The sequence below is a fragment of the Deefgea rivuli DSM 18356 genome (genome assembly GCF_000620145.1).
In the GTDB taxonomy this organism is placed as follows: domain Bacteria; phylum Pseudomonadota; class Gammaproteobacteria; order Burkholderiales; family Chitinibacteraceae; genus Deefgea; species Deefgea rivuli.
Genome location: NZ_KK211083.1, coordinates 1 through 57,671 on the forward strand (window position 1 = coordinate 1; position 57,671 = coordinate 57,671).

Annotated in this window: 52 protein-coding genes and 1 tRNA gene (1 of these 53 running past the window's edge); 22 read left to right on the forward strand and 31 right to left on the reverse strand. The window is 50.4% G+C overall.

The window, feature by feature from the left end:
* Positions 1-518 precede the first annotated feature (518 nt).
* The gene (locus tag Q320_RS0114855) at positions 519-2,276 is read right to left on the reverse strand and encodes a bifunctional metallophosphatase/5'-nucleotidase (RefSeq protein WP_084282737.1); all 1,758 of its coding nucleotides are present in this window, start codon (positions 2,274-2,276) and stop codon (positions 519-521) included.
* 258 nt (positions 2,277-2,534) lie between these two features.
* Between Q320_RS0114855 and Q320_RS0114860 the strand changes: the two genes are divergently transcribed.
* Together Q320_RS0114860 and Q320_RS0114865 are read left to right on the forward strand one after the other, a co-directional pair.
* Positions 2,535-2,798, forward strand: coding sequence for a hypothetical protein (locus tag Q320_RS0114860; RefSeq protein WP_027469656.1), 264 nt, complete (start codon positions 2,535-2,537; stop codon positions 2,796-2,798).
* 249 nt (positions 2,799-3,047) lie between these two features.
* Positions 3,048-4,130 (forward strand): hypothetical protein, encoded by a 1,083-nt coding sequence (locus tag Q320_RS0114865; RefSeq protein WP_027469657.1) that lies wholly within the window; start codon positions 3,048-3,050, stop codon positions 4,128-4,130.
* A gap of 128 nt (positions 4,131-4,258) precedes the next feature.
* Here the strand turns inward: Q320_RS0114865 and Q320_RS0114870 are convergent, their stop codons facing one another.
* The gene (locus Q320_RS0114870; protein WP_051534795.1) at positions 4,259-6,550 is read right to left on the reverse strand and encodes a YgiQ family radical SAM protein; all 2,292 of its coding nucleotides are present in this window, start codon (positions 6,548-6,550) and stop codon (positions 4,259-4,261) included.
* Positions 6,551-6,914: 364 nt separating this feature from the next.
* Here Q320_RS0114870 and Q320_RS0114875 point away from each other — a divergent pair, with 364 nt between their 5' ends.
* Positions 6,915-7,643, forward strand: coding sequence for a carbonic anhydrase family protein (locus tag Q320_RS0114875; RefSeq protein ID WP_084282687.1), 729 nt, complete (start codon positions 6,915-6,917; stop codon positions 7,641-7,643).
* Positions 7,644-7,916: 273 nt separating this feature from the next.
* Here Q320_RS0114875 and Q320_RS0114880 read toward each other — a convergent pair whose 3' ends face one another.
* The 12 genes from Q320_RS0114880 to Q320_RS20090 all read right to left on the reverse strand — a co-directional run bounded on the left by Q320_RS0114880 (position 7,917) and on the right by Q320_RS20090 (position 20,767).
* The gene (locus Q320_RS0114880) at positions 7,917-8,582 is read right to left on the reverse strand and encodes an O-methyltransferase (RefSeq protein WP_027469660.1); all 666 of its coding nucleotides are present in this window, start codon (positions 8,580-8,582) and stop codon (positions 7,917-7,919) included.
* 29 nt (positions 8,583-8,611) lie between these two features.
* Entirely contained in the window at positions 8,612-9,688 is a 1,077-nt protein-coding gene (locus Q320_RS0114885) for a tetratricopeptide repeat protein (RefSeq protein WP_027469661.1), read from the reverse strand.
* On the reverse strand, positions 9,681-11,327 hold the full coding sequence (locus Q320_RS0114890) for a tetratricopeptide repeat-containing diguanylate cyclase (protein ID WP_027469662.1): 1,647 nt from the start codon (positions 11,325-11,327) through the stop codon (positions 9,681-9,683). Before Q320_RS0114890 ends, Q320_RS0114885 begins: the two co-directional genes overlap by 8 nt.
* Before the next feature lie 66 nt (positions 11,328-11,393).
* Positions 11,394-13,121, reverse strand: a complete 1,728-nt coding sequence (ptsP, locus tag Q320_RS0114895) for a phosphoenolpyruvate--protein phosphotransferase (RefSeq protein ID WP_027469663.1) — start codon at positions 13,119-13,121, stop codon at positions 11,394-11,396.
* Positions 13,122-13,215: 94 nt separating this feature from the next.
* On the reverse strand, positions 13,216-13,488 hold the full coding sequence (locus Q320_RS0114900; RefSeq protein ID WP_027469664.1) for an HPr family phosphocarrier protein: 273 nt from the start codon (positions 13,486-13,488) through the stop codon (positions 13,216-13,218).
* A gap of 84 nt (positions 13,489-13,572) precedes the next feature.
* On the reverse strand, positions 13,573-13,977 hold the full coding sequence (locus Q320_RS0114905; RefSeq protein WP_027469665.1) for a PTS sugar transporter subunit IIA: 405 nt from the start codon (positions 13,975-13,977) through the stop codon (positions 13,573-13,575).
* A gap of 123 nt (positions 13,978-14,100) precedes the next feature.
* Complete coding sequence (locus Q320_RS0114910) at positions 14,101-15,156, reverse strand: FAD:protein FMN transferase (protein ID WP_245591031.1); 1,056 nt, start codon at positions 15,154-15,156, stop codon at positions 14,101-14,103.
* Complete coding sequence (gene gshB, locus Q320_RS0114915) at positions 15,153-16,100, reverse strand: glutathione synthase (protein WP_027469667.1); 948 nt, start codon at positions 16,098-16,100, stop codon at positions 15,153-15,155. The genes Q320_RS0114910 and gshB overlap by 4 nt, the downstream gene beginning before the upstream one ends.
* A gap of 124 nt (positions 16,101-16,224) precedes the next feature.
* Complete coding sequence (locus tag Q320_RS0114920) at positions 16,225-16,557, reverse strand: DMT family transporter (protein ID WP_027469668.1); 333 nt, start codon at positions 16,555-16,557, stop codon at positions 16,225-16,227.
* Positions 16,558-16,650: 93 nt separating this feature from the next.
* Positions 16,651-17,919, reverse strand: coding sequence for a glutamate--cysteine ligase (gene gshA, locus Q320_RS0114925; protein ID WP_027469669.1), 1,269 nt, complete (start codon positions 17,917-17,919; stop codon positions 16,651-16,653).
* A gap of 320 nt (positions 17,920-18,239) precedes the next feature.
* The gene (locus Q320_RS20085; protein ID WP_051534796.1) at positions 18,240-19,895 is read right to left on the reverse strand and encodes a methyl-accepting chemotaxis protein; all 1,656 of its coding nucleotides are present in this window, start codon (positions 19,893-19,895) and stop codon (positions 18,240-18,242) included.
* Between the two features lie 251 nt (positions 19,896-20,146).
* On the reverse strand, positions 20,147-20,767 hold the full coding sequence (locus tag Q320_RS20090) for a transglutaminase-like domain-containing protein (protein WP_051534797.1): 621 nt from the start codon (positions 20,765-20,767) through the stop codon (positions 20,147-20,149).
* A 302-nt stretch (positions 20,768-21,069) separates the two neighbouring features.
* Between Q320_RS20090 and Q320_RS0114945 the strand changes: the two genes are divergently transcribed.
* Together Q320_RS0114945 and Q320_RS0114950 are read left to right on the forward strand one after the other, a co-directional pair.
* Entirely contained in the window at positions 21,070-21,981 is a 912-nt protein-coding gene (locus Q320_RS0114945) for a LysR family transcriptional regulator (RefSeq protein ID WP_027469671.1), read from the forward strand.
* Positions 21,982-22,105: 124 nt separating this feature from the next.
* Entirely contained in the window at positions 22,106-22,852 is a 747-nt protein-coding gene (locus tag Q320_RS0114950) for a substrate-binding periplasmic protein (protein ID WP_027469672.1), read from the forward strand.
* A 50-nt stretch (positions 22,853-22,902) separates the two neighbouring features.
* Here Q320_RS0114950 and corA read toward each other — a convergent pair whose 3' ends face one another.
* The 3 genes from corA to Q320_RS0114965 all read right to left on the reverse strand — a co-directional run bounded on the left by corA (position 22,903) and on the right by Q320_RS0114965 (position 27,248).
* The gene (gene corA / locus Q320_RS0114955) at positions 22,903-23,865 is read right to left on the reverse strand and encodes a magnesium/cobalt transporter CorA (protein WP_027469673.1); all 963 of its coding nucleotides are present in this window, start codon (positions 23,863-23,865) and stop codon (positions 22,903-22,905) included.
* A gap of 221 nt (positions 23,866-24,086) precedes the next feature.
* The gene (locus tag Q320_RS0114960) at positions 24,087-24,779 is read right to left on the reverse strand and encodes a FecR family protein (protein ID WP_051534798.1); all 693 of its coding nucleotides are present in this window, start codon (positions 24,777-24,779) and stop codon (positions 24,087-24,089) included.
* Between the two features lie 291 nt (positions 24,780-25,070).
* On the reverse strand, positions 25,071-27,248 hold the full coding sequence (locus Q320_RS0114965) for a CHASE2 domain-containing protein (RefSeq protein ID WP_027469675.1): 2,178 nt from the start codon (positions 27,246-27,248) through the stop codon (positions 25,071-25,073).
* A gap of 214 nt (positions 27,249-27,462) precedes the next feature.
* Here Q320_RS0114965 and Q320_RS0114970 point away from each other — a divergent pair, with 214 nt between their 5' ends.
* The 4 genes from Q320_RS0114970 to Q320_RS0114990 all read left to right on the forward strand — a co-directional run bounded on the left by Q320_RS0114970 (position 27,463) and on the right by Q320_RS0114990 (position 31,146).
* Entirely contained in the window at positions 27,463-27,813 is a 351-nt protein-coding gene (locus Q320_RS0114970) for a DUF1428 domain-containing protein (protein WP_027469676.1), read from the forward strand.
* A gap of 644 nt (positions 27,814-28,457) precedes the next feature.
* Positions 28,458-29,510 carry a carbohydrate-binding protein gene (locus Q320_RS0114975; RefSeq protein ID WP_027469677.1) on the forward strand — a complete coding sequence of 351 codons (1,053 nt, stop codon included), beginning with the start codon at positions 28,458-28,460 and terminating at the stop codon, positions 29,508-29,510.
* Between the two features lie 218 nt (positions 29,511-29,728).
* Positions 29,729-30,622 carry a cation diffusion facilitator family transporter gene (locus Q320_RS0114980; protein WP_027469678.1) on the forward strand — a complete coding sequence of 298 codons (894 nt, stop codon included), beginning with the start codon at positions 29,729-29,731 and terminating at the stop codon, positions 30,620-30,622.
* Between the two features lie 164 nt (positions 30,623-30,786).
* Positions 30,787-31,146 carry an MmcQ/YjbR family DNA-binding protein gene (locus Q320_RS0114990; RefSeq protein ID WP_027469679.1) on the forward strand — a complete coding sequence of 120 codons (360 nt, stop codon included), beginning with the start codon at positions 30,787-30,789 and terminating at the stop codon, positions 31,144-31,146.
* Between the two features lie 104 nt (positions 31,147-31,250).
* On the opposite strand, the gene Q320_RS20095 is transcribed toward Q320_RS0114990, so the two are convergent.
* Together Q320_RS20095 and Q320_RS0115005 are read right to left on the reverse strand one after the other, a co-directional pair.
* Positions 31,251-31,961 carry an HAD family hydrolase gene (locus Q320_RS20095; RefSeq protein WP_035853966.1) on the reverse strand — a complete coding sequence of 237 codons (711 nt, stop codon included), beginning with the start codon at positions 31,959-31,961 and terminating at the stop codon, positions 31,251-31,253.
* Between the two features lie 227 nt (positions 31,962-32,188).
* Complete coding sequence (locus Q320_RS0115005) at positions 32,189-33,331, reverse strand: GNAT family N-acetyltransferase (RefSeq protein ID WP_051534799.1); 1,143 nt, start codon at positions 33,329-33,331, stop codon at positions 32,189-32,191.
* Positions 33,332-33,737: 406 nt separating this feature from the next.
* Between Q320_RS0115005 and Q320_RS0115015 the strand changes: the two genes are divergently transcribed.
* The 6 genes from Q320_RS0115015 (at position 33,738) to proB (ending at position 38,877) form a co-directional block, all read left to right on the forward strand.
* Positions 33,738-34,286 (forward strand): YaeQ family protein, encoded by a 549-nt coding sequence (locus Q320_RS0115015; protein ID WP_027469682.1) that lies wholly within the window; start codon positions 33,738-33,740, stop codon positions 34,284-34,286.
* Positions 34,287-34,346: 60 nt separating this feature from the next.
* Positions 34,347-34,568, forward strand: coding sequence for a hypothetical protein (locus Q320_RS0115020; RefSeq protein WP_027469683.1), 222 nt, complete (start codon positions 34,347-34,349; stop codon positions 34,566-34,568).
* Positions 34,569-34,673: 105 nt separating this feature from the next.
* Complete coding sequence (locus tag Q320_RS0115025; RefSeq protein WP_027469684.1) at positions 34,674-36,077, forward strand: EAL and HDOD domain-containing protein; 1,404 nt, start codon at positions 34,674-34,676, stop codon at positions 36,075-36,077.
* Between the two features lie 44 nt (positions 36,078-36,121).
* Positions 36,122-36,808, forward strand: a complete 687-nt coding sequence (locus Q320_RS0115030; RefSeq protein WP_027469685.1) for a MarC family protein — start codon at positions 36,122-36,124, stop codon at positions 36,806-36,808.
* Between the two features lie 669 nt (positions 36,809-37,477).
* Positions 37,478-37,705, forward strand: a complete 228-nt coding sequence (locus Q320_RS0115040; protein WP_027469687.1) for a hypothetical protein — start codon at positions 37,478-37,480, stop codon at positions 37,703-37,705.
* A 50-nt stretch (positions 37,706-37,755) separates the two neighbouring features.
* Positions 37,756-38,877, forward strand: a complete 1,122-nt coding sequence (proB, locus tag Q320_RS0115045; RefSeq protein WP_027469688.1) for a glutamate 5-kinase — start codon at positions 37,756-37,758, stop codon at positions 38,875-38,877.
* A 490-nt stretch (positions 38,878-39,367) separates the two neighbouring features.
* On the opposite strand, the gene Q320_RS21020 is transcribed toward proB, so the two are convergent.
* The 3 genes from Q320_RS21020 to Q320_RS20100 form a co-directional block, all read right to left on the reverse strand.
* Positions 39,368-40,396 (reverse strand): YbaY family lipoprotein, encoded by a 1,029-nt coding sequence (locus Q320_RS21020; RefSeq protein WP_051534800.1) that lies wholly within the window; start codon positions 40,394-40,396, stop codon positions 39,368-39,370.
* Positions 40,397-40,496: 100 nt separating this feature from the next.
* Positions 40,497-41,471, reverse strand: coding sequence for a hypothetical protein (locus tag Q320_RS0115055; protein WP_027469690.1), 975 nt, complete (start codon positions 41,469-41,471; stop codon positions 40,497-40,499).
* A gap of 106 nt (positions 41,472-41,577) precedes the next feature.
* A complete protein-coding gene (locus Q320_RS20100) occupies positions 41,578-42,156 on the reverse strand; it encodes a sugar O-acetyltransferase (RefSeq protein WP_051534801.1) in 579 nt (192 codons plus the stop codon).
* 115 nt (positions 42,157-42,271) lie between these two features.
* Here Q320_RS20100 and Q320_RS20105 point away from each other — a divergent pair, with 115 nt between their 5' ends.
* Together Q320_RS20105 and Q320_RS21025 are read left to right on the forward strand one after the other, a co-directional pair.
* Positions 42,272-43,900, forward strand: coding sequence for a methyl-accepting chemotaxis protein (locus Q320_RS20105; protein WP_051534802.1), 1,629 nt, complete (start codon positions 42,272-42,274; stop codon positions 43,898-43,900).
* A gap of 97 nt (positions 43,901-43,997) precedes the next feature.
* Positions 43,998-45,758, forward strand: a complete 1,761-nt coding sequence (locus Q320_RS21025; protein ID WP_051534803.1) for an isomerizing glutamine--fructose-6-phosphate transaminase — start codon at positions 43,998-44,000, stop codon at positions 45,756-45,758.
* Positions 45,759-45,804: 46 nt separating this feature from the next.
* Here Q320_RS21025 and Q320_RS0115080 read toward each other — a convergent pair whose 3' ends face one another.
* Entirely contained in the window at positions 45,805-46,707 is a 903-nt protein-coding gene (locus tag Q320_RS0115080) for a DMT family transporter (protein ID WP_027469691.1), read from the reverse strand.
* Positions 46,708-47,220: 513 nt separating this feature from the next.
* On the opposite strand from Q320_RS0115080, the gene Q320_RS0115090 reads away from it, so the two are divergent.
* Positions 47,221-48,375 (forward strand): benzoate/H(+) symporter BenE family transporter, encoded by a 1,155-nt coding sequence (locus Q320_RS0115090; protein ID WP_027469693.1) that lies wholly within the window; start codon positions 47,221-47,223, stop codon positions 48,373-48,375.
* A gap of 234 nt (positions 48,376-48,609) precedes the next feature.
* On the opposite strand, the gene nudC is transcribed toward Q320_RS0115090, so the two are convergent.
* A complete protein-coding gene (gene nudC, locus Q320_RS20115; protein WP_035853970.1) occupies positions 48,610-49,422 on the reverse strand; it encodes an NAD(+) diphosphatase in 813 nt (270 codons plus the stop codon).
* Positions 49,423-49,739: 317 nt separating this feature from the next.
* Between nudC and Q320_RS0115100 the strand changes: the two genes are divergently transcribed.
* Positions 49,740-50,099, forward strand: a complete 360-nt coding sequence (locus Q320_RS0115100) for a BON domain-containing protein (protein ID WP_027469694.1) — start codon at positions 49,740-49,742, stop codon at positions 50,097-50,099.
* A gap of 69 nt (positions 50,100-50,168) precedes the next feature.
* Here Q320_RS0115100 and Q320_RS0115105 read toward each other — a convergent pair whose 3' ends face one another.
* A complete protein-coding gene (locus tag Q320_RS0115105; protein WP_027469695.1) occupies positions 50,169-50,669 on the reverse strand; it encodes an arsenate reductase ArsC in 501 nt (166 codons plus the stop codon).
* A 198-nt stretch (positions 50,670-50,867) separates the two neighbouring features.
* Here Q320_RS0115105 and Q320_RS0115115 point away from each other — a divergent pair.
* A tRNA-Tyr gene (locus tag Q320_RS0115115) sits at positions 50,868-50,953 on the forward strand.
* A gap of 182 nt (positions 50,954-51,135) precedes the next feature.
* On the opposite strand, the gene Q320_RS0115120 is transcribed toward Q320_RS0115115, so the two are convergent.
* From Q320_RS0115120 to Q320_RS0115150, 6 genes are all read right to left on the reverse strand, one after another.
* Complete coding sequence (locus Q320_RS0115120) at positions 51,136-52,656, reverse strand: SulP family inorganic anion transporter (RefSeq protein WP_027469696.1); 1,521 nt, start codon at positions 52,654-52,656, stop codon at positions 51,136-51,138.
* Positions 52,657-52,857: 201 nt separating this feature from the next.
* The gene (arsJ, locus tag Q320_RS0115130) at positions 52,858-54,072 is read right to left on the reverse strand and encodes an organoarsenical effux MFS transporter ArsJ (RefSeq protein WP_035853972.1); all 1,215 of its coding nucleotides are present in this window, start codon (positions 54,070-54,072) and stop codon (positions 52,858-52,860) included.
* 147 nt (positions 54,073-54,219) lie between these two features.
* Positions 54,220-54,744, reverse strand: coding sequence for an AAA family ATPase (locus Q320_RS20120; protein WP_051534804.1), 525 nt, complete (start codon positions 54,742-54,744; stop codon positions 54,220-54,222).
* 70 nt (positions 54,745-54,814) lie between these two features.
* Positions 54,815-55,189: a DUF7674 family protein gene (locus Q320_RS0115140; protein WP_027469698.1), complete on the reverse strand. Its 375-nt coding sequence runs from the start codon at positions 55,187-55,189 to the stop codon at positions 54,815-54,817.
* A gap of 127 nt (positions 55,190-55,316) precedes the next feature.
* Entirely contained in the window at positions 55,317-56,336 is a 1,020-nt protein-coding gene (locus tag Q320_RS0115145; protein WP_027469699.1) for an ArsJ-associated glyceraldehyde-3-phosphate dehydrogenase, read from the reverse strand.
* Positions 56,337-56,360: 24 nt separating this feature from the next.
* A complete protein-coding gene (locus Q320_RS0115150) occupies positions 56,361-56,849 on the reverse strand; it encodes an arsenate reductase ArsC (protein ID WP_027469700.1) in 489 nt (162 codons plus the stop codon).
* A gap of 86 nt (positions 56,850-56,935) precedes the next feature.
* Between Q320_RS0115150 and Q320_RS0115155 the strand changes: the two genes are divergently transcribed.
* Together Q320_RS0115155 and arsB are read left to right on the forward strand one after the other, a co-directional pair.
* Positions 56,936-57,295 carry an ArsR/SmtB family transcription factor gene (locus Q320_RS0115155; RefSeq protein ID WP_027469701.1) on the forward strand — a complete coding sequence of 120 codons (360 nt, stop codon included), beginning with the start codon at positions 56,936-56,938 and terminating at the stop codon, positions 57,293-57,295.
* Between the two features lie 5 nt (positions 57,296-57,300).
* Positions 57,301-57,671, forward strand: the 5' portion of a protein-coding gene (gene arsB / locus Q320_RS0115160) for an ACR3 family arsenite efflux transporter (protein WP_027469702.1). It continues 691 nt past the right edge of the window; the window shows 371 of its 1,062 coding nt (coding positions 1-371); its start codon is at positions 57,301-57,303; its stop codon lies off the right edge, out of view.

Here is a 57,671-nt window from a genome sequence, read left to right on the forward strand (position 1 = left end):
AGTTGGGCACCACTTTTGCTTTGCCCTTACTGCCTGTTTCGTCGAGTAATAAATAGCAATCGAGTTTGGATTTAGCCACATCAATACCGAGGTAAAACATGATGAGAATCTCCTTTAAAATGCCCAATTCGCCCATTTGCCTTGTACATGCAGGGTCAAAGCCCTTGGCTACCGTTCAGTGTCTTGACTGGCGAAAGGAGTAAGGTGAAGGGTTCAATCTACCTTGCAAGGTCTGTGCCTTAAAGTGCCGCTCAAGCTCACTTCACCTCATGTGATACTAGCTAAGCATCACATTGAACAAGATACAAAGTGCCGCGCGGCATTAGCGCGACCATGCTGATTAGAAAATCGATGCTTTCATCTTAAGTGAAGCGATTTTTTCATCAACACCAAATCTGAACATCGCCTCAGCAATGCTTAGATGTTGTGTAGTCATTTTCAGTGCCTGCAGCAATTCATCTTCAATCAATAAAAAAAGCCGCCCAAAATCTAGGCGGCTTTTTGCTGGATCAATTGGATTACTTAATTTTCACCACGCGATTGAGCGTTGGCACAGCAAGGTTGGGATTGGCTTTGATATAGGCTTCAAATGCATCAACGTCTTGCGCGCCGCCGAGGATATTGGTGCCTTGAGTCAGCACGGTAAAGCCATCACCGCCGGATGCCAGATAATTATTCACCGTTACGCGGTAATTCAGCACGCTGGAAATCGCCACGCCATTGAGCTTGATGTTCGCTGCATCGACTTTTTGCCCCGCCGCTAGCGTTGAATCCCAGCTATAGCTAAAGCCGTTCGACACCAACAAAATCCGATTAAAGGGCTGATTATTGCTGTAGCCCATAAATTGCTGCTCTAGCATTTCTTTGATTTGCGCGCCGTTCAGCGTCATCGACACCAAGGTATTGCCAAACGGTTGCACGGTGAAAAGCTGGCCGTAACTCACTTGCGCAGCAACTGGGATTAAATCAGCGCGTACACCGCCCGGATTCATAAACGCGATTTGCGCTGCGCCCAGATTGGCAGGCGTGGTGGCGGCCAATTGCGAATCGGCAATCACATCGCCCAGCGTGCTTTCGCCACTGGCATTGGTGGCTTTCAACAAAGAACCGGCTATCGTGCCGACAATGCGATTTTCCAGTGGCGTAACCAGCGCATCGTATTTGGTGATGATTGCGGTTTGCACGACGTCTTTAGCAACATCATTGCTCACGACGATGTTTTTCGCCGATGATTTAATCACATCGCGAGTTTTCGGGTCTAATGTCAGATCAATCTCAGAAATTACACGGCCATATTGATTGGCGCTAGTGATCAATTTGCCATTGATTTGGCAGTTATACGCTTGGTGCGTATGGCCAGAAACGATGGCATCCACTGCTGGATCTAGGCGTTTCACGATGTCGACAATCGCACCCGATACGCCTTTGCATTCGTTCAAACCACCGAGTTGCGTGCCGCCTTCGTGTACCAGCACCACGATGGATTCGATGCCTTGCGCTTTGAGCTTGGGTACCAGCGCATTCACGGTATCGGCTTCGTCTTTAAATGTTAAGCCCGCCACGCCTGATGGCGTCACAATGCCCGGTGTGTTTTTGAGTGTCATACCGATAAACGCGACTTTAACGCCGCCAAATGTTTTGACTTGATACTCCGGAAATAGCGTTTTGCCGGTTTTGCTATCCACCACATTCGCGGCCAAGAATTTAAACTTCGCGCCGCCAAAAGTCGTTCCTGCTTTGCAACCATCTGCTGGATGGCAACCGCCGTTTTGCATGCGCAATAGCTCGGTACTGCCTTCATCAAATTCATGATTACCAACGGCGTTCAGCTCTAAACCCATTTCATTCATTGCTTCTATCGTTGGCTCGTCGTGAAACAGCGCCGACAACAGCGGGCTAGCGCCAATCAAATCGCCAGCGGAAACGATAATATTGTTTGGATTTTTGGCTTTCAACGTTTTTAGCCACGTTGCCAAATATTCGCTACCGCCTGCGGCGACTTTGATGGTTTTCGTCGGATCCGCTGGATCTGGAATCGTCACGGTGCCGCCGGGTTTCAGATTGCCGTGGAAATCGTTGATCGCCAGCATTTTGACTTCAATCGGCGCGGCATTGACTACAGGAGTTGCTGTCGCTGTTGGCGTCGTAGTTGGGACTGGTGTTGTTGCAGGCGTCACAGGCGTCGTTACCGTCGACGAGCCACCACCGCAAGCGGCCAAAAGCAGCGGCATGGCGCAAATCGCCAGTACAGCTTGTACAGAAGCACGAACTTTCATTGCTTTCACCTCGTAAAAAAATGAGGTGAGCATAAGCTTACATTCTTTCAATTGAGATACAGTAAGGTGAAAGTTTTGTTAAACACTTGTTTGAAATTGCCGCAAAATATTGAGATTAACTGCCATTAAGATGAGAAAAGAAGCTGGTTTGAACTAAAACGAGCGACACAGCGACTACATGTTTTGCCTTAGTCAATTGCCTTCAGGCAAGATGGCGCTTTGCGCGGCCAGCCTGCGCCCAATCAAATTTAAGACGCTATGACTCTCCAATACAACGGCATCAATCTCTATACCTTGGCGCAAGCTCAAAGCCATGAGCCTAAATTACATGCACGAATTTTGCAGGTGGCGGGCGACTGGTTGGTGCTGTTTGGCCAAAAAATGGCCTTCACCGATGACGCTGATTTGGTCGGCATCCTGCACGAAGCGAACCTACTTGCGCCGCAAACCTTTGCCAGCAAACGCGAAGCCGCTGATTTTCTGGATCAACACACTGCTGCTTTTGCTAGCGTGTCGTGCTGATTTTTAAAATAGACACGTGGATTTCATTTGAAGTCTTACATCACTACTTTGGCGACTGCTAATTAGAAATTAAACAGCGCAAGCCATTGAGCATTAGAAAATCAAGCATAAACACCAAATTTTGCTGCTGCCTTGATGTTATACAAACCCAAAGATTACAAGAAATAAACACTTACGATACAATCCTGCGCTTAAAACTAGAACTAGCTGAATTAGCTAGAAATAATAATGAAACAGGGGTGTCAAACAATGTTTAAAAAATTAGTCGTGCTGAGCACTATCGCTTTAGCAGCTTGCGGTGGTGGTGGCGGTGACGCTCCTTCGGCGGCAAGCAATCAACAATCTCTCACATTTACCGGTTTATTAACTGCGCCGATTAAGCTCACAACGTCGGACTTAGATGCCGGCGGCCGTAGCTTTGATATTCAAGCCGCTTATACTGGCACCACGGATAAACCTTTGACGATTGTGGCAGTAGACTCATCTGGCCTATTTGACTCGGCCTATATCAAAAGCAATGTGAATGGAGTCGGTACTTTTACGCTCAGAACGGCCAGTAGTAACAAAGTGGGCACCTATGATAGCGATGTAAAAATCCATGCGTGTACCAGCGTCAAATATGCGGGTACGGTGGGTGTTAGCAAAATTGCTACTTGTGAAGGTGAATACTCTGGTTCGCCAATTATTTTGAAACGCAATATTGTCATCAATGCTTTGACGCTGGATAAAACACAGCTGACATTTACGTCGAATGCGGGAGATCAAACACCTGCTCAAGTTGTTACCGTGAATGGTGCTACAGCTGCGATTACGGCATCGTATATGGCAACATCAGGCCCTAGCGCCCCCATCGATGCAGTGAAAATCAGTATCGCCGGCAATCAAGTTTCTCTGCAGCCTACGACAAAACTTGCGCCGGGCCTTTATAAAGGGATGCTTTCGATTTCTTCTAAAGGCTTTTTGAGCCAATACGTGCCAGTCGAGTTTAATGTCGGCCCCGTCATTAACCATGGCCTTACATTTAGCCCTACATCACTCACGCAATTGAGCAGCTTATCAGCGCCCCTAGGCAGCACTACTTCGGCTAAATTGATTGCGCTGAATTGGACTTTAAAGAGCCCAGCCACTCTTGTGTCGAGAATTTCAGTGAATACACTCCAACCGCAATGGTTGCAAGTTCCAGTCGCGTTTGATGGACTATCAGGTAATTTGATCTTTAATCCGCAGGGGATAGCAGCTAAAGGCAGCTATACTGCTACGGTAACAGTGACTTCAAATACACTGGGCGTTACTGATGTTCAAACTATTCCAGTGAATCTTACAATTAATTAATACTCACTTATTCCCGCTTTAACGCGGGAATTTTTGAAATCGCAATTGACCTGAACGCGTTCACGCGAATAAAAAAAGGCCGGCACACTTAAATGTGTTCCGGCCTTTATCAATTCAACTCAATTCGTTTAACGTGGTCGCGGTTTTTTGCTGAGCGTTGCAGCAGGTTTTGCGCCATTCGGCCGAGCGTTCAGTTGCGAAGCTGGTTTGCTAGCTGGCGCTCTGCTCGTCGTACTACGGGGTATTGCTCGCTGGCCAGCGGCTGATGGATTGCGTGAGCCATTACTCCGGTTAGGTATTTTACCGACTGAACCCGGCCCACCGCCACCGCGTGCATTGCCGCGTTGCGCTTGTATCGTTCGTTCTTCTGGCGTTTCCATTGGGATGAGATGTTTTGGGCTATTGCCGATCAGATCGCTACGCCCCATTTCTCTGAGCGTTTCGCGCAGCAGCGCCCAGTTTTTCGGATCGTGATAACGCAAGAACGCTTTATGCGCTTTGCGGCGTTTTTCGTCCTTGATGATGTCGACTTTTTCCGAGCTGCGATGAATGCGTTTGAGTGGATTACGCTTGGTGTGCCACATCGTCGTCGCCATCGCCATCGGTGTTGGCGTAAACGCTTGCACTTGGTCGGGGCGGAAATCGTTTTTCTTTAGCCACAACGCCAAATTCAGCATGTCTTCATCCGATGTACCCGGATGCGCGGCGATAAAGTAGGGAATCAAATACTGCTTTTTGCCCGCTTCCGCGCTGAATTTATCAAACATCGCTTTGAATTTCTCAAACGTACCGATGCCCGGCTTCATCATTTTCGACAACGGGCCTTCTTCGGTATGCTCAGGTGCGATTTTCAAATAACCGCTCACATGATGCGTAACCAATTCTTTGACGTATTCGGGCTGAGTTACCGCCAAGTCGTAACGCAAACCTGAACCAATGGTGATTTTCTTTACGCCAGGGATTTTGCGCGCTTTGCGATAGAGCTGAATCAAACTGCTGTGATCGGTGTTTAAGTTCTCGCAAATGCCAGGATAAACGCAGCTTAGGCGGCGGCAAGATTTTTCGATTTTGGGGTCTTTACAGGCGAGGCGGTACATATTCGCCGTTGGCCCGCCCAAATCGGAAATATGCCCAGTAAAACCAGCGGTTTTATCGCGGATTTCTTCGATTTCGCGCAGTACCGAGCCTTCCGAACGGCTTTGAATAATCCGCCCTTCGTGCTCGGTGATCGAGCAAAACGTACAGCCGCCAAAACAGCCGCGCATGATATTGATCGAAAAACGGATCATATCCCACGCGGGAATCACTTGCTCGCCGTAGCTTGGATGCGGATTACGCGCGAAATATTGATCGAAGGCGTAATCCATTTCAGCGGTTTCGAGCGGAATCGGCGGTGGATTCATCCACACATCGCGCTCGCCGTGCTGCTGCACCAGCGCGCGGGCGTTGCCCGGATTGGATTCCAAATGCAGTGTGCGGCTGGCGTGCGCGTAGCTGACTGGATCATAAGTAACCGTTTCAAACGATGGAATCCGAATCACCGTGCGGCCACGCACTTCCAGTCGCGCAGCAAGGCGTGCTTCACGTGAAACAATTTTTATTGTTTTAGGTGCATCGGCTTCTGGGGTATCTGCTGCTGCGTCTTTCTGCTTCTCTTCTTCAGTCGCATACGGGTTAGGATGTGCTTCGACCTTGCCCGGAATATCAACGACAGAGGAGTCCAGCTCAAACCAGCCTTCTGGTCGCCAGCCGTGTGGCACTAAAAAGGCCGTACCACGTACATCGCGGATTTCGGACATTTTTTCGCCAGCGGCCACGCGCTGCGTCACTTCAACCAAGGCGCGTTCGGCATTACCAAAGAGCAAAATATCGGCTTTGGAATAAATCAGCGCCGATTGGCGAATTTTGTCGCTCCAGTAATCATATTGCGCGATGCGGCGCAAGCTGGCTTCGATACCGCCGGCCATAATTTGCACGCCAGGGTAGGCTTCGCGGCAGCGCTGGCAATACACGTTCAGTGCGCGATCTGGGCGGCCACCCGACAGGCCGCCCGCCGTATAGGCATCGTCCGAACGCGGTTTTTTATCGGCCGTATAGCGGTTAATCATCGAATCCATATTGCCCGACGTCACGCCAAAATACAGGCGTGGCTTGCCTAAGCTTTTGAATGCATCGGCGGACAGCCAATCCGGCTGACAAATAATGCCGACGCGAAAACCTTGTGCTTCGAGCAAACGCCCCAAGAGCGCCATGCCAAAGCTTGGATGATCAATATAGGCATCGCCCGTCACTAGAATAATGTCGCACTCATCCCAGCCCAGCTCAATCATCTCCTTGCGGCTCATCGGCAAGAAAGGCGCGGGTTTGCGTGGCGAAACGCCAGCAGGCAATTGATAAATCGGGGAATGAGTGGTGTTCATACGGATCACAAACGAGGCTAATCGCGCATTGTCGCAGATTTTTGGCTTTATGCAGAGCTAAATGCTTGTTTTTTATCGGATAAACGAGAAAAATTGCCGAATAAAACCTTAGTTTTTATAGGGTTTTAAACATTAAAGCGAAGCTGAAATGTATACAGAGAAAGACTATGCTTTTACTTGTGAAGTTATGACGAAAAAAGTCAGTAATTTGTATTTATTTGGTCAGTAGCTCTGCCGCTGATCGCAAAACTAAAATTGCTATGAAAATTCAGAACTATATTACTAATCGATCGTCATATTTCACGCAAACGCACAGCAGCTCTGCTGATTGCGAATCTTCGCCACAGACAATAAGGATTCAACCATGTACACCCAAGCTCGCGCACTTCCACTCGCCCTCGCGGCCTTACTCGCAGTGTCTTCGGCTTGGGCTGCGGACGATGGCGGCGCAGTAAAAGCACAGCCCTTTGTCGTTGGCAAAACCGTAACTAAAGCAGTGCAGGCGGGTATTACGCCAGATAAAGCGATTGAAATTCTTAAGGCGGGTAATGTGCGCTTTGCGAGCAATAAATCAGTCAGTTACGACTACAAAAAACAAGTCGGCCAAACCGCGCTAGGGCAATATCCACTGGCCACCGTGGTGTCGTGTATTGATTCACGCTCTGCACCGGAGCAGGTTCTGAATCAAGGCATTGGCAATATCTTTACCGCGCGCGTGGCGGGCAATACAGTCAATACCGATATTTTGGGTAGCCTTGAATTTGCGGCCAAAGTGGCCGGATCGCGCGCAATTGTCGTGCTTGGCCACACCAATTGCGGTGCGATTAAAGGCGCATGCGATGGCGTAAAAATGGGGAATTTGACCAGCCTGCTCGAAAACTTTATGCCAGCGGTGAATGCGACCAAAACGGATGGCGAACGCAATTCGAAAAACCATGAGTTTGTTGAAGATGTCGCTGAAATGAATGTTAAGTTAACGGTAGAAAAAATCCGCGAAATGAGTCCCGTTTTGAAAGAAATGGAAGATCAAGGCAAAATCAAGATTGTTGGCGCGATGTATGACATCAGCAATGGCAAGGTGACGTGGTATTAATCGCTAAGACTTAAAAATAAAGCCACAGCGGTTAATACCCTGTGGCTTTATTTTTATCCATCTGAATGCAAAAGCCATAAAACGAAGTCCACGAAAGCAATGCCTGCAAATTCAAAGGCAAGCCCCCCTTTTACAAAGGGAGAAGCTGCAGAACTGAATTCATATTCAGCTTCTATGTAGATGCTGTACTTGGTCTGCGATCCAACTATTTTTGCCTTAATTTTTTCGACTTTTTTTTCGTGCCTTTCGTGTTCCCAAGCTTTTGACCTTCAATCAGCGCTTGAATAATAAAGTCATGCCATCACCCGCAGGCAGCATCGCGTGTTCGACGCGGGGATCGTCGCGCAGTTGGCGATTAAAATCATGCAGGATTTGTACGCTGGCGGGGTGATTGGGTTTTGGATTTGCGACTCGGCCACCTAAAAACATATTATCCAAAATAATCAGGCCACCCGGACGCACCAATTGCAGTGCAAAATCATAGTACGTCGGGTAATAGGGCTTGTCTGCATCGATCATCATGCAATCGAACGTGCCGGAATATCCTTCGGCAACCAAGGTTTCTAGCGAAAAAACTGCCGCTTGCAGTTTCAAGGTGATTTGCTGCTCAACACCGGCTTTTTTCCACCATTCTTGCGCGATTTTGGTGAATTCTTCGACCAAATCACAAGCAATCACGCGACCCGTTGGCCCCATTGCTAGCGCTGCAGCGATTGAGCTATAGCCAGTAAATGTGCCAACTTCGAGATAATTTTGTGCTTTGATTAAGCGCAAAAGGAAAATCAGCAATGCGCCTTGCTCGGGCGACAATTGCATTTTGGCTTGCTTATGTTGTGCGGTGTATTCGCGCAATTGAGCCAAAATCGCCGGTTCACGCAAAGCCGTATCCAGATAATACGAGCGCATTTCATCATTCAAAGACAGTGTTTCGCGGGACATGGGATTTCAACGGAGCAGCAAAAGATGGATTATACCGCTAGGCGCGCATGAATTTTTGCTAAATCAAATGCGCCTTCAATGTCATGCAAGCGCTGCGCCGCATGGCGACTGAGGCGCAAGCCGGTATTTTGCTCAGGCAAGTTTTGGCAAATGAGTTCATGCAGACGTTTATGAAACTGTAGCGCCAGCGCATTATCGCCTTGCTCAATGTATAAAAATGCGAGAATTTCATGCGCTTCGATACCCAGCGCAAGCAGTTGATGTTGCTCGCTGATTTCACAGGCTGTGCTCAGGCATTCTGCCGCGTGTTCTGGCTCGTTGAGCTTGATAAATGTTCGTCCCAGCGCCAGCAGTACGTGGCCTTCGCCCCAGGAGTTATGATTCTTGCGGTAAATATTGTAAGCACGGCTTAGGAATTCTTGCGCGTCGGCAAACTGGCTTTGCTCAAAACAAATCATGCCGCGATAAAAAGTAATTTCGCCCATCCAGACGGGGCGATCATAACCCGTTTCTAGTGCCTGTTGCGCGCGATTGAGCGCCACTTCAACGGCTGAAAAGTCATGCAGACGAAATGCATCAGCGGCAATATTGATATTGATTTCGGCATCTAGCGCCGCTTGCTGCAAAGGCTTGGCAGCTAGCAGCGCCAGCTGGTGGTAATGCATGGCACGGGTATATTCACCAACAGCATAGTAGAACTTGCCTATGCCGACATACGCCAAGGTTGTGTCATGAATATTTTGCTCTTGGCCTGCTAATTCCAGCGATTTTAGCCATGCATCCAGTGCCTTAAAATAGGCCATCGCGTCATATTGCATTTGCCCGAGCTGGCGGTAAGCGGTGGCTAAATGGGTACTTAACTGTTCGCGTTTCAGATAACGAATGACTTCATTTTGCTGGCGAATACTAGGCGTTTTATCTGGCAACCGTTTGAGTACACGCGCTTCAGTTTGCATCGCTAGTGCGATCTGGCGTGGCTGTTGGCCGGACTGTGCCTCGCTGAGCATGTGCTTGGCCGCCGCGAGTGCCGCCTCCCAGTCGATATCGGCTAGACGTGTAATCTCGTTGCCGATTTCGATCCACTCAGCTTCGCTGCGCTCAATCATGGGCGCCTCCTGCAAAACGCACACAATTTCGCCCTGCGTTTTTGGCTTTATACAGCGCATGATCTGCGCGCGACAGCAGCGTTTCGGCACTTTCGCTAATTTGCCACTCAGCGCCACCCAGGCTGAGCGATATTTTCAAATCGGGGTGTACTTCTGCCCAAGGTAGTTGGCTGATTTTTTCTCGCATCCGTTCCGCGATTTTATGCGCGATATTACCGTCTACGTGGGTGAGGATAAGTACGAATTCTTCACCACCGTAGCGCGCTAGCATATCGCGTTCTCGGGTCAGTTTAGCCAGTGCCTCGCAGCTCATCTTCAAGACAACATCGCCGATATGATGCGAAAAATGGTCATTTACACTTTTAAAGTGGTCAAAATCAATCATGAGCGCCCAAAGGCTTTCTTGATTTTCCTGTGCGGTACGCATTAATTCAGGCAGGCGTTCATCCAAGGCACGGCGATTATAAAGTCCGGTTAATGCATCGTGATAAGCGGCACTTTCAAGTGCTTGCAAGCGCCCGGATTCCTGATGGCGCTGCTGTTTTAGTTGCGTCACTTCCAATTCAGACGCGAGCAATTTGAGTTTCATGTCCACGACATTTAAACGCCGAGTATTGAGCGCGCTGAGCGTGTTTGCCGAGGATTGTTGTTGCAACTTCATAAAATGGTCGTGATAACCAATGTGATGCATCATCGCGCGTACAAAATCGCCACGGGCTTCAAAAATTTGATACAGCTGATAATGAATTTGCTGCAGTAGACTGTAGCCATTAAATTGACTGGCCAGATTGAGGGCTTGCAGCAAATCAGCCGCCGCAGCTTCGTGCTGTTGCAAGCTTTGTTTTAAACCGCCCAAAGCCAATAGATTGACGGTTTGCCCCCATAAGAATCCGGCATCCGTATTAATTTGATACGCCGCATTAAAGCAATCTAAGGCCGCATCAGTATCTTGCTGTGCGACATGGATCGTGCCGAGATAGTTGTAAATTTCGGCGTGCCAGTCACGGCGTAGAGGCAATATTAGTAGCGATTGGGCCTGCTGCAGTACGCGCTGCGCTAAAGGATATTGCGCTAGGGTGACAAGCACTGCAGCAAGGTGTAATCGGGCTTGGCAGCGCAGATCCTGATCCCCGCATAGATCAGCCCATTCAACGGCCTGCGCCAAATAATGCAGCGCTTTTTTTGGCTCGGCATGTAGTACGTAAAGATTGCCTAGTCCGAGAAAGGCCTCTACATAACAGCCCAGCGCATTGACGCGGAGGGCGGCTTGCAAAGCGTCCAACCACAATAAAAATGAGGCATGCTGCTGGCCTTGCATTTGCGAAGCGGTGGCCAGACTGATGAGGATTTCAGCTTCGAGTTCAGCCAGAGTTAGGGTTTTGGCTTGCCGCCGCGCTTGCCGCAGTGCTGGCAATGCCATTTCTGCACTGCCCACAATTAACTGCGCTTTACCCGTGAGAAAATCGGCCTCGGCTTGGCCTGCGAGATAATGAATTGCCGCTGCTGCGCTGCGTGCTGTACTCGCTAGCTGCAAAGTTTGCTGGCAATCCACGCGATAGCTCTGCCGCGCGTCTAGGAGCAAGGCGTCTATTTGTGCAGTTGAAAGCGCAGCTTCGCCGCTAGCTTGGTTTTTTTTCACGATACGGCCTAGTCTGGGTATTGCTATGCGAGCATTAAATAACCATGCCTACAGGCCAATACCCTGCTATCTGTTTAATTCCTGTAATAAGTCTCGCAAGCGTTCACTGTCTTCTGCTTCAAGCATTTGCGCCACAATCGGCCGAATGTGATCCATCTCGGCGGACAAAATAAGTTGTTTTACTTTCAATAACTGAATCGGCAACATTGAAAAACGTCGTAGACCCAAGCCTAATAATAAGCGGCTTAAACTCGGATCGCCGGCCATTTCACCGCACATCGACACGGGTTTGCCGATTCGATTGGCGGTGCTAATCACGTGGTGCAAGAGCTGCAGCACGCCCGGATTGAGCGGGTCGTATAAATGGCTGACCGCATCGTCATTGCGATCAACAGCCAAAGAGTATTGAATCAAATCGTTGGTGCCGATAGAAACAAAATCTAAATGATTCAGGAAAGTACCGACAGCCATCGCGGCAGCAGGCACTTCAATCATGCCGCCCAGCTCGATATGTTCGTCGAACGTGATGCCATTGGCGCGCAAATCCGCCATAACATCGTCTAAATGTGCGCGAGTTTGTTTAACTTCATTAATGGTCGACAGCATCGGCAGCAATAATTTGATCGTACCAAATGCCGAGGCGCGCAGCACTGCGCGCAATTGCGTGCGGAACATTTGTGGTTCGGCCATGCACAGGCGTATGCCGGTCAAACCCAATGCGGGATTGGGCGCTTCACTTTCTGATTGCCACGACGGAATTTTATCTTTGCCCAAATCCACGGTACGGATAATCACCGGCATACCGCGCATAGATTCCGCAACGGCTTTGTAGGCTTCAAATTGTTCGTCTTCGGTGGGCAGATCGTCTTCTTTCAAAAACAGAAATTCCGAGCGGAATAAACCGATCCCAGCAGCTGTATTTTCTAAAGCCAAGCCGCAGTCTTCGGGTAGTTCAATATTGGCGAATAGCTCAACGGCCGTGCCATCGCGCGTAATCGCCAAGCTGGTGCGAATGTCTTGCAGCGCATTTTGCTTGATGAGCCATTCGCCTTGGCGAACGCGATATTCGGCCAGAATGACGTCATCGGGATCGATAATGACCACGCCATGAATGCCGTCGACGATGATGAGTTCTTGTTCGCGTATCATTTCGCGTGCATGGCGCAGCGCCAGCACGGAAGGCAAATCGAGACTACGCGCTAAAATCGCCGTATGCGATGTCACACCGCCAACGTCAGTAATAAAAGCGCGGTAATTGGTATCTTTAAATAGCACCATATCGGTCGGCGATAAATCATGCGCGACCAAAATACAGTCATCACCACCGCAATGCGGCGCGTGGAAAATTGGCTCGTGACCGGCCAGCGTTTTGAAAATTCGCTCGGTCACTTGAATCACGTCGGTGCGGCGCTCGCGCAGGTATTCTTCTTCAATTTCATCAAACTGCGCCAGCAAGACATCAAGCTGCTGTTGCAAAGCCCATTCGGCATTGCAATGTTGAGTTTGAATCAAATGGATGGGATCTTTGGATAGCGTGTGGTCGTTGAGCAGCATAATGTGCAAGCTTAAAAACGCGCCCAATTCCGTTGGGGCGTTTTCGGGAATGCTGCCCCACAGCATTTCCAGCTCTTTGCGCGTATTACGAATCGCATCTTCAAAGCGTGTGACTTCGGAGGCAATGGCCTCGGGGGGAATCTGGTAATGCACAATCTCGATATCAGCTTGTGACACCAAATGGGCGTGACCGATGGCGATGCCGCCGCCGATGCCCAATCCATGCAAAGTAATACTCATCCACTTCCCTCCGCTTTGCGTCACCGCCATTGCCTTAGGCTCTTTGGCCCAGGTCAACACTTCACTTCATGGATAGCGAGGCGCTATATATGCTTTATTCGCCTTCGCCAAATTTATCCGCAATCAACGCCACCAGCGCCGCCATTGCAGCCTCTTCATCGGGCGCATTGCTCGTTTCAATCGTAATCTTGCTGCCTTTACCAGCCGCCAACATCATGACGCCCATAATTGATTTGGCGTTCACACGGCGTTGATTGCGAGTAATCCAAACTTCGCACTGAAACTGGCTGGCCAACTGCGTGAGCTTGCTCGACGCACGAGCGTGCAGGCCTAATTTATTAATAATTTCGACTTCTTGTTGCTGCATCTTTAAACGCCTTTTTCATCTTGCTGCAGGGTGGGGCAGCCTATACAACACACTTTCTAAGCCAACTGCTGGCTAAGTGCGATTTCAAGCATCTGGTTGTATTGTTGGTAGCATATACAACACGCCTTCTAAGCCACCAGTAATGGCTTTGCTAACGGCGACATCCAGTGATTGGTGTCCATAAGTCAGGGCGCGGACTAGCATTGGTAAATTAACCCCAGCTACGGCCTCAACCCGACCTGGCACAATCAAACGATTGGCAATATTCGATGGCGTTCCACCATAAATATCGGTTAAGAGTAAAACCCCAGAGCCATCGTCCAGCTCGCGAATTAAGGCTTGTGCGCGTTGAATTAGCTCGTCTGGATCGTCCGATTTACTGACCGCTAGCTGCGCGAGTTGCGGTAAGGCGTGGCCCATGATGTGCTGAGCACAGGCAATAAGCGCTTCACCCATTGTGTAATGCGTGACAATTATGATTCCTACCATGTGTGATGGAGTCCTTTTACAGCTCTGGCCTTGCGGGCTTTGAAATCGATCTAGCTCTGTATAATATAACTGTTTTTAAACTTACGACATGTTCATAGTACCTAGACACATCGTTGCAACAAATCATCGTAAACGGTACAAGTGCGGCGGCGGTTTAAGCCACTTTAGGCGTGCTTGCAATTGCTCGGTGATATATACGTCACCATTGGCGCTGACCAGTAGCACATCACGAACACCAAAGCGCCCAGCATACTGCAGTGCTGTTGCAGAACCGTTAATAAACATCGGCTTAGTTGCCGCATCCGAAATCGCCCCCGCATCGCGGCTTGGTGGACTCAGCACCGTGACGGCCTGCATGCCTTGCGCGGGCAGGCCAGTTCGTGGGTCGATAATGTGCGAATAACGCCGACCTTTAATTTCAAAAAAGCGCTGATAATCGCCCGAGGTACCTATTGCTTCGCCATCCTTGAGCGTCAAAGTCGCCATTGCCTCTGGGTTGCGCGGGTGTTGCAAACCCACTGTCCACGGCTCGCTGCCTTTTTTACCCAGCGCCAACACATTACCGCCGATATTAATCAGCGCATTCATCACGCGCTGTTTGCGCAAATGATTTGCCGCATGATCGAGCGCCCAGCCTTTGGCAAAACCACCCAAATCGATTGCCACTTGTGGATTTGTGCTGCTGACGCTCGCGCCATCCCAAACTAGATTTTCCAAGCTTGGCTGCGCCGCCAATGCAATCTGCAACTTCGCAGGATCTGGCGTAACGGGTGCAAAGGTATCTTGATGAAAACCCCAAAGCTGTACCAAATTACCGACGGCGGGATTAAACAATTGATCCGAGCGCCGCGCATAATCGGCGGCTTCTTTGAGCATTTGTGCCAACTCAACATCCACGACTGTTGTTTCGCCTTTGGCAAATGCGGCGTTTAGACGCGTCACTTCCGACGGTTGCCACGCATGCAATTTGGCGTGCAGGCGATCGAGTTCTTTGAGCACCGCGCCAGCATGCTTGGCGGCAACGTCGTCTTTGAGCCCATAAATACTAATCTGCACTCGCGTGCCAAATACATAACTTTCTTGCGTATAAATCTGCGGTCTATCACAGCCTGCCAAAAGCACTAAAGCCGCTAGGATGACGTAGCGGCTTTTTAGGTGACGTAATAGCGTCGCAATCAAATGACTTTCCTCTCTAGCGCATCAATAAACAGCGCCGCAACATTAATGCCCGATTGCGCGGTGATTTCTTGGAAGCACGTTGGGCTAGTCACGTTCACCTCAGTTAGATTGTCACCAATCACGTCCAAACCGACCAAGAGCAAACCTTGCGCTGCTAAACGCGGCCCAAGGCTTTCGGCGATTTCACGATCTCGCGCAGTGAGCGGCCTTGCCACACCTGTACCGCCAGCCGCCAAATTACCCCGCGTTTCGCCTTGCGCTGGAATCCGCGCCAAGCACCAATCCACTGGCACACCGTCGATCAACAAAATGCGTTTATCTCCGTCTTTGATCGCTGGCAGATATTGCTGCGCCATAATGGTTTGTGTGCCATTGGCAGTTAAAGTCTCGAGTATTGACCCCAAGTTGGCGTCGTCTGGGCGCAAGCGGAAGATACCTGCCCCACCCATGCCATCGAGTGGTTTCACAATCACATCACCTTGCTCAATGACAAAGGCGCGAATATCGGCCGGATTTTGGCTAACCATCGTCGTGGTTGTGAATTCGGGGAATTTGAAAATCGCCAGTTTTTCATTAAAATCGCGCAGTGCTTGGCCGCTATTAAATACATTCGCGCCTTGCTCTTCAGCCAAAGTAAACAGCTGCGTCGCATAATAATATTGCTGATCAAACGGCGGATCTTTGCGCATTACGACGCCAGAAAAATCACGCAGCGCGATGGTTTCGGTATCCGCTTCGCTAAACCAGTTTTTACCCGCATCCACGTCATGAATCGTCAAACGCCGCGCGGCGGCTTGCACCAGCGTATTTTTCAGGCTCAGCTCATCAATCAAGCAAGTCCAAACTTCATGCCCACGCTGCTGCGCCTCGCGCATCATCACGTAAGTGGTGTCTTTATAAATTTTGAAACTGGCGAGCGGATCAACGACAAACAAAAAGCGCATTTTGAATAATCCGTAAGGAATAAAGAGTGGGGTCAAAGCTTAAAAAGAAAAAATAGTGGGTATGTAAATACAAGCATTATTTATCAATAGCTATAGCCATATACTAGCAACGCTAAACTCCGTATCAATGTGCCAGCTTCATCACGATCACGCCGCCAACAATCATCATTGCGCCAACTGAGCGCATCACTGTTAGCGGATCGTTAAACCATAGAATGCCGACCAAAAATGTACCTGCTGCGCCGATGCCCGTCCATACCGCATAAGCCGTACCAATCGGAATGTGCTTTTGCGCCATCCACAGCATAAAGCCACTGACCGCAATCGACACAATCGAGGCGGCAATCGCCAGTTTGGGATAGTTCGTCGTTTGTGACAGCTTAAAACCCAGCGGCCAGCCGATTTCGCACAGACCTGCCGCCAGCAAATATAGCCATGCTTGTGTTAAAACTGACATTTAATCGACTCCCATCGTTGGTCGAGAGCTGCGCCTTATCCGACGCGACGAGATAACGTCGGATAACGCCTACGGCTCATCCGACCTACAGATTTATTCTTGTTCTAATTCCAGCGAAGCCGCTAACAGCGCTAAGCGCGCAACTACGCCATAAGCATAAAAACGATTGGCTTCGCAATCGGGCGAGCCGTCGCAATCGGGCGTCGAGAGTGGCGTTGCAAATGCGAGCGGCTTGAAGTGCATACCCGGCGCGTTCAGATTTTCATCAATGCCACGACCTGTATGCACACGGTAAAAGCCGCCAATCACAAAGCGATCCAGCATATACACCACCGGCTCAGCCACGCCATCGTCAACGATTTCCATCGTCGGCACGCCTTCTTGCACGATCACATCGTGCACGGTGACACCTTCTTTAATGACCGACATTTTATTGCGCTGCTTGCGATTTAAGCCGAGCAATTCTTCACCCGATTTCACGCTCATAATCCCCATGCCGTAGGTGCCGGCATTGGCTTTCACAATCACAAACGGCGTTTGCGCGATACCGTGTTCAGCATATTTGAGCTGAATTTTTGCGATCATGGTATCCACCGTCGCAGCGAGTTTTTCTTCGCCTTCACGCGACTGGAAATCAAGACCATCAACATGATCAAAGTAAGGATTGACCACCCAAGGATCAATGCCGATCAATTCAGCAAATTCATTCACAACACGATCATACGCAGTGAAATGCTGCGTTTTAGTACGCGTTGACCAACCTGCGTGCAGCGGTGGTAGTAACGTTTGTTCGATATTTTCTAGCAGCGGTGGAATGCCCGCCGACAGATCATTATTGAGCAACACGACACAAGGATCGAAATCGGCCAAGCCAACGCGATTGCCTTTGCGAATCACCGGCTCTTGCACCATCGTTGTGCCATCAGGCAATTCCAGCGTTGTTGCGGCGGTGATTTCCGGATTCATACTACCAATGCGGACCAAAACGCCCGCCTGGCGCAAAATCTTGGCCAGCGCGGCGACGTTTTGCAGATAAAACTGATTGCGCGTGTGATTTTCTGGAATCAATAAGACGCGGCGTGCATCCGGACAGTAGCCTTCCAGCGCCATCATCGCCGCTTGCACTGCCAGCGGATGAAAATCGGGGTTTAAGTTATTAAAGCCGCCCGGAAACAGATTCATATCCACCGGCGCGAGCTTGTATGCGGCATTGCGCAAATCAACCGAGCCATAAAACGGCGGCGTGTGCTCTTGCCATTGATTGCGGAACCAATGCTCGATTTCCGGCTGCGCCGCGAGAATCTTCCGTTCAAGGTCTAAGAGTGGGCCGGTTAAGGCAGTGGTCAAATGCGGCACGCTCATGGCGACTCCGGCGAAATAAGAAAGGGATCTGCAAGATATGGCGGCTAAGTAGCAAAATTCAAGTTGCCGTATTATCAGTAAAAGCTAATCAAAGGGTATATCCATGCGGGCTTTATTCATAAAGACCCATACTGATATACCACAATAAATTTACTTTTCAGGCCGTTTGAAGTGCGCTATATTCACGAGTAAAATGCCGGTTCATGTATGAAAGCTTGAATCTGGGCGAAAAAATAGGGCCACTCATCAAGACGTGACCCTAAATTAGTTTATTTACAGTATCTAAAAGTGATGACTGCGCTCTTTAAGCCTGATCAAACTCATAGCTTAAATCGCGTTACTGCTGAGCGTAAATCGCCAGCCAGTAGCTCCAGCGCACGCACATTTTCATTCGCGGCGCGCACCGATTCGGCGGACTCTTCCACCATATGCGTAATCCGTTCCACATTCACGGCAAGGCTGCTACTGGCAATACTTTGTTCCGATGTTGAATTGGCAACATCTCGGATTTTGATTAAGGTTTCCGAAGCGCCACTGCTAATTTCGCGCAGCATGGCCGCGCCACGATCGGCCATTTCTACGCTGCGCGACACTTGCGGTTTGGCCTCGTCCATACTCGCCACCACCGACAAAGTATCGGTTTGCACCGCATGCACCATTGTCGTAATTTGCGCCGTCGCCTGCGTCGTGCGCTCGGCTAATTTGCGAACCTCATCGGCCACTACGGCAAATCCTCGGCCTTGCTCACCGGCACGTGCCGCCTCAATTGCCGCGTTCAGTGCTAATAAATTAGTTTGATCGGCGATTTCCTTAATCACACCGGCAATGCTATCAATCTCGCGAGAGCGCTCAACCAGCCCGCTAATCAGTACGGAAGCAGTAGAAATCTGCTCGGAAACTCGTTGAATTTCTCCCGCTGCTTTGCTGACCAAGCCTTCACCTTCATTGGCCAACTCGGCCGAGCGCGAGGAGTTTTCCTCGGTATCACGCGCGCTTTGCGAAATGTGATCGATGCTGACCGACATTTCCTCAATCGCCGCCGCGCTCGATTGCGTGGCATCAGAGGATTGCCTCGATGCATGGTTGATCGATTCCATTTGCTGCGTCAGGCTGCTCGCCGCATGTTTGAGTTCTTCCGCGCCGCGCTGAATCCCCTGAATCATTTCGCGTAAACTGGTTTGCATACTGGACACCGCACCCAGCAAGCTTTCTGGCTTAAATGCACCTTCTACTTTACGGGCAAGATCGCCTTGCGAAATCGCTACCGCGATCTCTGCCGCATAATCGGGCTCGCCACCCAGCTGCCCCAGCAGCTTGCGCACCGTAGACATCAAAATCAGCACGACAATCGCCGAAATCACGAGGCAAATCATCACCTGCCAGCGGGCGTTTTGCCAAAATCGCGTTTCAGCCTCCGCAAAACTCACGCCATTGCCCACAATCCAATGCCAACGTGGCGTTTGAATCGCCACCGACAGCAGCTCAACCACCACATCATCGCGCTTGGAACTCCACCAATATTCAGTCAGCGCGCCACCCGATTTTTGCAGCGCTCCCACTGCAATTGCACCGACGCTTTTACCTTCTGCATCTTTAAATTCATTAAAACTAGTGCCATGTAATTGCGGATCTAAAGGCGTAGACACAAAGTTCAGCTTGTCATCCACGACATAAACATACTCGGACTTATGGTATTTGTTTTCCCGCAATAATTGCATTGCGATCGCTTTGGCCTGCTCTTCCGGCATTTTGCCGCTTGCCGCCATTTTTTCTAGTTCAGTGATCGTGAGGTAGGTGGCGCGCAAAAGCTGTTGGATACGGGCTTTATTGTCTTCGTTGGCCGCTGTTTTCATCGTCGTCAGGCCCACAATCATCACGCTGATCAGTGAAACCATCACAAAAATAGAAAACAGCCAAGCTTTGGTCTTGATCGTCATCGCTACACCTTGCAGATAAAAATTGGATGGATTCAGCATAAGCAGCAGATCTCGTCAGCGCCAGTCTTTGTCAGCGTAGTTTTAGCCCTTGTTTGATTTTTTTCAGACGATGCAATTCTCACGGCTCAAGTCATGCAAAGCGCTTTGTGTACTGATTATTTGGGTATATGAATGAAAGCTTTTATTAATAAAGGCTACAGAGCAATACCAGTAGGTATAGGTTGGTAAGCTGGTAGTGAGCGCAGTAAACCGAATATCACTATTGCAAACGGCTAAATGCGCTTCTGTTTTTAAATTTCAGCAGCAGCGGGGACGAAAGGTAAGGGGCTCAATGTCGGTGGCAATAAATCGATAGGCAGCCAACGAAATTGCGAGGCTTGCTTTAAGCCTGCTAAAGCTGCGACCAGCTCTGGCCATGGCGCGGCGTAAATATCGGGGTATAGGCATTCGCCAGGCATCGTATGGGCAAATGCCAAATTGTCCTGCCCCACAGTAAATTGCGCATCAATGCCGGGTTTATTGCCGCGTGGATCGCAGCGCGTCCACGCGCCATTCAGCCAAACAGCAACAAGGCCATGTAGGCAAAACGGCGGATTCGTGCCAGCGAAAGTCAGCCTTTGATAACACAAGCCCGCCGCAATGCCGTTGGCGCGTAAGAGCGCGACTAAAAGATGGCTTTTGCCATAGCAAAAACTGGTTCCCAGTGCGAGCACATCCGATGCAATGCAGCTTACTTCGTCACGCCCAGCATCCAGACAATGGGCGATTTCATCGCGTACCCAGTTAAAGCATTCCAGCGCAGTTTGGCTGGGCGTGGCAGCGCGTAAACGCTGTGCCAATTGCTGAATATGCGGATGCGAAGCATCAATCACGTCGCAAGCACCTAGATATGGGGCAATATGATTTGGCATCACAAGATCCCTATTAGCTTTATTTTCAGAACAAAGCTCAGCGTCGCCACTGATCGCGGATCTGTTCTAGCGTTTCGCCTTCATCGCGACACATCGCGCGGCGGCGGGTTTCAAAACTTCGCCACCAATCGGCCTGATTTCGTGAGAATGGGTCGTAATTAGATTGATTTTCGGCTAAAAGCTCCCACAATCGACACAGCCAGCACCACATAACGCACCTCGATAAATTTACCCCATGGCGCTATCCTATGTGCATAATTGACGCTTGATTAGCCATCAAAAGCAAAACGGACTGTTCTCGTATGAAAACAAAACTGCTTCCCGAAGCCTTATTGGCTTTTGAATCTCTGGCGCGTTTAGGTAGCTTTACTGCTGCCGCGCTGGAACTCGCTTGCGCCAAAAGTCATGTCAGCCAATTAATCAGCCAGCTTGAAAGTGAGCTAGCCAGTGTTTTATTGCTGCGCAGTACGCGGCGGATTTCGCTGACTGAGTCGGGGCAAAAATTGCTGCCGCATGCGGTGGCATTGCGCGAATTATTGGGGCAAGTTCGGCTGGATATTGAAGACACGCAGCAGCATATCGAGGGCGAATTACTAATCAGCACCACGCCATCAATGGCGCAGTATGTGGTTGGCCCCTTGATGGCGCAGTTTACGAAAGTTCAGCCTAAATTGCGGATCCGCGTCGATGCCATCAGCCGTTTTCAAGATCCAGTGGTCGAAAACGTTGATTTTTGCATTCGTGTTGGCAAGGTCGGTGATGAGCGTTTGGTCGGGAAACTGCTCGGTCATTCGCTCGATAAACTCTATGCATCACCTGCGTATCTGAATCAAGCACCGCCGCTGCGCGAACCCGCCGATTTGGCGCTACACGATATTTTGCTCAGCGATGATTACCAAGCAACGCGGCAATGGCAAATGCGCACCAGCAGCGAGCGCGTTACCGTCGATTTGCAGCCCGTACTGTGCAGCAATAATAATCCGACGCTGGCAATGAGCGCTGTGGCGGGCTACGGTATTGCCTTATTGCCCGAGTTTGTCGGCGATAGCTATTGCCAATTGGGTTTGTTGCAAGCCGTGCTGCCTGAATGGTATGAAAAGCCGACGCCGGTGTATTTAGTCTTCCCGCACCGCGCCGCGATGCCGCGCAAATATCGTGCGTTTATTGATTTTATTCAACCTGCGCTGCAAGCGCGTTTGTCGCAAGACTTATAGCCCGCTATCACACAACGTAAAGCTATGCGTATCGCACCGTTTAAGCACTAAAACTTACGTTTTTTACTGCATCGAGATCACAGCACGACCTATCGTTAAGCCAACTTCCTCGCGGGTGAAGATTATGTTTAAGGCTTTTCGTTGGATCTGGCTGCTTTTGCTCGGTAGCGCTTTTTGGCTGCCCAGCCATGCCGCCGAAGTGCTGATATTTTCAGACGATGAATATCCACCAATTATGTATAAAGATGCACAAGGTCAAGCGCGCGGCATCATGGTGGATGCGATTCGAAATTTTGAGAAACTGAGCGGCAAGAAAGTAAAGCTAGAGCTGCTCTCATGGCGGCGCGCCTATGAATACGGCGTAAAAGGCAAGGGCGGCTTAATTGGCTTGTCTAAAACTAAAGAGCGACAGGCGATTTTTGATTATTCTGACGTCATTTTTGAAGACAATATTTATCTAATAGCGCGCCGTGATAAAGAGTTTGAATTTAAAACATTAGCCGATTTGAAAGGTAAACTCATTGGCATGCACCTTGGCGCTAGCTATGGCGAAAGCGTCGACAGCGCCATTAAACAAGGTGTTTTTCAATCGGATCTCAGCACTACGGATGTGTTTCGCCTTAAAAAATTACTCCGTGGCCGACTCGATGCCGCCGTGGTGAGCCACGGTTTAGTCGGCCTCACCGCCATTCTTCATGAAGATCCTGAACTGATGGCGCATAAAAATGAGTTTGTCATCCTGCCAGTCCCCTTAGTGCGCGACCCATTACATTTAGGCTTTGCAAAAAGCTTAGGTATGACCGAGTTCTTGAACGAATTTAATCAGAGCTTAAAAGCCAATAAAACGCCATTAAGCGTTAAAATAGATTGATGGGTATTAGGATCTATATATTTATATATAAAGCTTTCATGCAGATACCCCTACAGCCAGCCCTTGCGTTTAAAGAACCAATACGGTGCAATGCCGGAAGCAATCATGAGTACTAAAGCGGCGGGGTAGCCCCAGTTTTCGGTCAGTTCGGGCATGTGCGAGAAATTCATGCCGTAGATCGATGCGACTAAAGTCGGCGGCAGAAATACCACGCTGGCGATTGAGAAAATCTTGATGATTTTATTCTGCGCCAGATTAATCAAACCCATCACCGCGTCCATCAAGAAGTTAATCTTATCGAACAAAAACGCGCTGTGATTATTCAGCGATTCCAAATCGCGCAGTACTTCGCGCAGATCGCCTTCTTGCGCCGTCGCCAGCACTTTGGAGCGTAATAAAAACGATAGCGCGCGGCGCGTATCCATTAAATCCAAGCGTACTTTACCGTTAATGTCTTCGTGCCCCGCCAATTCGGCCAAAGCTTGCCCCATCAATTCATCGGTCATTTCAGCACTGCGATCGAGTACGCGGCGGCTCACGCCATCGAGCTTGGTGTAAATTTCTTCGAGCACATCAGCGTCGTATTCGACCGCCGCATCGTAAATCGACAGCAGGATTTCCTGCGCCGTCGACACAAAGCCCGGCTGCACGCGTGCGCGCAGGCGGAACAAGCGAAACACCGCGAGTTCTTCTTGGCGTATGGTGAGCAAACGGCCTTGATTCAGCAAAAACGATACGGTGACGTTGCTGTATTCATCATTGTCGTGCGACAGAAAAAACGAGCTGATATGCACGCCATTTTCGTCGATATAGCAGCGCGCCGATTCTTCCAAATCTTTGACTTCTTCGTCTTCGGGCAGCTCCAAATGAAACACCTGCTGCACCAATTCACGCTCGGTATCAGTCGGATCGACCATATCGACCCACAGCACTTCGGGGCGCGACAAATCATCCGGCACGAGTGCTGGCACTTGAATCAAACGGCCTGCAGAAAGGACAAAGGCGTTAAGCATAGGAAAGCCTGTAAAAGTAAGGGCGCAAGAGCAATAAGCGCGCGATTATACGCCGCAAAAAATCCCGCCGCACTATGGAGCCTACTCTCGTTTTTGTCATTCCGGCGAAGACTGCTACCCAGAGCGACCATCCCCATTACAGCTGGATTCTAGCCTTGCTTTTAGCTACGCAGAGCGCCGCCGGAATGACGATTCCGGCCATTCATGATTGAAGTTTTGCACTAATAACGCGAGCGCGATGTGCCGTAGTTTTTCAAAAATGGCGGCACGCGTCCGACGAGCGCTTCAAGCATGCTTAATTCGGCATCACTGTGATTCATCGGCACGCTGGCCTCCATTAAAGGTCGATTTATATCGGCATAAATCCACAGCGGTTTTTCGTGATGTTGCGTTGTTTGCGTAAATGCTTGATTGGCTTGCGCAGTGGGCGTGTACTTCGCCGTACCATAGCAAAGGCAAACATAAGTTTTATCGGCCTCGGCCTCGATATACACCGCAGTGCCACGAATGCCTAGCGTGACGGTTGGTGTCTCGATTTGCGTCTCGCCTTTGGCAAATACCGCCAGCAGCCGCCCAGAAACCACGCGCAGCAATTGCGTAAAGCCACTTCCGCTTGCCGTTTCCAAGCGAATCTGGCTCCCAGCGCGCTGCAAATACGCATCTTTGCCGACAATAAATACCACCTCAGCATCAGCAAAAGTTTCCAGCGCATCGCCCATCTTCACCAATTGCCCAACGCTGGCGGGCTGGCCATTCAGATGCACTTTGCCTTTGAGCCGCACAATGCCTGTTTCTTGCTTTGCGGCAAAAGCATCACGCCAACAAATGCTATTACCCAATACCAAGGCTGCGGCTAAGCGTTGCAGAAGCTGGCGACGAGAATAATCAGCGGGGCGGTAAATTGGATTGTTCATTGCGAAGACTCCAGATTGCATTGATCAAAAATACTTATCTTTTAAGTGCCTATGGCACGGTGTTTTACAGTCGCAATCCGCGACGAGGACTCACTTTCTTTGCTTCGCCAAAGAAAGTAAGCAAAGAAAGGCGACCCGAGCGCGCATCGGTCCCCGATGCCCTCGATCGATCGTGAGCCAAACGATAAAGCTGTTTGTCTCTCTCCTCACTCGGTGCGCTTGGACGGGATTTTAAGCCCCAGCCCAATCATCGCGACTAGGCATTAGTGGGTATATAGACCACCACATGAGCTATTTGCGATCAAACCCATACACGCCATCCCAATCGGCGGGTGGGGGCGATTGGCGGTGCTGCGAGATTCGTTCTTGGTATAACTGCACGAGTATTTTGTTATCTAGGGTATTGAGCGCTAGCTCTGCATTAGCAAAGTCTAGCGAGCGATACATCGCTAAAAATTTTCCCATCAATTCCGCCTGCGGCAACTCAGATTCTAAAATCGGTTTGTACAGCGTTACCGCCGTCTGCTTGCCCAACACGCGTACGCGGTCGATTTCCATATAGTGAAACTCGGGCGCAGCGTTTTTCGTCGCTTCGCCGACCAACACGCCGACGCCGTAGATTTTGGTCAGGCTCTCAATCCGTGCCGCCAAATTCACCGTATCGCCCAGCGCCGTGTAGCTCATCCGGTATTTAGACCCCATATCGCCGACGTTCGCGACACCGGTGTTGATGCCGATGCCGACCGCAATCGCTGGCCAGCCGCGTTGCTGCAATTCTGGATTAAGCCGCGCCAGCATCGCCTGAATTTCCAGCGCCGCCGTCACCGCATGCCGCGCATGTTGCGCGTCGTCCACTGGCGCGCCCCAAAATGCCATCACGCAATCGCCGATGTATTTATCAATCGTGCCAGCCTGATAATCCGCGCCTGCGCCTTGCCGAATCACCGTCGAAATCGCCGTCAGAAATTCATTCATAAACGCCGCCAGCTCCGCGGCATCCATGCCTTCGGAAATACTGGTAAAACCACGCACATCGGTGAATAAAACGCTTAACTCGCGGCTTTGGCCTTGCATGCTGTAGCTCGCGGGCGATGCGCTCATTTTATCGACCAGCTCGGGTACGACATACTGGCCGAACAGCTCGGTGAGCTGCTGTTTGTCCCGCGTTTGCTGAAAATAAGCACAAATCATGTGGATAAAATACAGCAGAAGAATTAATAAAACGCTGCTGCTCAGCGCCATATTCAAACCTTGCTCGCGCCATAAATAGGCATTAATGCCGACTACCAAAGCCAAAATCAGCACAGTCGCCAGCGTGGCGCGCAGTGGTGCATTTCGCTTGAGCAAGAGTAGCAATAATCCCGAAATCGCCAGTAATTGCAGCAATTCTGCGGCGCGCAAATAGTCGGGTCTATGCAATAACGTGCCGTCGAGCAAGCCCGACAGCAAATTGGCGTGCACTTCAACACCGGGGAAACCTTCGCCCATCGGCGTCGTGCGTAAATCATTCAGTCCCGGCGCACTGGTGCCGAGCAAGACGATTTTGTCCTGCAATTGCGCGGGCGGGATTTTCTGGCTCAGCACATCGGCGGCGGATAGATAGGTATACGTTTGCGCGCCGCCACGAAACGGCACTAAAGCCCGTGCCGCCTCATCGGTCGCCAACATGCGATCACCAAGCCGAATGCCTTCGATGATGCCTGCCGCGCCATCGTCAACAACGATGGGCATGGGCGGTGGTACATCTTGCGCGATCTGAGCTAAAGCCAGCGCCAGCGCCGGATACACCGCGCCCTGAATATTCACAACCAGCGGAATCCGCCGACTGATGCCATCACCATCGCTAACCGGCACAAAATGCCCACCTGCCACGTGGCTCAGTTGCGGCAAATTCGCGCCAAAATGACTACCGCCGTGAAAGCGATGGGCGAGTGCGCTCCAATCTGTTGCAGCCAACGCGGGTGGTAATACGCCGCTAGAAACGCCGTGCTCACCAAAATAAAAACCGGTGACAATCCGCCGATTTTCTAGCGATTTCGCCAGTTGCGCGTCGTAATCAAGTTGCGGCTGCAAGCGCTGTAATGTTTGCAGAAAAGCCGGATTGTTTTTCAATTCACTGCTCGCCAATGCATTTAGCACCGGCAAACCGCTGCTGGTATCTGGCTCAGCAAACACCAGATCAAAACCCAGCGCGCGAACGTGATAGTGATCGAACAGCGTATCGACCAAGCTGGCAACGCGATTACGCGGCCACGGCCAGCGCCCCAACGCAGCGAGGCTGGCCTCATCAATATCAACAATAACAATGCGCGGATCGGGCAGCTTGGGCGCAATCAGCCGCATTCGCCAGTCGTAGCTCAAGGTATCCAGCGTTTTTAATGCAGGTATCGCCACCCAGCCCAAGCTATGCAAGAGCAGCAGCGCAATACATAGCAGGGATAAAATACGGGGAAGATGACGGCGTAGCATGATCGCAGACTCAAACAAGAAGCTTCACTCTAGCAGCCGCCGTCACATCGCGCCGAAGCGCCAGCGCAACCTATCATCAGCCACTCCGCCCAATTGCTGACACAAAAACCAAAATTCAAATCAGTTATAATTCAGCCTCGGCCGTCGCTACGCGTTCCAACTCGCCTTGCGCCGCTGAAAAACAGACTGATCAATTCACGCCAAGGAGCAAGAAATGTATATCGATGGATTTGTAGTCGCCGTACCGACCGCCAACCGCGCCGCCTACCGTGATTATTCGGCGGCAACCGCGCCGATTTTTAAAGAACACGGCGCACTCAGCATCGTTGAATGTTGGGGTGATGATGTGCCGGAAGGCAAACTGACGTCTTTTCCGCTCGCCGTCCAGTTGCAAGAAGGCGAAACCGTGGTGTTTTCGTGGACCACGTGGCCATCCAAAGAAGTGCGCAATGCCGCGTGGGAAAAACTAATGCAAGACCCAAGATTCGATCCCAAAACCAATCCAATGCCATTTGATGGCAAGCGGATGATTTATGGTGGATTTGAGGAGTTGTTGGCGGTGTGATGGGCAAGTGGGGCGAATTGCCCCATTGAATTCAATCTGCTGCGCTCTTTAATTCTGTGCCGCGCTGGTGCTGCGCGGCACTTTTTTTCGCCAAGAAAACGACGTTTAGGCGAAGCTAAACGCAGCCCCTTATCTGCACCAACTGCGTCGGTTTGATATCAAGAGGTTTACCAGCCCAAGACCGACGGGCAAGCAATAATGTCGATGTATTGCCAGCTAGTCATTGGCAATGAATGGCTACAGCCAAATACATCTAAATAGTAGGGTGTAACAACCAAAGGGCGTTACACCGATTTAGCCGTCTTGGTGTAATGCCCTTCGCTTATTAACACCCTAAGGCTTACGAGTTAAGCATTATTTGTTAAAGCCTACCTACGGGCAAGATGACGGCTCATGATAGCGGAGTCAAACAAGGAGCTTCACTCTAGCCGCCGATCCGCTGCGCAGCGAGCGATGAGTCGGATAATTCAAGAGGCTAGCGCCTCATCCCCAGCATTGAAAACACCAGAAATTACGACAGTGGTGGCAAGGCGTTTGCCAATGGCATATTCGTATGCCAATGTAAGCAGCCCCATCTTTGATGGGGATATCCCTAGTCAGCAATAGACTGAACGGGTTCGATTAATGGACGTAGGAGACGCACTATGAAATATCCCCGCATGCTCAGCACACTGGCGCTTGGTTTAAGCACTTTAATGGTTTCGCAACTCGCGCAAGCCACTTGCCAACCCCCACCGTCACCCGTCATACCCCCCTATAATTTAGCGAACGATGAACAAAAACTGGGTTTCATTCCACAGCTCACTGGCCCCAGCATCGATTACAGCTGCCCATCTCCTCGCCCCAACCCTGATGGCTCTATCGGCTATGACATTCGCCATGCCTACTATTTTGCATTTGTCCTTAATAAATCGATTGTGCATTCACTTTCAGATGCTGAAATGCAAGCGATTGGCTTGGGCGGCCACCTTGTTGCTTCTACCGGCTCTGTTAGCCAAGCTGCACCATGGGTCAGCGAGACGATTTATCAGCAGGGCAACAAAGTGCAATGGCAAGGTGTTGAATACACCGCCCAATGGTGGACGCAAGGCGAAACACCAGGTTCAGCGCAAGGCGCTTGGCTGAAGGCCGTTAGCAATACGCCAACTGCGTGGGATGCGGCGCAAGTTTACCAAGCCAATAGCAAAGCGATTTCCGGCAATAAAGTCTGGCAGGCGCGCTGGTGGAATCAAAATGAAGTGCCTGGCAGCAATGAATGGGGTGCATGGCAAGCTACCAACGAGGCACTGCCTACATCAGGCGTTGGGCGTTATAGCGCGATGATTAGAGCAGTTAATGGGGGGCTAGCCATTAATGTGCAAGCCGCTCACTCAAATTCAACGCCACCCGCTTATATCGAACTACGGGAAAATGGCCTTGCGATTGGCAGACTCAGCGAATTTCCTAAAATGGCCGTTGACTGCCAAGTGGGAGACACTCATTGCGCCGCAGGTGTTTACTGGACTAGCACTGCCACAATCCAAGCCAGCGCGTTTTCTACCCCATTTAAGTATTACAGCCTATGGGCTTGCTCGACTGAGACCCAATGTCGCCCAACGAAACTGACTACGTTCTTCCAAGATCGCGGTATTGGCGGCAGCGCTAGCGATAGAACCACCACCATCCATCCGAGCGAGCCATTCCCGCTACGCGATTAAGCTAAGCAGACGTCAACAGGCGCGAGCTTTATCTCTCCCAAAATCTCAATCTTCAAGCATGAAGATTGAGATTTTTTTTTGCTGCGTAGATTTCATAAATTCAAAGTGCATGATTGCCTATAGGATTTTTGATCCAAGCCAGAAAATCTCGTCTCTTCATTTTCGCTTCATGCCACCTTGCTATACTCAGCAGCGCAATCGTCACCCGAGATTTAACCATGCACATCCAGCACGACACACCCAACAAACATCAAGCCGCCAAACGCAGCACGTGGATTAGCGTCGCGGTGAATATCGTGCTGACGATCACTCAGCTGGTGGCGGGTGTGTTCGCGCATTCGCAGGCATTGATCGCCGATGCGATTCATTCGCTATCGGACTTAATCGCCGATTTTGTCGTGCTGTTTGCCAATCATCACAGCCAAAAAGATGCCGATGACGATCATCATTACGGCCATCAGCGCTATGAAAACGCCGCCTCGCTGGTGCTGGGCACGCTATTGCTGGTCGTCGGTGCGGGCATGTTGTGGTCGGCACTCGGCAAGTTGCAACATCCCGAAGCGATCCCGCAAGTCAAACCCATCGCGCTGTGGGTGGCGCTGGGTGCGCTGCTGAGTAAAGAGCTGCTATTTCGCTATATGCTCGCCGTCGCCGAACGCGTTCGCTCCAGTATGCTGATCGCCAATGCATGGCACGCGCGCTCGGATGCCGCCTCGTCCCTCGTCGTCGCGCTCGGCATTGGCGGCAACCTGCTCGGCTATCATCTACTCGACCCCATCGCCGCGCTGGTCGTCGGCCTAATGGTCGGCAAAATGGGCTGGAGTTTTGCATGGGATGCGATGCACGATTTGATGGATAGAGCCGTGGATGAAGCGACCATCGAACAAATCCGCCAAACCTTACTCGGCACGCCCGAATTGATCGGCATCCACGCGCTAAAAACCCGAAAAATGGGCGATTTGATCTTGGTCGATGTGCATTTAGAAGTTGACCGCACGATGAGCGTAGAGCAAGGCCACCATATCGCAGTCCAAGCCCGCGAGCGTGTGTTGGCGCAGCATGTCGATGTGCTGAATCTGATGACGCATGTGGATCCGGTGGATGTTAAATAGCTGGTGTATTGCCTGCTATTCCTTTTTAAATAAGCTTCGTAAACAAATACCCTAGGTGAATTTTTACTGCATCGTTGCCGCTATTTGCGCATATCAACTTTGTCGGCGCTCAAATCGCCGACATCAGTTAAGATCAAGGCAATCAATTTCGCAGCACCCATCTCATGAATGTTGACGACGTAAAAACTTATTGCCGCAGCTTGGCGGGCGCGAATGAAGTTGAGTTTGGGCATCCGTCGAATATTCTGGTGTTTCAGCTTTTGGATAAAAAATTCGCCTATTTCAAAACCAGCCAACCCGAGCAATGGCGCTTTAGCCTGCGCGTTCATCCTGAACGGTTTTTAGAATTGACCGACCAGCCTGGCATAAAACCCGCGCGCTATATGGGGCGCTTTCACTGGGTAACGATAGTCGATGTGGCGGCGATGCCGGCTGAAGCTTTGCGCGAACTCATCAACGTGTCTTACCAAAAAGCGCTGGCGAGTTTGAAGCAAAAGCAGCGGAAAGAATTGAATATTTCCTAGGTGTATTGCCATGTAGGAATTTAATCATATTGGCTACAGAGCAATACATCGCTATGCAGCAGGCACTTAAAACCATGAATACCTAATCTGAACATCAGCGCTGTTTAAAGCCCTCCCGAAATTACCCCTTCACTCGGCAAATCAAACGCATGCCGGATTCGCGCGCCTAGCTCTTCTGGGCTGCGTGAGATAATCACTTCGGGCACCGCGTATTTGAGCGTGAGGCGGCGGAAATCTTCGAAGCCGTAGGACACCATAAAGGGATTAAATCCCGCCGCCTGCATCGCCAAATAATCTTTGTGTTCGTCACCGCAAGCAAATGCGCGGGCGGGGTTGATGCCCAGCTGCGCCATCGCGGTGCTGAAATAAACGTCTTTTGACGTTTTCAGCGGAATGCAGCTAAAAAAATCCAATTGCTTAATGTCCAAATCGTGCCGTGCAAACAGGCGAGCGAGCGTAATGGCAGGCTCGTGCGTGACATTGCGCGTGACCAAACCGACCTTGATTCCCGGCGTGGCCAGTAATTGCCGCAGCAAAGGCGCGATGCTGGGGTAGAGCACCGCTTGTTCACGGTAAATATCGGTGAGCGTGGCGATGAGTTCTTTACGATTGGAATTGCCTAGGCTTTTGGCGAGGTTGCGCGGGAATTCTTTTAAGCCACCCAGATATTTGAATAAATTGCGGCGTTTTTGAAAGCGCTCCAAATCGCCGATCTGCATGCCATGTAGGCTAAATGCCGTCTCAATGGCGCTAAAAGCATCGATAATCGTGCCATCTGCATCTAACAGGATGAGTTTGTCGCTACTCGCATACATGGCAGGCTCCGCGCAATCGTGCTGGCAAATACTACGCAGATTAAGCGCGGATTATTCAAATGTGATGAAACGGGGATGTAATCGCAATAAAGAGACACTGCTTATAAAGTCAAAAGCGGGGATCACGAAAGGCACGAAAAAAAAGGCAAAAAAGGCAAAAAAGTATTTTAGTTTTTTCGGCCTTTTTTCGTGCCTTTCGTGATCCATGTTGTTGATCTTGACGTTGATTATTCGGCAAGCCGAAAGGGCAAATGCGTTGCCATTTCTTCTTGGTAGTTTTGCGTTGCCGCTGCTTCGCGGGCGATGAATTGGGCGACGCTGTGGCGCATGCGTGGGTCGGCGATCCAGTAGCTGCCCCAGGTCATCACCGGCTCAAAGCCGCGCGCTAGTTTGTGTTCGCCTTGTGCGCCGGGCTCAAAGGAAAGCAGGCCGTGTTCAATCGCGTAGGCGATGCCTTGGTAATAGCACAGCTCAAAATGCAGGCCGGGGCAGTCAATATCTGCGCCCCAGTGGCGGCCGAACAGTGCGGTGTCGCTGCGATAGCAAATGGCGGAAGCGACCAAATCATCGCCTTGGTAGGCCACAAACACCACCATCGCGCGGCCGATTTGCGCGGCGAGTTGCTGGAAAAATTCCAGCGAAAACGCCGGATGATTGCCATAGCGACGGAAAGTGTCGGCGTATTGGCGATAGATCGCTTGCCAACTTGCAGCGTCGATTTCATCGCCGTGCAAAGTCGCTAAACGCAAGCCCGCATCACTGACATAACGGCGCTCGCGCTTGAGTTTTTTGCGCTTAATCGCAGTAAACGTCGCCAAAAAATCGTCAAAATCGGTGTAATTCCGATTTTTCCAGTGAAATTGCACGCAACCGCGTAACAGCATGCCCGCATTTTCTAACGCAGCACGATCGCGCTCTTGCACAAATAAGCATTGCCACGACGAGACTTTGAGTTCTTCCGCAACATGAATCGCCGCTGCGATTAGCTCATCTCGCGTGGATTCTGGCTCACCATGTGCCAACACACAGCGCGGCCCCGGTGAGGGCGTAAATGGGATTGCTGATACCAATTTGGGATAGTAGGCGAGCCCTGCGGATTGCCATGCTTGATCCCACTGCCAATCGCGTGAAAAGTCGCCAAAAGAATGCTGGCGCAAATACAGCGGCAACAAAGCGCGTACAGATTCGTCGGCGGCTTGCAGTAATACATGCAGCGGCTGCCACGCCAAATCGGGGCTGGCTGCGCCGGTGCTTTCGGCAAGCCCCAAGAATTCCCGACTTAAAAACGGATCATTACCACGCGCCAATTGCGCCCATTGTGCGGGGCTGAGATCGTTGGCGCTGCGCAGCAATGCAATGGAAGTGCTCATTTGTGGCCTTTATCCGAATGAAGGCTGAATTTATCACAGGCAAGTTTAAAAACGGGAGTCCACGAAAGGCACGAACAGGAGCTAAAAATGCCGAAACGCTCGACGACTTTCCTGATTAGAGCCCTATCTCTGCTGACAAAGAAATGCTTTTCGTGAGAGCGGGCTTGCCCGCGAATACACTGCTTGCGGCTTCACTACGTTTCGTATTGGCACAGCTTTCGCGGGCAAGCCCGCTCCCACGGGATCTTGTTGAGATGGCTGACTGTAGGATGATTTTTGGTTTCTTCGTGCCTTTCGTGTTTTTCGTGGACTAGAAATTTGTTTTTACTGAGTGAGTTGGTATCAAACCCACTCTTACAGCCGAGGGCGATTCCGTTACACTATCGGCCTCACGAGGAAGACGCAAATGGCACTTAAATCAACGGTTTTCAAAGCCGAACTCAATATTACCGATATGGATCGTGGCTATTACCAAAGCCATGCACTAACGATTGCGCGGCATCCGTCGGAAACCGACGAACGTATGATGCTGCGTTTGGTCGCTTTTGCGCGCCACGCCAGCGAATCGCTGGAACTCACACGCGGCTTATCGGCTGATGATGAGCCGGATGTTTGGCAAAAAGATCTCACTGGCGCGATTGAAACGTGGATCGAGCTGGGTTTGCCCGATGAAAAACGCATTAAAAAAGGCTGCGGTCGCTCAAATGAAGTTTGGGTCTACGCCTACGGCGGCCGCGTCGTCGAGATTTGGTGGGATGGCATCAAAAATCAGCTGACGCGCTTTGAGCATCTGAATGTGGTCAGTATTCCTGCCGATACCTTGGCTGAACTCACCAAAATGACAGCACGCACGATGCAGATTCAATGCACGATTCAAGACGGGCAAATGTGGGTTTCGGACGCCAGCCATAACGTGTTGGTCGAAATGACCGTCTTACAATCAGCAAGGGTATAGCTCTATAAGCTTTAATTATAAATATCTACATTCAAATACCCTGCTAGCGAGAGGCAATTGATGTTTCGAATTTTGGCATTATTACTTGGACTTGGCTTTCTCTATATCAAAATGAGCGATAACGACGCAATGAGTTTTAGCGCTGTCGTTTTCGCCGTTATTTTGCTTGTGTACGCGTTGGGTGGCGCAAAATGGGTAGGCAAAATTAATTCAAGTTACAACTCAAATCCGATTGATGAGTTTAAAGCGATCATAAAAGGAAAAACGCCACCTAAAACTTAAGTTTGCATCGCTGCAGATTTGTGCGAAAAATAAGCATTTTATGTAGACTCCCTGCTGAAATCGCACTGATTTTCTATACTGAGTGGCACTTTACGGATTGCCACTATGCCTAGCTTGTTTTCCCGCCTATTTCAAAATGCCACGCCGGAAGTCGATTCGGCGGCATTTGAGCGCTTGAATGCTTTGTCGCCACGCATGGAGAGCGATGAAGCGGGGGCGTGTGCAACACCGCATCCCGAAGACAAAACCATCATTTGCCGCGAAACGATAGTCAATCGCCAAGAGCGCGTCGTCGGCCATGAATTTATGCTGAAGAAAAATATCACCGAGCGTGTGCATATCGGCCATGCAATGCGGCGCTTGTACGATCAGGCTTTGCTCAGCCAGTTAATCAACCTACCTTTATTGCAATTACTGGGGCAACGTTTTGCTTTGGTGAATTTGGCCACCGAGCATATTTTGGATGACAAACTGGCTTTGCTATCGGGCCAACACGCTTTGTTTGTACTGCGTTTTTCGGACGAGATGGTTAGCCCAGCCATCATTTTGCAGATTAAAAAACTACGCAAAAAAGGCTTGAAGTTCGGTATTTTGGCGCATGAATGTTTGAATCCCGGCATGGATGAATTGGTTGATGAGATTGATCTATTGGTACTGGATTTAAATGAAGATGCCATTTTCGCCAGCGACATCGCCAGCGCGATTCACGCTCAACCGCATTGGCCCTTGCTGGCTTGCCATATCGATTCGTATGAAGCTTTTGATGCGATGTGGGAATCGACGCTGTATGGCCAGCGCGTTGCTTTTTTTCAGGGCTCATTTATTAGTTCGCGTGACGAGTGGGGTGTGAATCCAATGCCTGCTTTGCGTGCTCCGCTGGCGCGTATTTTGCGCTTGATCGAGCAAGAAGCGGCCACGCAAGTACTTGCCGATGCGCTCAAAGCGGATCCGGTGCTGCTGTATAAATTGTTGCGGATGGCCAAATCGAGCATCGCCGAAACCATAGGTAGTGCCGAGCAAGCTTTACTGAGCGTTGGCCGCGAGCAATTGTATCGCTGGCTAACATTTATGGCGCATAGTCAGCTCGATTTTGCTGAGCATCTTGAACGAGATACTGCGCTGCTGGCGGCGGCATTGCAGCGTGGTCGTCTGATGCGTAATTTGGCTGTGCAGCAATCGCTGCCGCAGGCGGAGCAATTCTTTTTAACCGGGGTGTTGTCGCTGATTGGCGGCATGTTGCAGCAATCAATGGCCGATGCACTTAAAGCGCTCAATCTGCCCGATGCCGTGTTGGCAGCGCTGCTGACGCGCTCTGGGCCGTATTTTCCGTATTTGCAACTGGCGATTGCGGTAGAAATGCAGGATTTTCATGGCATCAGCCAGTGCTGTAAAACGCTTGGTCTTACTGCTATTGGCGTTAAACAAAGCCAGCATGATGCCCAGCAATGGGTTGCTGAATTAAGCCTGCACGATGACGAGCAAAGAGAAACAGCCCGCTATCCTTTCTAAGTGCAAAGCACTAAGATAAAGCATTTTTACGCCGCCGGATTTTCATGATGTTGTACATTTCTACATTCGTTGGGCATTTTTTACTAGTTATTGCCGCACTGATTCCGATTCTAAATCCCCTCGGCCAAGCGCCGATTTTTATGTCGATGACTTCGCGTTATAGCGCGGAAGAACGCGCTATTTTGGCGCGAAAAGTCGGGATTTATGGTTTTTCTCTACTTTTAGTCAGCATGTTCATTGGGATTTATGTACTGGAGTTTTTTGGCGTGTCGCTGGCGATTGTGCGAGTTGGCGGGGGCTTATTGGTGGCGACTGCAGGCTGGCAATTGATGTCGTCTGACGATACATCGCACACGGTGTTGGCGGCGAGCGATGAGCGCCTTTCTGAAGAGCAATTACGCCAACGCGCCTTTTTTCCGCTCACTTTCCCAATTAGCGTCGGGCCAGGCTCGATTACGGTGGCGATTACCCTCGGTGCGGGTTTTAAAACCTCGGGTATCGGCGTTGTTTTGATCCCCGTAGCCAGCGTTTTCGCCGTCGCTGCGGCATCATTTTTGCTGTATTGGTGCTATCGCAATGCCGAACGCTTACTTAAATTAATGGGCGAAACCGGCACCGTGATTTTCTTGCGCCTCTCGGCCTTTATTTTGCTCTGCCTTGGAATTCAGATTTTCTGGAACGGCGCGAGCGAATTATTAGCTGAGTTTGTGCTGCAAAACTTTCCTAAATAAACATTGAGGGGTGCTTGCTAGCACCCCGTATTTACCTCAATCGCAATACGATCCCACTCTGCATTACTTAACGTCACCATCGCATCAACACGGCGTGATGCTCGTCATTCCTACTGCAATTCCCCCCAATTAATATCTTCTCTCATCGACTCGCTGGACGATTCCAAGCCGAGCGGCACTTCTCAATTCACTGAATTCAACAAGCTAGCCTGCCACTTTTACGTCGTTTTATACCGCACAAGGCGCTATTTCGCCTTTTTTTAGTAAAAATTTAAAATTAAATCCGTGGATAACTTGCCCTATTTTTGCGGGTAAAACTCGGTTTAAGTCGGTATGAATTGGGGGAAAGCCAGAGTTACTCACGTCGAAAAAAAAGACTCACCAAAAACTCTGCCCTTAAAACGCCAAGCTATACGCAAATCATCATTTTTGTAAGTTGTTGCTTGTAAGCTCAAAAAGAGACTTATCCACAGGCAAGCGCTAGGCTTATTTATTACTATTAAAATAACTATAAAACCAATAAGAAGAATGCTGAAATCGAGGCTTTTTTGTGGATAAATCCCCATTTTTGCCCAACAAAATCAAATGGCCTGCCATTGAAAACACTGGGCTTAAACGCAAAATTGCGCGAAAATCGAGGCTGCTGCTTTTGAGTGCGAGGAAATCTCTATGGAAGTGAATATTTTTAAAAGCATGAGCAACGCTTCTAAATGCATCGTGCTACCGGTTGATGTCGACGTTGATGAAAGCCAATTGGCCATTGAAGACAAAGACTATGTGCAGGTTTATTTCCTTCGCACTCGTACCTTGAGCATCGGTAACGACAATGTGAGTTTTGATCCTGCTACCGCGATCAAAGCCATTGAAAACCAAGGTTTTTATTTATTTAACGTGTAAAGCTGCGCGCTTTCGCTGCTCTTCAAACTTGTTTCACCAAGGATGTCACTATGCAAACGCCGATTTTGCCAACTGCCCACCGCATCGTGGTTAAAGTGGGCTCTAGCTTGGTGACCAATGAAGGCAAAGGTTTAGATCACGCAGCGCTTGCGCGCTGGGCGGAAGAAATCGCGCAACTGACGCGTTTGGGTAAACAAGTCGTTTTAGTGTCTTCTGGTGCCGTCGCCGAAGGCATTGCTCGCCTCGGCTGGACGCAAAAACCCACTGCCGTGCATGAAAAACAAGCCGCTGCGGCAGTAGGACAAATGGGTTTATGCCACGCTTATGAAAGTGCATTTCGCCAACACGGCCTCACTTGCGCACAAGTTTTGCTGACGCACGAAGATTTATCCGACCGAACTCGCTATTTGAATGCGCGCTCTACTTTGCTGACTTTGCTGCAATTGGGCGTGATTCCCATCATCAACGAGAACGACAGCGTCGTAACCGCTGAAATCAAATTTGGCGACAACGATACGCTAGGCGCATTGGTTACCAATCTGATCGAAGGCGATGCGCTGGTCATCTTGACCGACCAAACCGGCCTCTACACCGCCGACCCACGCAGCAATCCAACGGCGACCTTGGTGCAAACCGGCACTGCGGGTGATCCTGTTTTGGAAACTATGGCCGGTGGCGCAGGTTCTAGCGTTGGAACGGGGGGGATGTATACCAAAATCATCGCCGCCAAACGTGCCGCCCGTAGCGGCGCAGCAACCATCATCGCTTGCGGCCGTGAACAGCAAGTCTTAACACGTCTCGCCGCTGGCGAAATGATAGGCACGCAACTGACATCGGCGACTTCTGCGCTCGCGGCAAAAAAACAATGGATTGCTGATCATTTGCAGCTCAAAGGTAGTGTGACGCTGGATGCAGGTGCAATTCGAGCTGTAAAACAATCCGGTTCAAGCTTGCTGCCGATTGGTGTGATCGCGGTGGATGGTGAGTTCTTGCGTGGTGAAGTGGTGCGTTGCTTAGATGCTGATGGCAGAGAAATTGCCCGTGGTTTGATTAATTACAGCTCCCAAGAAACCCAACGTATCCTGCGCCAACCCACTGGGCAAATTGAAGCGGTGCTGGGCTATATCGATGAAGCTGAGTTAATTCATCGCGATAATTTGGTATTGTGCTGATAGGGGTATTGCCATCTAGGCATTGATGAATAATGACTGCGTTGATATACCTATTAGTACTTATTCAGTTTCGATGTTGATAAGAAAAGCACATTGCTTAACTTGAAAACGTTCACTTTCTACTCAGCATGGTCGCGCTAATGCCGCGCGGCACTGACTTTTCTTGAACAGCCAAGAAAAGTAAGCAAAAGAAGGCCGCCCTAGTATCTGCGTCCGACTTCGTCGGATGCCCTCGCTGTGGACAATCGGTTCGGTTGCGCTCAAAACTCGTTCGGCCTCAAAGGCAAAAGCATCGGCCTCGCTCAAACATTGATCGCAAAAACCCCGATCCGCTTGTTCCTCGCTCGGCTTGATACAAGGGACTTTAAGCCCCAGTCCAACCATCGCGGCAAAGCATCAACACCAAGTCTGAACAGTGCTGAGTTAGCAGAAAAACATAAAAAAGCCGTAGCGACATCAGTCGCTACGGCTTTTTCATTGCCAATTCAGCTTAAATATTTTTCAGCATCACCGTGGCTTCTCGCCCTGCGCCGCGCGTTAAAACGGGTGTGTGCGTATCGTTGATTTTGATAAGTTTACCGTCCATTTCTAGCCGCGCACCGATGGAATAGGTATTGCGCGGATTAATCGCATCGGGCGAGAATTTCAGCGTGACCGTCGGCGGAGTACCTTGCTCTAGCGTGATGATTTGTTTCGCAATCACTTCGGCTGGCGCATCCATACGTGAAACGTCGCGTAGCTCTACCGTTAACACCGCGCCGGGATACAAGCGCCGATCTAGCCACATCACTTTGGCGGTAACGCTTTCGACGGCTGCTTGTTTGACAATTCCGTACATCGAAAATGCTTGCTGCACTTCTGCTAGATTAGTTTGTAACGCGATAAATTCCTTACCTTCTTTGCTAGCCGGATCAAAAGGATTGTTCGCGGGTAATTGCGCAACATAAACACGTTTACCGTCGTCACCCAATACTTGGCCGCGTGGCGGTGGGCTGAGTTTGCTCCAGGCCGCTTTCGGGAACACTAAAATATCGAGTAAAGGATATTTTTGCGAGGCAACGCCTGCGCGAAAGCGAAACTCAAATTGCTGCGTCGCTGTTTCGCCATAAAACGGAATCTCAGGCCCTGATTTCACATCGATTTGTACTTGATTGGCGGTCCAGCGATCCGGCGGGATGAAAATCAAACCTGAGGCGGCATCGCGAATCGGCGTGAGAGGTTCGTCGATAGGGACAAGGCTGCAATTATTTGCAACGATGACATCGTCACGCTCCATAAAGCCGCTGTCGCCTTTGAGCCAAACTGTGGTGCGGCCATCGCTGTATTTTGTGCCGGATGCGGCAACAACTTGCGGCAAGGGAATAAACGACCAAGCGGCGCGTAATTCGATGGATTCTGGTGTTGTTTGGCGGATTTCAAATGATTGCCCTTCATCGCATTGATAGCGCTGCAAAGGGGCATCGCTCGCCGCGTAGGCAAAACTGCTGCAAAGTAAAATCGGGAGAATTAGCGTTTTCATGGGCTTGCCCTTGTCATATCTTGAATCGATATTGTGGGCAAGTTTATCCAAAGAATAAAGGCGAATATTCCCAATGAATAGTCAGGAATTGTTCAGCAAGCTAGAAAATGGCTTGATCGGGAAACGCAGGCTTTTCAATGGGTGCTTGCATGAGTTGGCGTGGCACGGCGATTAATAAGATTAATTTTTCGATCGGTGTATCGCGCTGCAAAATTAACTCAGGCAAATGGATTAATTGATTATCGCTGCTTTCGCCATCAATAATTCCCATTCGGTCGACATTGCAGCTGTGAATTTGCAGGCGAACCAAATCCGGCGTCGCGGCCAGCTCGGTAATCAGCAATTCGCACATTGCGTCGGGGTTGAGCGCTTGGTGAATGGTTTGCAATTCATCGCTGAGCGTTTTAATGCGTGCTTGTTGAGTCTGTTGCTCAAGATTTGGCGTTAGATTGCCCGTGCCTTGCATTCTGAGCATCGTGCGAGCGTTAGTCAGCTCGTCGTCGATTTGTTTTTTTTGCGCGTCAATAGCAGAAATTGCGTACTGAGCTTGATAAGCAACCGTATCTAAAATGCGCTGCGCGCCCAGTTGCACTAAAGCGTCGGTTGATTGTGCGGGTAGGCCGATACGGTGATTTGAAAATACTAAGAGTTTTTGCTGCACATCGTTGCGAATCAGCCCATCGACTTCACTCATGCCGTAGCGCATTTTCTCGGCCACGTCGGCAATTAAACCCACATAAGCGGTATCGATCAGTGGATGCGCCGCAAACCACGTTTGCAATTTGGCATCGCAGCCGACAATTTCACTCATGCGATCTGGCGTTGCAAATAGCAATTGCAAGGTACGATCATTGCGCCAGTTTTCAGCGTTGAGCTCAATCGGCGCAGGTAGTTGCGTTGCTAATGCCGTCGCATGCGTGTGAGCCCACGCAATATAGGGCGCTAAACGGGGCAGGTAATTGCGCGCGAGGCGAATATGCGGATGCGCGATCTCAACAAGGCGCTCAATCAAGGCTTCATCTTCCAAGCTGAGTTTGGGTTTGGCGGCAAACCAAGATTGAATCGTGCGCCACATAGAGAGCGACCTTAAAAAATGGAGACTGCGAAAGGTTTTCCAGCCAGCGAACTCGCTAGCTGGAAAATTTTATACACTGCGATGCAATCGGCTGCAATGCGCTGGCTCAAGGATTGAGTGCATAAAGCGTGCTTTCGTCGGGAGGCGTCAGTTCACGAATCACACGCGCTGGATTACCGCCGACCAAAGTACAGGCGGGTACATCACGCGTCACGATGCTGCCTGCGCCAATCACGCTGTGATCGCCAATCGTCACGCCCGCGCAAATAATCGCGCTAGCGCCAATCCATACATTGTTGCCAATGGTGATGCCTTTGGCGCAATACGCCCATTGCTGACGCTCGGTGGGATCGACTGGATGCGTACCCGTTTGGATTTGCACATTGGGCGCAATAATCGTGTGGTGACCAATCGTAATCGGCGCGCCCGGTGCGGCGGCGATTTGTGCGTTGTAATTAATAAAAACTTTACGGCCGAGCTTAATTAAATGCCCGCGTGCGATGGCCAATGGCGTTGAAATCACGACTTCATCGGCTTGGGCAAACAGTTTGGCGAGAATGTCGGCTCGTTCGTGTTCTGCGCCGTGTGGTAAATGGTTAAAGCGATGGAGTAGTTCGCCTTCGGTCTTCCAATGTGTTTCGGAGCCTAAACTAGAGAAGGGAAAACAGACTAATTCGTGATTCATGCCTCATCCTATGTACATTAGCAGTTGGTAATATGCGTGATTGGAGCTTGTGGGTATAGTATAGGTCTTCTATGGTTGTAAGAACCGCCACAAATACGAAGAAAAGGGTTTTGATATGAATAATTGGGGCGTAAAAACTCGGCTTTTAGCGGGATTTGGCCTTGTCCTCGCGCTACTTGCTGTGGTCGCAGTGGTGGCCTTGGTGAGTCTAGGTGGGATTCGTAGCAAGGTGACTGAGCTGGTCGATGCACGTTACCCCGCTGTTGTTAAATCAAATCAGCTCATTGCGCTGGCTTACCAAAATGATCTTGTTTTACGCAATGCAGCGTTAGCAGAAAATACCAGTGATACCGATGCGATTCTCACCGCGCTAGAAAAAGACGCAGGCCAAGAAAATCAGCTAATTGCTCAATTAAAAGCCATGCTAGAAGGCGATGCGACGGCACAAGCTTTGCTTAGCGACGTGATGGCTAAAAATGAAATCATGAATAAGCTGAAAGTGAAGCTCAGCGCGCAACTGCGCTTGGATCGCACTACTGGTGGGTATTTTATTACGACTGATTATGCTGTGGTCAGCGATGCCTACCGTGCAGCAGTGTTAAAGCTCGCCAAGCACGAAGGTGAGCAGATGGAAGAAGGCAAAAATAGCGCGCTAAAGAGTGCTAGCGGTGCCGTGAATGCGATTTGGATGGTAACGATTTTCGCTATCTTGCTTGGCTTGTTGATGGCTTGGTTGATTGCTTCCAAAGTGGTGCAGTCTTTGTCTGCGGCCTGTGAAGTCGCTGAAAAAATCGCCGGTGGCGATTTGAGCCATGATTGGCGCGGTGTGCAGTTTGGTAGTGATGAATTAGGCAAACTGCAAAGCTCGCTGAAAAAGATGCAGGACAATCTAACCCAAATCATCCGCCAAATCCGTGATAACGCTGAGGCGGTGACGCGGTCGGCACGAACATTATCCGGGGCATCGCAGCAAATTATGATGGGTTCAGATCATCAATCCTCATCAGCTAGCTCAATGGCTGCTGCGGTGGAGGAAATGAGCACCAGCATGGATCAAGTGGCAGATAACTCGCTCGATGTGGAACAAAAAGCGCGTGGTGCGGGTGAGTTGGCCAGCGATGGCAGCAAAGACGTTTCGGCGGCTGCGCGTGAGATGCAAGCCATTTCGAGCGAAGTAGGTAGCGCTTCCGAGCAAATCACTGAGCTAGGCCGCAATATCAATGAAATCGGCACGATCGTCGTCGTGATTAAAGATGTGGCCGATCAAACCAATTTATTGGCGCTGAATGCGGCGATTGAAGCCGCACGCGCTGGTGATATGGGGCGCGGCTTTGCTGTGGTGGCGGATGAAGTGCGCAAATTAGCTGAGCGCACCGCGCAATCGGCCAGCCAAATTACACAAATGGTCGGCAATATCCAAAGCAGTGCACATGATGCCGTTGCGCGAATGAGCAGCGGTAGTCGCCGCGTCGGTGATGGCTTGCAATTAACCACGCAAGCGAGCGATAGCATTGGCCTCATTAATCAGCGAAATATTGAAGTGATGCATTCGGTGCATGGTATTACCGAGCAAATGCAAGAACAGCGCGCTGCCGCACGTGATATTGCCGTGAATGTAGAGCGGATTGCGCAAATGGCCGAAGAAAACTCGGTATCGGTGCGCAATATGGGCGATTCCATCGTGCAGCTCGAACAAATGGCCGATCAGCTTTCGGCGACAGTGCAGCGCTTTAAGATGTCTTAAGGGTTGAGCCTAGCGCTGCGCAGCGACCAGCTGCGCGGCACAACGATGCTTAAATTAATTCCGTGTTGGGGCTTTTGCCTTTTGTCTTGGATGGATTATGTCTGAACTCATTGCCTATATTGCACCGCAGAATGTATTACCTGCGTTATCCGATTGTTTATTGATTTTAAATAGCAATAGCACGCATTTGCATGTGCAGCAGGCAGAGGATGAATCTGCAATTCAGCGGCATTATGTATTGCAGATGCCCGTGCAGCGCTTGGTATTTCCACCGGTGAATTGCCATTGGCTGATTGCAGCATTGAGCAATGATCCACATCAGTCCGCGCTACCTAAATTAGGTAGTTTGGTTGTGACAGCAGTGGGCTTATGCACCAATCATTTGGACTTGGCGCGGGCTTTGGATATCGCACTTGCGGCCAGTTTGAGCGATTTGGTGGCGGCCTTGCTACAGCGGCATTTGCATGACGGTGCGACATTAGCTGACGCGATTATTAGAACGAATGCTCAGCTGAAAGGTGATGTGTCGTATGTGTGCCACCAGAAAGGGCAAACGCAGTTTATGTTTGCCAGCTGTATGGGGCGGCCTTTATTTGTGGGTTTGGAATCGGGCCTACGGCAAATTTGTTGCAGTAATTTGCGCCTGATTCGGCAGCGTGCCAATCAAGTGTATGCAATGGCAACGGGCGATATCGTGCGTTTTGGCCTCGGTGTGCCCAGCTTGATTTTGCCAGATGGTAGCGAGCAAGCATTGCACATGCCGGCGGTGAATAAGAGCCAAAATATTCCGCATTATATGCTCGAAGAAATCGAAGCCCAGCCGGAAACGCTGGCCATTTTGGTGCAAAAATACAGCGCGGGCTACAGCCTACCGCTGCCTTTGCGCGGTAAATTAGCCGGAATTCGCAGGCTGACTTTATTGGCGTGCGGCTCAAGTTACCATGCCGCTTTAGTGGCGAGTTACTGGTTTGAAACGCTGGCAGGGATTCCGGTTCAAGTGGGGCTAAGTAGTGAATATGTAGATCGCGATATTCATGCTGATCCGTATGATTTGATTGTCGCGATTTCGCAATCGGGCGAAACCGCCGATACGATTGCAGCCCTGCAACATGTGCAAAATTTGAGCTCTGCGCGTACTGTGGCGCTGACCAATTCTCCCGGTAGTACGCTGACGACCCTCGTTGATCATACTTTGCTGACACACAGTGGTGCCGAGCAATCGGTGAGCGCGACTAAATCCCTCACCGCCCAATTGCTGATGCTGTATGTATTGGCGTTTAGCTTGGGTGAGGCGCGTGGCAAACTCAGTAAAGACGAGCTGGCCGCAGTGCAACAAGAAATGCTGACGCTGCCCACGGCAGTGGCTGAAACATTGCAATTGGGCAAAGATATTCGCCGCTGGGCGGGGATGTTGCATCGAAAGAAAAATCTATTCGTCATTGGCCGCAATACGCATTATCCGGTCGCGATGGAAGGCGCATTTAAGTTGCGTGAAGTGGCCTATCAGCACGCGGCGGCGTTTCCGGCTGGCGAACTTAAACATGGCCCGATTACTTTGGTGAATGATGAATTGCCGGTGATTGTGTGTTTGCCGTGGAATCAGCAAGCGCAAAAAATGCTCGATGATTTGAAATCGGTACGTGCTAATCGCGGTGAGATTTTCATTTTATCCAATGGCAATATTGCTTCGGTCGATGGTACATCGGTGATACGGATGCCGAATGGACTGACAAATTTAAGCCCGATTATCTACACCGTTGCATTGCAAATGCTGGCGTATTACTGCGCGGTACTCAGTGGCAACGATATTGATGCACCACGTAATTTAGCCAAAACAAAAACCGTCGAATTAGCATAATGTATTGCCCTGTAGCCTTTATTAAATAATGGCTACAGGGCAATACCTATTTTTTACTGACTAAGTAAACTCCACCTAATACCACCGCAGCACCCAACCATTGCAGCGAGCTAAGCCGTTCATTCAAAATCCCCATACTCAAAATAATCGACAACACTGGTCCAAAGCTGCCGATCACTGCGGTGCGGCTAGCGCCGATGCGTTTCATCGCATTAGTCATTGCATACACGGGTAGCACAGTAGAAAAAATCGCAATCACCAGTGCATAAGCCCAAACGGCAGGCGGCTGTTGAATACTGGACAGTGGTTGTGCGATCAACCAATGCACCAAAATTCCCACGCCCGATACGGTGAGTGCCAATTCAGTAAAGCGCATCGAACCAACGCGTTGAATCACCGCTGGGCTCCACGCCATATACAGCGCAAAAGCTAAAGTGCTGGCAACGACAAAACCAATACCAACCCAATCGGCATGTGCGTTGGTTAATTCTGGCGCTAAGACCAAAATCATCCCTAAATAAGTCAATGGCAGCGCGCGCTTGATGCGTGGTGGAATGGGTTTGCCACTAAACCACGACACCAAGAGCACGGTGAAGGTGGGATACAGGCATAAAATCAAGCGCTCCAAACTCGCGCTGACCGTTTGCAAACCGATAAAGTCCAGGATGCTGGCAAGGTAATAGCCCAGCAAACCCAAGCCCAAGAGCTTGAGCTTATCCATCGCTAAAATCGGTGTTTCTTGCTCATTCGGAGCCAGTCGCGCCAAGCGCCAACAGCGAATCATCCACAGCAATGCAATCGTAAAAATGAGCCGCAATAGCACCAAAGTCACCGCGTCGACGCCGTAGGGGTAAACCAGTTTGATGAAAACGCCTTTCATGGCGAAGCCGGTCGCGGCAAACGCGGCCAACATTACGCCGATACGCTGTGAGTTGCTGGGGGCTGTCATTGTTATTCCTCCGAGGTGATGCTCAGAACGCGGTAGCGTCTGAGCGATTGCGGGAGGAAATCAAGAGGAGGGATCGCCACCGCCGGATTGACTTCCCGCGGTGGCAACGTGTGTAACGTCTACCGCGCAGGCGCGCTCAGCCAGGCCAGTAGGGCCTTGGCGGTAGAGATCAGGAAAAGGGGCGTTGTGCTTTGCATCATGACTTCATGATGCCGCTTACATTGAGCTGGCGTCAATCCTTGGTGATGTAACCAAATGTTGTGATTCCCCGTGGGAGCGGGCTTGCCCGCGAAAGCAATGCCAATATGGAACAGAGTTGAATCTGCAAACAGTGTATTCGCGGGCACCCCAAGGGTATTTCCTGCGGGGCACAAGCTCACTCCCACGAAGCTCATTTTTTTGTAAGCGGAGAGAGGTCGCCACTCCAACCAGATGTTGTCTTGCCACTTACGCTCATTGCCGTGCGGCGCGCCAGCCAGCACAATAGGGTTCTTCAATTGCTAGAGATGGCCTATGTTGCGCGATATTTCGGTTTCAGCCGTGGTGGCGGGATTTGTCACCGTATTGGTGGGCTTTACCAGCTCGGCGGTGATTGTGTTTCAAGCCGCGCAAGCGCTGCACGCCACGTCAGCCGAAATCGCCTCGTGGATGTGGGCGCTGGGTTTGGCGATGGGGCTGACCTGTATTGGTTTGTCGCTGCGCTACCGCGTTCCAGTGGTGACAGCATGGTCGACGCCCGGTGCGGCGTTGCTAGTGACTGGCGTTGCGGGTGTGACGATGCCCGAAGCGATAGGTGCATTTATTGTGTCGGGCTTGCTCATTGTGTTGATGGGCGTGACGGGTTGGTTTGAGCGCGCAATGCAGCGGATTCCGCTGGGCATTGCGTCGGCGATGTTGGCGGGGGTGCTGCTGCGCTTTGGTATGGGCGCATTTACCGCCTTGCAAACGCAGCTGGTTTTGGCGGGCAGCATGATTGCGACGTATTTGATATTGCGCCGCTTCTTGCCGCGCTATGCGATTGTAGGGGTATTGCTCTGCGGGCTATTGATTGCTGGTACTCAGGGCTTATTACATCTAGAGGGTATTCGTTTTGAGCTGGCGATGCCGATTTGGACGACGCCGGTGTTTACGCTGAGCAGCATTGCCAGCGTCGCGCTGCCGCTGTTTATGGTGACGATGGCCTCGCAAAATGTGCCCGGCGTGACGGTGCTGCGCGCCAATGGTTACACGCCGCCGATTTCGCCGATTATCGCGACCACGGGTTTGACGACAGTGCTGCTCGCGCCATTTGGCGCGTTTGCGATTAATTTGGCAGCGATTACCGCCGCAATTTGCATGGGCAAAGACGCGCATGAAGACGCCAGCAAACGTTATATGGCCGCCGTCGCAGCAGGCGTGTTTTATGTGTTGATTGGCTTATTTGGCGCGACGGTGGCGGCGCTGTTTGCCGCTTTCCCACGCGAGCTGGTGCTGGTCGTCGCTGGATTGGCTTTGGTGAATATCATTGGGAATGGCTTGGCGCTCGCAATGCGCGACGAGCATCAACGCGAAGCAGCGATCATGACTTTTCTAGTCACCGCCTCGGGCTTAACGCTGTTCGGCATTGGCTCGGCATTCTGGGGCTTGATCGCTGGTGCTGTGACGGCTGTGGTGATGCACAAGAAATAATCAGTCAAAAACATGGATCACGAAAGACACGAAAAAAAGCCGAACAAAAGCTAAAAAGAGCGAACAGCATCCGTTTTGAATAGAGGCGGGTTTGGATTGTAAATTTTCGTCCCTTTCGTGGGTTAATCAGGAGAACCCTTGTCCACGAAAGACACGAAGAGCACGAACACAAAACCGCCTTGTTCGTGTTTTTTCGGCCTTTTTTCGTGTCTTTCGTGATCCATTTTTATTGTTTTATGGATTTTCTTTCAGCCCCGCTTGCAATAAGCGGTAGGCGATGCTGGCTTTTCCGGGAAGTAATGGCGGTAAATCATCGGGGCTAAACCAGCGTGCATCTTCGATTTCTTCCGGCTGGCACACAATCTCGCCTGACACATAATCAGCGAAAAACGCCAGCATTAGCGAATGTGGAAACGCCCAGCTTTGGCTTTCAAACCAACGCAAATTGGTGATCGTAACGCCGACTTCTTCCAGCACTTCGCGGTGCGCGCATTGCTCTAAACTCTCGCCCGGTTCAACAAATCCCGCCAAAGCGCTGTACATACCCTCACGAAAATGCGGCGAGCGCGCCAGCAGCATTTCGCGGCCACGTTGAATCAGCACCATCACTGCAGGTGAAACTCGTGGCCAAACGCGGTGGCCACAGGCGGTGCATTCGCAAGCGGCTTCGTGCGTGAGCGGTTTGGTCGCTGCGCCGCAAACGCCGCAAAAGCGGTGCGTACGATAAAACGTCGCAATCTGGCTGGCGCGCCCCGCCAGCGCCCACAGCATTTCGCCGATCAAATCAAAACTAGCGCGTAAATCGATGCTTGCTAGCGTTTCCGGCAACGGCGTTGCGGCGTCCCACACCGCCATTTGCACGATTTGTGATTCGAGCTGACCGATATGAATGATGTATTGTGCAGCGGGTAGCGCTTGCAAATCGGCCACAGAGGCTAAGGCTTGATTGCAAATAATCAGGGTATCGCCATGCAGGGCAATAGTAATTTGGTCTACAGATAAATACTCTGCTTCTTTGTGTGCAGGGATAAATGCCATTGGCAGCATGCTTAGCGAAACCTTGTGCCGAGTATTAAAAGTGCTCGAGTATCGAGATTAAACCATTTGGCTTATAGCGCAGCAAGGCCGCTGTTGACGGCCATTGCAGCGCTGATGTTGTCGCAAAATCAATTCATTTTCGCTTGTCATTGAATTTAAACATTTCTGTAATGTGTAGCTCTTAGAATCACGTGCATTCAGCTCTGATCAACAAGAGCTAAACAAATTGCAAAGCAATTGTTGTTTCGCAGCGTTCGTCGTGATTACGTGGCTTTGCGAGATGATATTTGCATTTGAATTTATTCATACAAAGATGAGAGAAAACCATGAAACAAATTAGCCTGATTGCTACTTTATTGTGCAGCGCCGTTTTAGCGACGGCTTGCAGCTCTACACCAGAAAAAACTGCAGCTGCACCAGTTGTTGCAGCGCCTGCAGCAGCGAAACCTGCTGCTGATGCTGCTGCCGTAGCTAAAGCCGTAAAAATGGCCTTGGATGCTGATCCAGCGTTGAAGGCATTCAATTTACAAGTGAAAGGCGCGAACGATAAAAAAGATCCAAGCAAAGTGGATGTCACTATCGATGGTTCGGTTGCTTTGGGTGAGCAAATGGCACAAGCCGGTATGATCGCTGAAAAAGTAAAAGGCGTTCAATTTGTAAACAACAACATCATGCCAAAAAACTAAGCTACGGCTTAAAGTAAAAAAAGACAGCTGCGGCTGTCTTTTTTTATGCGCTACGTTTCGATTTTGGAATCACAATGGCTTAGGAGTTTGTACGCCGATATCACGGATGTGATGTTGCAGGGCTAGATGTTCGAGTTTTTCAAATGGCAGTGCAGTCAGCAAATCGATGCGGTGTTTAATCAACAAAAATGCATCATGGAAGGCTTTGTGGCGATCTTCTTCTTTGCGTGGCAAGCTGGGATCGGCCACGCCCCAGTGGGCGACCAGCGGCAAGCCAGGCCACGTTGGGCAACTTTCTCCGGCGGCGGCGTCGCATAGCGTAAAAATAAAATCCATCGGCGGCGCGTTTGGTGTGAGAAATTCGTCCCAGCTTTTGCTGCGTAGCGATGCGGTGGCGAGGCCAAAATGTTGCAACGTTACCAGCGTCAGTGGATGCAGCTGGCCCGCTGGATGACTGCCTGCGCTGTAGGCGGTGAAGTTGGGATGTGCATAATGATTCACCAGTGCTTCGGCCATTTGGCTGCGGCTGGCATTGGCGGTGCAGATAAATAAGATATTGTAATGTTTCAAATCAGTCTCTCCGTGGCGAGTTGGCGTGGCGTATTTAGCTATTATCCCTGACGCATATTGCAATGAAGTGGCTGGGGGTTTTTCTGTGGCGGATTTGTCATCTGCTGCCGCGCAAATGAGCTAGATGAAGTAAATCGAATAAATTACATTCAGGTGCTTGACGCATCGGTTAGCGCACGGCATAATTGCCGTCCTCGTGGAGGGGTTACCCCAGCGGTCAACGGGTCCGGACTGTAAATCCGGCGGCTCAGCCTTCGAAGGTTCGAATCCTTCTCCCTCCACCACCCAATACAAAAAAAGCCCTGATGATTCAGGGCTTTTTTTCGCTTTAAACTCTCACAAAGCCAATTCAAGTCGCCGTTTTGATTGAGCAAAAGCCTTCGATCTCGCACCAAAGTTGGCATGGAATCTGTACATTGAGAAGCGGTAAGTCGCTCCTCAATGAGATTCATTTCCTGCGCCTATCCTAATTGGTTTTGTTATCTGCAATATGATAGTGCGGATCTTCAAATTCGTTCACTTCGACCATGTTTTTGGCTTTTTCTAAGACTTCTAGGCAATCGGGGCTGAGATGGCGTAAGTGCAGGGTTTTGCCCGCTTGGCTATAGCGCACCGCCAGTGAATCAATCGCTTCGATGGCAGAATGGTCGACGACTTTCGCCTCGCGGAACTCAATTACCACATGTTGCGGATCATTTTTTGGATTAAACAGTGCGGCGAAATTGGCGGTTGATGCAAAAAATAAAGAGCCTTTCAGCGCATATACTTTCCAGCCCTGCGCATCTTCGCTAATGCTCACTTGAATCTGTTTCGCATGCTGCCAAGCAAATACCAGCGCCGCAAAAATCACGCCCGCCAGCACGGCAACGGCCAAATCAGTCAGCACGGTAATGACCGTAACGCCGACGACAATGATCGCGTCCTGACGTGGGATTTTGCGTAAGGCTTGCAAACTGCCCCAAGCAAACGATTTTTCGCACACGACAAACATCACGCCTATCAACCCGGCCAGCGGGATTTTCTCGATCCACGGCGATAAAAATAAAATAAACGCCAGCAAAAACAGCGCCGCGACAATCCCCGACAGGCGATGCCGCGCGCCGTTGCCGATATTAATCAGGCTCTGACCTATCATCGCGCAGCCGCCCATCGTCGCAAAAAATCCACTCACCACATTCGCCACACCCTGCGCCAGGCTTTCGCGATTGGGTTTGCCACGGGTATCGGTCATTTCGTCGATCAGATTCAAAGTCAGCAGCGATTCAAGTAAACCAATCGTCGCCAAAATCAAGGCGTACGGCAAAATCACCGTCAGCGTGTCCCAAGTCAGCGGCACTTGCGGCAGATGAAACTGCGGCAAGCCCCCCGCAATCGAGCCCATATCACCAACCGTTTTCGTTTCAATGCCCAAGGCTGCCACCACGCCCGCGACGATTAAAATTGCCGCCAGCGACGACGGAATGATCGTCGTGAACTTGGGCACGATATAAATAATCGCCATCGTTAGCGCGATCAAACCCAACATCCCATACAGCGCCGAGCCACTCAACCACGTCAACGCACCGTCGGCCCCCGCCACTTTGAAATGCCCCAGCTGCGCCATAAACACCACAATCGCTAAGCCATTCACAAAACCCAGCATCACCGAATGCGGCACCATCCGAATAAATTTGCCCAGCTTGAACGCGGCAAAGAGCAGTTGCAAAACGCCCATCAAGATCACCGTCGCAAACAAATATTCAACGCCATGCTGCGTGACCAAGCTGACCATCACCACGGCCAAAGCGCCCGTCGCCCCCGAAATCATTCCCGGCCGGCCGCCCAATGCGGCGGCAATCAAGCACATAAAAAACGCCGCGTACAAACCCGTCAGTGGGCTAACATGCGCCACGATGGCGAACGCAATCGCTTCGGGCACTAAGGCCAAAGCTACCGTTAAGCCACTCAAGACATTGGTCTTGAGATCGGCCGGTTTTAAGTTAAACATGGCAAATCCTAATAAAAATGGCGGCGATGCAAGCCGCAGCAGCACACTGCGCGGGCTTGGCGTGCAGTGCGAAAAAGGGAAATTAAGGAGGCGCGGCCAGAAGGGCCTTACACCGCTCGTGCTGAAAGCGGGCTCAATCGGGGACTGATTTTAGCACGCATTGATTGGCGCTCTGTGCGGGGCGCCAAACGTCGATCAGGTTTACTTCTGCATCTGATGGCGAGGCAGCGCCGTAGAAATGAAGGCGGCGAGTGTGATAAAGGCCGCTGAAATCCACAAACACGCCGCCAAACCTGCTGTTTGGTAAACCCAGCCCGACAACACCGTGCCGATCAGCCGTCCCATTGCATTAGCCATATAGTAAAAGCCAACATCGAGCGAGGCGCCGTCTTCCTTGGCATAACTGACAATCAAATAGCTGTGTAATGAGGAATTGATCGCAAACAGCACACCAAACAATAGCAATCCTCCAATGAGTATTGCCTCCAAGCCATTATCCAGATTGACCCCCATGGCAATACCTGCAGTTAAGATTGCCAACGGAATCGCCCACAGCATCGCAGCGCGGCCATCGGGGACTTGGCCGGATTTTTTTCCGGTCAGGTAAGGCGCGAGCGATTGCACGATGCCGTAGCCAATCACCCAGCAAGCAAAAAACGTCCCCACAGCCCAATCCGCCCAGCCCAAAGTCGTCGCCATAAATACCGGCAGCGCGACCACAAACCACACATCGCGCGCGCCAAACAGGAATAGCCGCGCCGCCGACAAGATATTCACCGCACGACTGCTGGAAAAAATCTCGCCAAATTTAGGCTTGTTCTTCGCCTTGCCCAAATCCGATTTCAGGCTAATCAGGCTAGCAATCCACACGATGAGCAACACGCCCGCCATCGCCCACATTGCACCCGCAAAGCCCAACGTCGCCAGCAATACGCCGCCCAGGAAAAAACCAACGCCTTTGAGCGCGTTTTTCGAGCCGGTGAGCACCGCCACCCACTGAAAGAGTTTCCCTTCCGCACCCGCTGGAACCAGCGTTTTGATACTACTTTTCGCACTCATTTTATTCAAATCTTTGGCGATGCCCGACAGCGCCTGCGCCGCCATCACCCACGGCACCGTCAGCATTGCCGTTGGCACCGTCAACGCCAGCAGGGCGATGACTTGTAAGCCCAGGCCGATATTCATCGTTTTATTCAAACCAATCCGCGCCCCCAGCCAACCACCGACGAGATTAGTCACGACACCAAAAATCTCGTAAAACAAAAACAGCAACGCGATATTCAGCGGTGAAAAACCCAACTGATGAAAATGCAGCACCACCAACATCCGCAGCGCCCCATCGGTGAGCGTAAATGCCCAATAGTTGCCGGTGATGATTAGGTATTGGCGCAGTGGGGGGCTAAGGGCAGCGAGCATAGGTGATCCGATTGTTGATGTATTACTATGTAAGCCATTTAGAATATGGACTACAAGGCAATACATGCTTTATGCATAGTTTATGCAATGTTGAAATGTGATGTTAAGTAGGGTGTAACAACCGCAGGGCGTTACACCGATTCGCTCTCACTGGTGTAATACGCGTAGCTTTTGACCCCTACCGGCTAAAAAATTAACTACGTCACTCTCATGCTGAAGGTGAAAACTTAATCTGTTAAATCTTGAAAAAATCGCTTGATGCCCCTGAAAAGAACAATCGTCGCTTCTAGCGTGGTAAGTCGATGCCCAGTTGATGAGTTTGTTCAATCCCAGTTCGGACTGCTCTCTGCCCATATGATGTCTTTCTGAGCCGCGCTGAATTAGGCGTTGCTTACATATTTCCCAATCCATATCGAGCCAAATTAATAGATCAGACTGAGGTAAATAACGTTCTGCAAGCGAACCAAATACGCCTTCGACAATCCAGTTGTGGTTTTCAAAACTGTGTTCAATTAATTGCGACACCTCTTCGTGGGGACGCTTTTTCTCGAATCCGTTGTCGTCCCAAAATAGCTCATCAAGATGAATGAGTGGCGCTTGAATTGTCTTGGCTAAATGTTTAGCCAACCAGGTTTTCCCGCTTCCACTATTTCCGATAATGACTATTTTCATAAGGCTTTTTTCTATGAGTAAGTGTGTACGTCGTACGATTACGCTGTGCTAATCGTACCTACGAGTCTGGTCAAATTGGTTCTCGCCCATGAAAATTAACATACAACTCTTTTAGAACTTCAGGAAAAATAATCCAATAGTTTTTTGCCTTTGAAGCTGGCACATTCCAAAATAAATTTTCAACAAACGAAACATCGATACAACTTTTGACTTGATTGTCGCCACTGAAATAATGTTCTCTAAAAAACTCAAAAAGTGCTTTGTATTTTTTAGCATCTATCTCATCTAGCATTTCTCGATTAAGCGCGTTAGCAAGACTTTCGAACCAAATAAACACGGTTTCAGAAGTAATTTCATCCCATAACTCTAAGTGCAATTTACCTGCTGTTTTCGAAATATCTGGATATTGAGCTTTAAACTCCACATGCATACTTAGCAAATCCATATAAGACCTCCTGCTGTTCAGCGCGTAGGATAGGTGGAGCGCGTAGGATGGGTGGAGCGAAGCGATACCCATCGACATGGATGATGGGTATCGCCAAAAACCGGCTCCACCCATCCTACTAACTTCATTATTGTGCCAGCCCCACTTGCCGCACCAACTCCGCCGTGCGGTTCACATAGCCCCACTCATTGTCGTACCAAGCGTACAGCTTCAACTGCGTGCCGTTGATGACCATGGTCGATAGTGCGTCGATGATGGATGAACGCGCGTCGCCGCGATAGTCGATTGATACCAGTGGGCGTTCTTCATAGCCCAAGATGTCTTTCAGATACGTTTCCGACGCAGCTTTCAGCAGGCCGTTCACTTCTTCAACCGTCGTCGCGCGTTCCAGCTCGAACACGCAGTCGGTGAGCGAGGCGTTGGTCAGTGGCACGCGCACCGCGTGGCCGTTGAGGCGACCTTTCAGTTCGGGGAAAATTTCGGTGATCGCCGTCGCCGAACCAGTCGAAGTCGGGATCAAACTGGTACCGCACGAACGCGCACGGCGCAGATCTTTGTGTGGCGCGTCGATGATGGTTTGTGTGTTGGTCAGATCGTGAATCGTTGTCATGCTGCCGTGGCGGATGCCAAGCTGTTCGTGGATGACTTTCACGACGGGAGCGAGGCAGTTGGTCGTGCAGCTCGCCGCCGTGACGATGCGGTGAATCGCAGGGTCGAACAAATGATCGTTCACACCGACTACGATATTCAGCACGCCCGCTTCTTTGACCGGCGCGGTGACAACGACGCGTTTCACGCCTTGATCCAAATACGCTTGCAGCAGCGCCGTGGTGCGCATTTTGCCCGAGGCTTCGATGACCACATCACAGCCCGACCAATCGGTTTCAGCGATGGTTTTATTGCACGTGGTTTTGATGCGTGCGATTTTATTAGACGCATCAGCAATCAGAATGTCGTCGCCATCCGTGCTCGCCTCATGCGCCCAGCGGCCGTGTACCGAATCAAAGTTAAGCAAATGCGCCAAAGTCGCCGCGTCGCCTGCTGGGTCGTTGATTTGCACGAATTCAATATCCGGATCACCCCAAGCCGCGCGCAATGTTAAACGCCCCATACGGCCAAAGCCGTTAATGCCTACTTTGATGCTCATTGTGTTCTCTCTTTTGCGATTAATTTATTGCACTTGGCCAATTTCGCTAACGCTGTGTTTGAGCGCTAAGCTATCTAATTTTTCAATCGGCAGCTCAATAAACAGATCCATACGGCGTTTTAATAGCGTTAATGCTTGTTGAAACGCGTGTTGTTGTTTTTCTGCAGGCAGCAGGCTAGGATCTGGAACTCCCCAATGTGCCCTCATCGGATGACCCGCCCAAACCGAGCAAGACTCGCCTGCGGCGGAATCACACAAAGTAAATACAAAATCCATGTGTGGTGCGTCTATACCACTGAATTCATCCCAGCTTTTACTGTACAAACCTGCCGTATTGATACCGATATGCTGCAAGGCATCTAAAGCGAGTGGGTTCACCATGCCGCTGGGATGGCTGCCCGCACTAAATGCTTTGAATTGCCCTTGACCAATTTGATTGAGCAAAGCCTCAGCCATCTGGCTGCGCGCAGAATTTGCCGTACAAATAAACAACACGTGATACATCTTGCTCATGCTCGCTCTCCTTCGGTTAATTCATCAATTGAATGCATGGTAACAATACCAGTACAATATTTCAATTATTGTTGTATAGTTGAAATATGGAAAAATTAATCGCTACGACTATTTTTGAGTCGCTCTCATCGGGTATCCGCCTGGATGTCTATCGTCTATTAGTTCGCCAAGGCCATACCGGCATGGTGGCGGGGGAAATTGCGACTGCGCTTGGCCTGCCGCCGACCAATATGTCGTTTCATCTGAAAGCCATGGCACAAGCCAATGTGGTGACGGTGGAACAAGAAGGACGCTATATGCGTTACCGCGCCAATCTGAGCTTGATGCTGGATTTGATCGCCTATCTGACCGAAGAATGTTGCGAAGGACATCCTGAGCAATGCTTGCCGACCATGCCATCGCCGTGTTCGCCCAGCGAATCAACTTGTTGCCCCAAACCGGAATAAATAGCATGAATGCCCAAGCCTGCGTCGACGAATCAACGGCACACAAAATGAGTTTTTTGGATCGCAACCTCACGCTGTGGATTTTTCTGGCGATGGCGCTGGGCGTTGGGATTGGTGTGGTTTTCCCACAAGTGGCGCAGCTTAATGAAGCCATGACAGTCGGCACGACCAATATTCCGCTCGCCATCGGCTTGATTCTGATGATGTACCCACCGCTGGCGAAGGTGAATTACAGCCTGCTCGGCGAAGTGACGCGCGACAAGCGCGCGATTACGCTGTCTTTAGTGATGAACTGGATCGTTGGCCCAATTTTGATGTTTTTGCTGGCGATCATTTTCTTGCGCGATCAGCCGGGCTATATGGTCGGGCTGATTTT

What these genes read in the sequence shown, in the direction of transcription:
- Q320_RS0114855 (WP_084282737.1), bottom strand. Translation starts at nt 2,276, where the DNA reads ATGAAAGTTCGTGCTTCTGTACAAGCTGTACTGGCGATTTGCGCCATG.
- Q320_RS0114860 (WP_027469656.1), top strand. Translation starts at nt 2,535, where the DNA reads ATGACTCTCCAATACAACGGCATCAATCTCTATACCTTGGCGCAAGCT.
- Q320_RS0114865 (WP_027469657.1), top strand. Translation starts at nt 3,048, where the DNA reads ATGTTTAAAAAATTAGTCGTGCTGAGCACTATCGCTTTAGCAGCTTGC.
- Q320_RS0114870 (WP_051534795.1), bottom strand. Translation starts at nt 6,550, where the DNA reads ATGAACACCACTCATTCCCCGATTTATCAATTGCCTGCTGGCGTTTCG.
- Q320_RS0114875 (WP_084282687.1), top strand. Translation starts at nt 6,915, where the DNA reads ATGTACACCCAAGCTCGCGCACTTCCACTCGCCCTCGCGGCCTTACTC.
- Q320_RS0114880 (WP_027469660.1), bottom strand. Translation starts at nt 8,582, where the DNA reads ATGTCCCGCGAAACACTGTCTTTGAATGATGAAATGCGCTCGTATTAT.
- Q320_RS0114885 (WP_027469661.1), bottom strand. Translation starts at nt 9,688, where the DNA reads ATGATTGAGCGCAGCGAAGCTGAGTGGATCGAAATCGGCAACGAGATT.
- ptsP (WP_027469663.1), bottom strand. Translation starts at nt 13,121, where the DNA reads ATGAGTATTACTTTGCATGGATTGGGCATCGGCGGCGGCATCGCCATC.
- Q320_RS0114900 (WP_027469664.1), bottom strand. Translation starts at nt 13,488, where the DNA reads ATGCAGCAACAAGAAGTCGAAATTATTAATAAATTAGGCCTGCACGCT.
- Q320_RS0114905 (WP_027469665.1), bottom strand. Translation starts at nt 13,977, where the DNA reads ATGGTAGGAATCATAATTGTCACGCATTACACAATGGGTGAAGCGCTT.
- gshB (WP_027469667.1), bottom strand. Translation starts at nt 16,100, where the DNA reads ATGCGCTTTTTGTTTGTCGTTGATCCGCTCGCCAGTTTCAAAATTTAT.
- Q320_RS0114920 (WP_027469668.1), bottom strand. Translation starts at nt 16,557, where the DNA reads ATGTCAGTTTTAACACAAGCATGGCTATATTTGCTGGCGGCAGGTCTG.
- gshA (WP_027469669.1), bottom strand. Translation starts at nt 17,919, where the DNA reads ATGAGCGTGCCGCATTTGACCACTGCCTTAACCGGCCCACTCTTAGAC.
- Q320_RS20085 (WP_051534796.1), bottom strand. Translation starts at nt 19,895, where the DNA reads ATGCTGAATCCATCCAATTTTTATCTGCAAGGTGTAGCGATGACGATC.
- Q320_RS20090 (WP_051534797.1), bottom strand. Translation starts at nt 20,767, where the DNA reads ATGCCAAATCATATTGCCCCATATCTAGGTGCTTGCGACGTGATTGAT.
- Q320_RS0114945 (WP_027469671.1), top strand. Translation starts at nt 21,070, where the DNA reads ATGAAAACAAAACTGCTTCCCGAAGCCTTATTGGCTTTTGAATCTCTG.
- Q320_RS0114950 (WP_027469672.1), top strand. Translation starts at nt 22,106, where the DNA reads ATGTTTAAGGCTTTTCGTTGGATCTGGCTGCTTTTGCTCGGTAGCGCT.
- corA (WP_027469673.1), bottom strand. Translation starts at nt 23,865, where the DNA reads ATGCTTAACGCCTTTGTCCTTTCTGCAGGCCGTTTGATTCAAGTGCCA.
- Q320_RS0114960 (WP_051534798.1), bottom strand. Translation starts at nt 24,779, where the DNA reads ATGAACAATCCAATTTACCGCCCCGCTGATTATTCTCGTCGCCAGCTT.
- Q320_RS0114965 (WP_027469675.1), bottom strand. Translation starts at nt 27,248, where the DNA reads ATGCTACGCCGTCATCTTCCCCGTATTTTATCCCTGCTATGTATTGCG.
- Q320_RS0114970 (WP_027469676.1), top strand. Translation starts at nt 27,463, where the DNA reads ATGTATATCGATGGATTTGTAGTCGCCGTACCGACCGCCAACCGCGCC.
- Q320_RS0114975 (WP_027469677.1), top strand. Translation starts at nt 28,458, where the DNA reads ATGAAATATCCCCGCATGCTCAGCACACTGGCGCTTGGTTTAAGCACT.
- Q320_RS0114980 (WP_027469678.1), top strand. Translation starts at nt 29,729, where the DNA reads ATGCACATCCAGCACGACACACCCAACAAACATCAAGCCGCCAAACGC.
- Q320_RS0114990 (WP_027469679.1), top strand. Translation starts at nt 30,787, where the DNA reads ATGAATGTTGACGACGTAAAAACTTATTGCCGCAGCTTGGCGGGCGCG.
- Q320_RS20095 (WP_035853966.1), bottom strand. Translation starts at nt 31,961, where the DNA reads ATGTATGCGAGTAGCGACAAACTCATCCTGTTAGATGCAGATGGCACG.
- Q320_RS0115005 (WP_051534799.1), bottom strand. Translation starts at nt 33,331, where the DNA reads ATGAGCACTTCCATTGCATTGCTGCGCAGCGCCAACGATCTCAGCCCC.
- Q320_RS0115015 (WP_027469682.1), top strand. Translation starts at nt 33,738, where the DNA reads ATGGCACTTAAATCAACGGTTTTCAAAGCCGAACTCAATATTACCGAT.
- Q320_RS0115020 (WP_027469683.1), top strand. Translation starts at nt 34,347, where the DNA reads ATGTTTCGAATTTTGGCATTATTACTTGGACTTGGCTTTCTCTATATC.
- Q320_RS0115025 (WP_027469684.1), top strand. Translation starts at nt 34,674, where the DNA reads ATGCCTAGCTTGTTTTCCCGCCTATTTCAAAATGCCACGCCGGAAGTC.
- Q320_RS0115030 (WP_027469685.1), top strand. Translation starts at nt 36,122, where the DNA reads ATGATGTTGTACATTTCTACATTCGTTGGGCATTTTTTACTAGTTATT.
- Q320_RS0115040 (WP_027469687.1), top strand. Translation starts at nt 37,478, where the DNA reads ATGGAAGTGAATATTTTTAAAAGCATGAGCAACGCTTCTAAATGCATC.
- proB (WP_027469688.1), top strand. Translation starts at nt 37,756, where the DNA reads ATGCAAACGCCGATTTTGCCAACTGCCCACCGCATCGTGGTTAAAGTG.
- Q320_RS21020 (WP_051534800.1), bottom strand. Translation starts at nt 40,396, where the DNA reads ATGAAAACGCTAATTCTCCCGATTTTACTTTGCAGCAGTTTTGCCTAC.
- Q320_RS0115055 (WP_027469690.1), bottom strand. Translation starts at nt 41,471, where the DNA reads ATGTGGCGCACGATTCAATCTTGGTTTGCCGCCAAACCCAAACTCAGC.
- Q320_RS20100 (WP_051534801.1), bottom strand. Translation starts at nt 42,156, where the DNA reads ATGAATCACGAATTAGTCTGTTTTCCCTTCTCTAGTTTAGGCTCCGAA.
- Q320_RS20105 (WP_051534802.1), top strand. Translation starts at nt 42,272, where the DNA reads ATGAATAATTGGGGCGTAAAAACTCGGCTTTTAGCGGGATTTGGCCTT.
- Q320_RS21025 (WP_051534803.1), top strand. Translation starts at nt 43,998, where the DNA reads ATGTCTGAACTCATTGCCTATATTGCACCGCAGAATGTATTACCTGCG.
- Q320_RS0115080 (WP_027469691.1), bottom strand. Translation starts at nt 46,707, where the DNA reads ATGACAGCCCCCAGCAACTCACAGCGTATCGGCGTAATGTTGGCCGCG.
- Q320_RS0115090 (WP_027469693.1), top strand. Translation starts at nt 47,221, where the DNA reads ATGTTGCGCGATATTTCGGTTTCAGCCGTGGTGGCGGGATTTGTCACC.
- nudC (WP_035853970.1), bottom strand. Translation starts at nt 49,422, where the DNA reads ATGCTGCCAATGGCATTTATCCCTGCACACAAAGAAGCAGAGTATTTA.
- Q320_RS0115100 (WP_027469694.1), top strand. Translation starts at nt 49,740, where the DNA reads ATGAAACAAATTAGCCTGATTGCTACTTTATTGTGCAGCGCCGTTTTA.
- Q320_RS0115120 (WP_027469696.1), bottom strand. Translation starts at nt 52,656, where the DNA reads ATGTTTAACTTAAAACCGGCCGATCTCAAGACCAATGTCTTGAGTGGC.
- arsJ (WP_035853972.1), bottom strand. Translation starts at nt 54,072, where the DNA reads ATGCTCGCTGCCCTTAGCCCCCCACTGCGCCAATACCTAATCATCACC.
- Q320_RS20120 (WP_051534804.1), bottom strand. Translation starts at nt 54,744, where the DNA reads ATGAAAATAGTCATTATCGGAAATAGTGGAAGCGGGAAAACCTGGTTG.
- Q320_RS0115140 (WP_027469698.1), bottom strand. Translation starts at nt 55,189, where the DNA reads ATGGATTTGCTAAGTATGCATGTGGAGTTTAAAGCTCAATATCCAGAT.
- Q320_RS0115145 (WP_027469699.1), bottom strand. Translation starts at nt 56,336, where the DNA reads ATGAGCATCAAAGTAGGCATTAACGGCTTTGGCCGTATGGGGCGTTTA.
- Q320_RS0115150 (WP_027469700.1), bottom strand. Translation starts at nt 56,849, where the DNA reads ATGAGCAAGATGTATCACGTGTTGTTTATTTGTACGGCAAATTCTGCG.
- Q320_RS0115155 (WP_027469701.1), top strand. Translation starts at nt 56,936, where the DNA reads ATGGAAAAATTAATCGCTACGACTATTTTTGAGTCGCTCTCATCGGGT.